General features: G+C 45.4%; 58 protein-coding genes (1 of these 58 only partly in view). 35 read left to right on the forward strand and 23 right to left on the reverse strand.

Features of this window, described 5'->3' with window-relative positions; genetic code table 11:
• From ACT6R0_RS16190 to ACT6R0_RS16220, 7 genes are all read left to right on the forward strand, one after another.
• A protein-coding gene (locus tag ACT6R0_RS16190) for an RNA 2'-phosphotransferase (protein WP_444654880.1) crosses the window boundary here: on the forward strand, positions 1–200 show its 3' end. It extends 340 nt beyond the left edge of the window; the window shows 200 of its 540 coding nt (coding positions 341–540); its start codon lies off the left edge, out of view; its stop codon occupies positions 198–200.
• A gap of 5 nt (positions 201–205) precedes the next feature.
• A complete protein-coding gene (locus tag ACT6R0_RS16195) occupies positions 206–913 on the forward strand; it encodes a DUF2071 domain-containing protein (protein WP_444654722.1) in 708 nt (235 codons plus the stop codon).
• A gap of 92 nt (positions 914–1,005) precedes the next feature.
• Complete coding sequence (locus tag ACT6R0_RS16200) at positions 1,006–1,464, forward strand: MarR family winged helix-turn-helix transcriptional regulator (protein ID WP_444654723.1); 459 nt, start codon at positions 1,006–1,008, stop codon at positions 1,462–1,464.
• Between the two features lie 37 nt (positions 1,465–1,501).
• Entirely contained in the window at positions 1,502–3,892 is a 2,391-nt protein-coding gene (locus tag ACT6R0_RS16205) for a 3-hydroxyacyl-CoA dehydrogenase/enoyl-CoA hydratase family protein (RefSeq protein WP_444654725.1), read from the forward strand.
• 44 nt (positions 3,893–3,936) lie between these two features.
• On the forward strand, positions 3,937–5,118 hold the full coding sequence (locus ACT6R0_RS16210) for an acetyl-CoA C-acyltransferase (RefSeq protein ID WP_444654726.1): 1,182 nt from the start codon (positions 3,937–3,939) through the stop codon (positions 5,116–5,118).
• 41 nt (positions 5,119–5,159) lie between these two features.
• Positions 5,160–5,525, forward strand: a complete 366-nt coding sequence (locus ACT6R0_RS16215) for a four helix bundle protein (protein ID WP_444654728.1) — start codon at positions 5,160–5,162, stop codon at positions 5,523–5,525.
• 37 nt (positions 5,526–5,562) lie between these two features.
• Positions 5,563–7,365 (forward strand): acyl-CoA dehydrogenase family protein, encoded by a 1,803-nt coding sequence (locus tag ACT6R0_RS16220; RefSeq protein ID WP_444654729.1) that lies wholly within the window; start codon positions 5,563–5,565, stop codon positions 7,363–7,365.
• A gap of 194 nt (positions 7,366–7,559) precedes the next feature.
• On the opposite strand, the gene ACT6R0_RS16225 is transcribed toward ACT6R0_RS16220, so the two are convergent.
• The 4 genes from ACT6R0_RS16225 to ACT6R0_RS16240 all read right to left on the reverse strand — a co-directional run bounded on the left by ACT6R0_RS16225 (position 7,560) and on the right by ACT6R0_RS16240 (position 9,533).
• Positions 7,560–7,877 carry a hypothetical protein gene (locus ACT6R0_RS16225; RefSeq protein ID WP_444654730.1) on the reverse strand — a complete coding sequence of 106 codons (318 nt, stop codon included), beginning with the start codon at positions 7,875–7,877 and terminating at the stop codon, positions 7,560–7,562.
• A gap of 4 nt (positions 7,878–7,881) precedes the next feature.
• Positions 7,882–8,295 carry a DUF6691 family protein gene (locus tag ACT6R0_RS16230; RefSeq protein WP_444654731.1) on the reverse strand — a complete coding sequence of 138 codons (414 nt, stop codon included), beginning with the start codon at positions 8,293–8,295 and terminating at the stop codon, positions 7,882–7,884.
• Positions 8,296–8,303: 8 nt separating this feature from the next.
• Positions 8,304–8,867 carry a YeeE/YedE family protein gene (locus ACT6R0_RS16235; RefSeq protein WP_444654733.1) on the reverse strand — a complete coding sequence of 188 codons (564 nt, stop codon included), beginning with the start codon at positions 8,865–8,867 and terminating at the stop codon, positions 8,304–8,306.
• A 171-nt stretch (positions 8,868–9,038) separates the two neighbouring features.
• Positions 9,039–9,533 carry a hypothetical protein gene (locus ACT6R0_RS16240; RefSeq protein ID WP_444654735.1) on the reverse strand — a complete coding sequence of 165 codons (495 nt, stop codon included), beginning with the start codon at positions 9,531–9,533 and terminating at the stop codon, positions 9,039–9,041.
• 116 nt (positions 9,534–9,649) lie between these two features.
• Here ACT6R0_RS16240 and ACT6R0_RS16245 point away from each other — a divergent pair, with 116 nt between their 5' ends.
• From ACT6R0_RS16245 to ACT6R0_RS16265, 5 genes are all read left to right on the forward strand, one after another.
• Positions 9,650–10,237, forward strand: a complete 588-nt coding sequence (locus ACT6R0_RS16245; RefSeq protein ID WP_444667418.1) for a DUF1543 domain-containing protein — start codon at positions 9,650–9,652, stop codon at positions 10,235–10,237.
• A 113-nt stretch (positions 10,238–10,350) separates the two neighbouring features.
• Positions 10,351–10,953, forward strand: a complete 603-nt coding sequence (locus ACT6R0_RS16250) for a DUF7822 domain-containing protein (protein WP_444654738.1) — start codon at positions 10,351–10,353, stop codon at positions 10,951–10,953.
• A 6-nt stretch (positions 10,954–10,959) separates the two neighbouring features.
• Positions 10,960–12,117 carry a DUF4274 domain-containing protein gene (locus ACT6R0_RS16255; protein ID WP_444654739.1) on the forward strand — a complete coding sequence of 386 codons (1,158 nt, stop codon included), beginning with the start codon at positions 10,960–10,962 and terminating at the stop codon, positions 12,115–12,117.
• Between the two features lie 10 nt (positions 12,118–12,127).
• Positions 12,128–12,847: a hypothetical protein gene (locus ACT6R0_RS16260; RefSeq protein WP_444654741.1), complete on the forward strand. Its 720-nt coding sequence runs from the start codon at positions 12,128–12,130 to the stop codon at positions 12,845–12,847.
• A gap of 25 nt (positions 12,848–12,872) precedes the next feature.
• A complete protein-coding gene (locus tag ACT6R0_RS16265) occupies positions 12,873–13,286 on the forward strand; it encodes a hypothetical protein (protein ID WP_444654742.1) in 414 nt (137 codons plus the stop codon).
• Here ACT6R0_RS16265 and ACT6R0_RS16270 read toward each other — a convergent pair.
• Entirely contained in the window at positions 13,283–14,521 is a 1,239-nt protein-coding gene (locus tag ACT6R0_RS16270; RefSeq protein ID WP_444654743.1) for a T9SS type A sorting domain-containing protein, read from the reverse strand. The genes ACT6R0_RS16265 and ACT6R0_RS16270 overlap by 4 nt on opposite strands.
• 243 nt (positions 14,522–14,764) lie before the next feature.
• Between ACT6R0_RS16270 and ACT6R0_RS16275 the strand changes: the two genes are divergently transcribed.
• Positions 14,765–14,890 (forward strand): hypothetical protein, encoded by a 126-nt coding sequence (locus tag ACT6R0_RS16275; protein ID WP_444654744.1) that lies wholly within the window; start codon positions 14,765–14,767, stop codon positions 14,888–14,890.
• A gap of 2 nt (positions 14,891–14,892) precedes the next feature.
• Here the strand turns inward: ACT6R0_RS16275 and ACT6R0_RS16280 are convergent, their stop codons facing one another.
• From ACT6R0_RS16280 to ACT6R0_RS16295, 4 genes are all read right to left on the reverse strand, one after another.
• Complete coding sequence (locus tag ACT6R0_RS16280) at positions 14,893–15,387, reverse strand: hypothetical protein (RefSeq protein WP_444654746.1); 495 nt, start codon at positions 15,385–15,387, stop codon at positions 14,893–14,895.
• A 98-nt stretch (positions 15,388–15,485) separates the two neighbouring features.
• Positions 15,486–16,043: a DUF3226 domain-containing protein gene (locus ACT6R0_RS16285; RefSeq protein ID WP_444654747.1), complete on the reverse strand. Its 558-nt coding sequence runs from the start codon at positions 16,041–16,043 to the stop codon at positions 15,486–15,488.
• A complete protein-coding gene (locus ACT6R0_RS16290; protein WP_444654748.1) occupies positions 16,043–17,128 on the reverse strand; it encodes an AAA family ATPase in 1,086 nt (361 codons plus the stop codon). The genes ACT6R0_RS16285 and ACT6R0_RS16290 overlap by 1 nt, the downstream gene beginning before the upstream one ends.
• A 151-nt stretch (positions 17,129–17,279) precedes the next feature.
• Complete coding sequence (locus ACT6R0_RS16295) at positions 17,280–20,708, reverse strand: methylmalonyl-CoA mutase family protein (RefSeq protein WP_444654749.1); 3,429 nt, start codon at positions 20,706–20,708, stop codon at positions 17,280–17,282.
• Positions 20,709–20,874: 166 nt separating this feature from the next.
• Between ACT6R0_RS16295 and purU the strand changes: the two genes are divergently transcribed.
• From purU to ACT6R0_RS16315, 4 genes are all read left to right on the forward strand, one after another.
• A complete protein-coding gene (gene purU, locus ACT6R0_RS16300; RefSeq protein WP_444654750.1) occupies positions 20,875–21,726 on the forward strand; it encodes a formyltetrahydrofolate deformylase in 852 nt (283 codons plus the stop codon).
• 69 nt (positions 21,727–21,795) lie between these two features.
• On the forward strand, positions 21,796–22,746 hold the full coding sequence (locus ACT6R0_RS16305) for an EamA family transporter (RefSeq protein WP_444654752.1): 951 nt from the start codon (positions 21,796–21,798) through the stop codon (positions 22,744–22,746).
• Between the two features lie 92 nt (positions 22,747–22,838).
• Entirely contained in the window at positions 22,839–23,564 is a 726-nt protein-coding gene (locus ACT6R0_RS16310) for a DUF4197 domain-containing protein (protein WP_444654753.1), read from the forward strand.
• Positions 23,565–23,576: 12 nt separating this feature from the next.
• Complete coding sequence (locus ACT6R0_RS16315) at positions 23,577–24,290, forward strand: DUF4197 domain-containing protein (protein ID WP_444654754.1); 714 nt, start codon at positions 23,577–23,579, stop codon at positions 24,288–24,290.
• A gap of 294 nt (positions 24,291–24,584) precedes the next feature.
• Here the strand turns inward: ACT6R0_RS16315 and ACT6R0_RS16320 are convergent, their stop codons facing one another.
• The 3 genes from ACT6R0_RS16320 to ACT6R0_RS16330 all read right to left on the reverse strand — a co-directional run bounded on the left by ACT6R0_RS16320 (position 24,585) and on the right by ACT6R0_RS16330 (position 28,503).
• Positions 24,585–25,961: a di-heme oxidoreductase family protein gene (locus ACT6R0_RS16320; protein ID WP_444654756.1), complete on the reverse strand. Its 1,377-nt coding sequence runs from the start codon at positions 25,959–25,961 to the stop codon at positions 24,585–24,587.
• Between the two features lie 70 nt (positions 25,962–26,031).
• Positions 26,032–27,105: an imelysin family protein gene (locus ACT6R0_RS16325; protein ID WP_444654758.1), complete on the reverse strand. Its 1,074-nt coding sequence runs from the start codon at positions 27,103–27,105 to the stop codon at positions 26,032–26,034.
• Positions 27,106–27,138: 33 nt separating this feature from the next.
• Complete coding sequence (locus ACT6R0_RS16330; RefSeq protein WP_444654759.1) at positions 27,139–28,503, reverse strand: autotransporter outer membrane beta-barrel domain-containing protein; 1,365 nt, start codon at positions 28,501–28,503, stop codon at positions 27,139–27,141.
• A gap of 121 nt (positions 28,504–28,624) precedes the next feature.
• Here ACT6R0_RS16330 and ACT6R0_RS16335 point away from each other — a divergent pair, with 121 nt between their 5' ends.
• The 8 genes from ACT6R0_RS16335 (at position 28,625) to ACT6R0_RS16370 (ending at position 34,745) form a co-directional block, all read left to right on the forward strand.
• Positions 28,625–29,032: a hypothetical protein gene (locus tag ACT6R0_RS16335; RefSeq protein ID WP_444654760.1), complete on the forward strand. Its 408-nt coding sequence runs from the start codon at positions 28,625–28,627 to the stop codon at positions 29,030–29,032.
• A 25-nt stretch (positions 29,033–29,057) separates the two neighbouring features.
• The gene (locus tag ACT6R0_RS16340; protein ID WP_444654761.1) at positions 29,058–30,359 is read left to right on the forward strand and encodes an HTTM domain-containing protein; all 1,302 of its coding nucleotides are present in this window, start codon (positions 29,058–29,060) and stop codon (positions 30,357–30,359) included.
• A gap of 92 nt (positions 30,360–30,451) precedes the next feature.
• A complete protein-coding gene (locus ACT6R0_RS16345; RefSeq protein WP_444654762.1) occupies positions 30,452–30,895 on the forward strand; it encodes a thioredoxin family protein in 444 nt (147 codons plus the stop codon).
• Positions 30,895–31,878 (forward strand): FAD:protein FMN transferase, encoded by a 984-nt coding sequence (locus ACT6R0_RS16350; protein ID WP_444654763.1) that lies wholly within the window; start codon positions 30,895–30,897, stop codon positions 31,876–31,878. Before ACT6R0_RS16345 ends, ACT6R0_RS16350 begins: the two co-directional genes overlap by 1 nt.
• 3 nt (positions 31,879–31,881) lie before the next feature.
• Positions 31,882–32,097, forward strand: a complete 216-nt coding sequence (locus tag ACT6R0_RS16355) for a DUF4266 domain-containing protein (protein ID WP_444654764.1) — start codon at positions 31,882–31,884, stop codon at positions 32,095–32,097.
• 3 nt (positions 32,098–32,100) lie between these two features.
• Positions 32,101–33,582 carry a DUF3570 domain-containing protein gene (locus ACT6R0_RS16360; RefSeq protein WP_444654766.1) on the forward strand — a complete coding sequence of 494 codons (1,482 nt, stop codon included), beginning with the start codon at positions 32,101–32,103 and terminating at the stop codon, positions 33,580–33,582.
• 11 nt (positions 33,583–33,593) lie between these two features.
• Positions 33,594–34,190: a lipocalin family protein gene (locus ACT6R0_RS16365; RefSeq protein WP_444654767.1), complete on the forward strand. Its 597-nt coding sequence runs from the start codon at positions 33,594–33,596 to the stop codon at positions 34,188–34,190.
• A 117-nt stretch (positions 34,191–34,307) separates the two neighbouring features.
• Positions 34,308–34,745: a thioredoxin family protein gene (locus ACT6R0_RS16370; RefSeq protein WP_444654768.1), complete on the forward strand. Its 438-nt coding sequence runs from the start codon at positions 34,308–34,310 to the stop codon at positions 34,743–34,745.
• 8 nt (positions 34,746–34,753) lie between these two features.
• On the opposite strand, the gene ACT6R0_RS16375 is transcribed toward ACT6R0_RS16370, so the two are convergent.
• From ACT6R0_RS16375 to ACT6R0_RS16400, 6 genes are all read right to left on the reverse strand, one after another.
• Complete coding sequence (locus ACT6R0_RS16375) at positions 34,754–35,563, reverse strand: ABC transporter substrate-binding protein (protein ID WP_444654769.1); 810 nt, start codon at positions 35,561–35,563, stop codon at positions 34,754–34,756.
• A 9-nt stretch (positions 35,564–35,572) separates the two neighbouring features.
• Complete coding sequence (gene pyrF, locus ACT6R0_RS16380) at positions 35,573–36,418, reverse strand: orotidine-5'-phosphate decarboxylase (RefSeq protein WP_444654770.1); 846 nt, start codon at positions 36,416–36,418, stop codon at positions 35,573–35,575.
• 193 nt (positions 36,419–36,611) lie between these two features.
• Positions 36,612–37,517, reverse strand: coding sequence for a hypothetical protein (locus ACT6R0_RS16385; RefSeq protein ID WP_444654772.1), 906 nt, complete (start codon positions 37,515–37,517; stop codon positions 36,612–36,614).
• Complete coding sequence (locus tag ACT6R0_RS16390; protein WP_444654773.1) at positions 37,514–39,679, reverse strand: NACHT domain-containing protein; 2,166 nt, start codon at positions 39,677–39,679, stop codon at positions 37,514–37,516. Before ACT6R0_RS16390 ends, ACT6R0_RS16385 begins: the two co-directional genes overlap by 4 nt.
• A 168-nt stretch (positions 39,680–39,847) precedes the next feature.
• Positions 39,848–40,921 carry a peptide chain release factor 1 gene (gene prfA, locus ACT6R0_RS16395; RefSeq protein ID WP_444654774.1) on the reverse strand — a complete coding sequence of 358 codons (1,074 nt, stop codon included), beginning with the start codon at positions 40,919–40,921 and terminating at the stop codon, positions 39,848–39,850.
• A 270-nt stretch (positions 40,922–41,191) separates the two neighbouring features.
• Positions 41,192–41,569, reverse strand: coding sequence for a Fur family transcriptional regulator (locus tag ACT6R0_RS16400; protein ID WP_444654775.1), 378 nt, complete (start codon positions 41,567–41,569; stop codon positions 41,192–41,194).
• 152 nt (positions 41,570–41,721) lie between these two features.
• On the opposite strand from ACT6R0_RS16400, the gene ACT6R0_RS16405 reads away from it, so the two are divergent.
• Complete coding sequence (locus ACT6R0_RS16405; RefSeq protein ID WP_444654776.1) at positions 41,722–42,621, forward strand: NAD(P)/FAD-dependent oxidoreductase; 900 nt, start codon at positions 41,722–41,724, stop codon at positions 42,619–42,621.
• A gap of 57 nt (positions 42,622–42,678) precedes the next feature.
• Here ACT6R0_RS16405 and ACT6R0_RS16410 read toward each other — a convergent pair whose 3' ends face one another.
• A complete protein-coding gene (locus ACT6R0_RS16410; protein WP_444658610.1) occupies positions 42,679–42,873 on the reverse strand; it encodes a hypothetical protein in 195 nt (64 codons plus the stop codon).
• A 189-nt stretch (positions 42,874–43,062) separates the two neighbouring features.
• On the opposite strand from ACT6R0_RS16410, the gene fumC reads away from it, so the two are divergent.
• Positions 43,063–44,460, forward strand: coding sequence for a class II fumarate hydratase (gene fumC / locus ACT6R0_RS16415; RefSeq protein WP_444654777.1), 1,398 nt, complete (start codon positions 43,063–43,065; stop codon positions 44,458–44,460).
• A 131-nt stretch (positions 44,461–44,591) separates the two neighbouring features.
• Positions 44,592–45,089, forward strand: a complete 498-nt coding sequence (locus tag ACT6R0_RS16420) for a GNAT family N-acetyltransferase (RefSeq protein ID WP_444654778.1) — start codon at positions 44,592–44,594, stop codon at positions 45,087–45,089.
• A 42-nt stretch (positions 45,090–45,131) separates the two neighbouring features.
• On the opposite strand, the gene corA is transcribed toward ACT6R0_RS16420, so the two are convergent.
• Positions 45,132–46,214, reverse strand: coding sequence for a magnesium/cobalt transporter CorA (gene corA / locus ACT6R0_RS16425; RefSeq protein WP_444654779.1), 1,083 nt, complete (start codon positions 46,212–46,214; stop codon positions 45,132–45,134).
• Positions 46,215–46,282: 68 nt separating this feature from the next.
• Here corA and hutI point away from each other — a divergent pair, with 68 nt between their 5' ends.
• Positions 46,283–47,518: an imidazolonepropionase gene (gene hutI, locus ACT6R0_RS16430; RefSeq protein ID WP_444654781.1), complete on the forward strand. Its 1,236-nt coding sequence runs from the start codon at positions 46,283–46,285 to the stop codon at positions 47,516–47,518.
• Positions 47,519–47,755: 237 nt separating this feature from the next.
• Here hutI and ACT6R0_RS16435 read toward each other — a convergent pair whose 3' ends face one another.
• Positions 47,756–48,640 (reverse strand): hypothetical protein, encoded by an 885-nt coding sequence (locus ACT6R0_RS16435; protein WP_444667420.1) that lies wholly within the window; start codon positions 48,638–48,640, stop codon positions 47,756–47,758.
• 101 nt (positions 48,641–48,741) lie between these two features.
• On the opposite strand from ACT6R0_RS16435, the gene ACT6R0_RS16440 reads away from it, so the two are divergent.
• The 6 genes from ACT6R0_RS16440 (at position 48,742) to ACT6R0_RS16465 (ending at position 55,441) form a co-directional block, all read left to right on the forward strand.
• The gene (locus tag ACT6R0_RS16440; protein WP_444654783.1) at positions 48,742–49,776 is read left to right on the forward strand and encodes a formimidoylglutamase; all 1,035 of its coding nucleotides are present in this window, start codon (positions 48,742–48,744) and stop codon (positions 49,774–49,776) included.
• 117 nt (positions 49,777–49,893) lie between these two features.
• Positions 49,894–51,159 carry a DEAD/DEAH box helicase gene (locus ACT6R0_RS16445; RefSeq protein ID WP_444654785.1) on the forward strand — a complete coding sequence of 422 codons (1,266 nt, stop codon included), beginning with the start codon at positions 49,894–49,896 and terminating at the stop codon, positions 51,157–51,159.
• Positions 51,160–51,256: 97 nt separating this feature from the next.
• Positions 51,257–53,014 (forward strand): WG repeat-containing protein, encoded by a 1,758-nt coding sequence (locus ACT6R0_RS16450; protein WP_444654787.1) that lies wholly within the window; start codon positions 51,257–51,259, stop codon positions 53,012–53,014.
• 113 nt (positions 53,015–53,127) lie between these two features.
• Positions 53,128–53,655 (forward strand): hypothetical protein, encoded by a 528-nt coding sequence (locus ACT6R0_RS16455; protein WP_444654789.1) that lies wholly within the window; start codon positions 53,128–53,130, stop codon positions 53,653–53,655.
• A 281-nt stretch (positions 53,656–53,936) separates the two neighbouring features.
• Positions 53,937–54,605, forward strand: coding sequence for an ATP-binding cassette domain-containing protein (locus ACT6R0_RS16460; protein WP_444654790.1), 669 nt, complete (start codon positions 53,937–53,939; stop codon positions 54,603–54,605).
• A 2-nt stretch (positions 54,606–54,607) separates the two neighbouring features.
• Entirely contained in the window at positions 54,608–55,441 is an 834-nt protein-coding gene (locus ACT6R0_RS16465; protein ID WP_444654791.1) for an endonuclease/exonuclease/phosphatase family protein, read from the forward strand.
• A 76-nt stretch (positions 55,442–55,517) separates the two neighbouring features.
• Here ACT6R0_RS16465 and ACT6R0_RS16470 read toward each other — a convergent pair whose 3' ends face one another.
• A complete protein-coding gene (locus ACT6R0_RS16470; RefSeq protein WP_444654793.1) occupies positions 55,518–55,946 on the reverse strand; it encodes a protease complex subunit PrcB family protein in 429 nt (142 codons plus the stop codon).
• 77 nt (positions 55,947–56,023) lie between these two features.
• On the reverse strand, positions 56,024–57,157 hold the full coding sequence (gene bshA, locus ACT6R0_RS16475; RefSeq protein ID WP_444654794.1) for an N-acetyl-alpha-D-glucosaminyl L-malate synthase BshA: 1,134 nt from the start codon (positions 57,155–57,157) through the stop codon (positions 56,024–56,026).
• Between the last annotated feature and the right edge of the window lie 247 nt (positions 57,158–57,404).

Consider the following 57,404-nt stretch of genomic DNA (forward strand, 5'->3'; position numbering starts at 1 on the left):
AAGGCATCCACAAAGGCAGTCGCCACCATGTACACCTGAGCCTCGACAAAGCCACTGCTGCCAACGTGGGTGGCAGGCACGGCAAGCCAGTGATAATGGAAGTGATGGCGTTACAGATGCATAACGACGGATATGAATTTTTCCTTTCGGAGAATGGTGTTTGGCTCACGGATGGTGTTCCCGCAGGGTATATAAAATAAACAATATGAGGATCCCAACAATACATGGCTACATCGACAGGCGGATACTCATCAATTATACGATCGATGCAGAAGTGGCACGCAAGATCATTCCACATCCCTTCCTCCCAAAACTCCACGAAGGAAAAGCTATCGGCGGCATATGCCTTATCCGCTTAAAGCATATAAAACCAAAAGGGCTGCCTGACATGATCGGAATTGGGTCTGAAAATGGGGCGCACAGGTTCGCGGTTGAATGGGAAGAAGGCGGCGAAACAAAAGAAGGTGTATTCATTCCAAGACGTGACACCTCCTCTTTTACAAACGCAATTGCAGGCGGACGGATCTTTCCGGGAAAGCACCATCTGGCAAAATTTGATGTAAAAGAGGGGAACGGAAGTTATCATGTAGCATTTAAAAGTGATGATGATACGCAAATTGCGATCACAGCACGGGAAATTGGAGCCTATCCTCAGGGATCGGTATTTAAATCTTTGGGTGAAGCATCGGGATTCTTCGAAAAAGGCTGTATTGGCTATTCCCCCAACAAAAATAATTTTGATGGTGTACGCCTCAATACCTATAAATGGGAAATGATTCCTTTGGAAGTAGCTTCGGTAAAGTCATCATATTTTGAAAATGAGGCATTGTTCCCGAAAGGATCGGTAGTATTTGACAATGCATTATTAATGAAAAACATAGAGCACGAGTGGCTCAACGTCGCCGGTAAGTAACCAAAAACACGAAAACAATTTCGCAAATGTAATTTTTTTCAATTTAATATGCATGCATAATAATTTTTTGTATATTTGAAATAATCAAACGGATGAAAGATAAAACGATAGACTACGCACTGAGGGCCACATGGCAGGCAGTATCGCGAATGTATAATGAAGAGGCCTCGAAATACGGTGCCAGTATGTCGGTAGGATTTGCGCTCCTTTCTATAGATAAGGACAACGGCATACCATCGACAGCACTAGGTCCGCAAATGGGAATGGAACCTACCAGCCTTACGCGCACGCTGAAGTCGATGGAGGAAAAAGGGCTGATAGTACGCAAGAAAAACCCGGTTGACGGCCGCGGTGTCCTGATACACCTTACCAAGCTCGGTAAGGAAAAGAGGGAACTATCCCGCGACAGGGTGCTAAAGTTTAATGATGTGGTACGCCAGCATGTATCGGAAGAAAAGCTCGCCCACTTCATGGAAGTGGCCGGGACCATCAACGAACTGATAGCTGACAAATTGATATTCAATCCGGACGAACCGGATACAAACAAATAACAATGCATTAGCATTACCAAAAAACTTACTATACATAATGAAACGCACTATTAAAAAGGCAGCCGTAATAGGCTCCGGCATAATGGGGTCTGCCATAGCGGCCCACTTTGCCAATATAGGCGTGGAGGTGCTCCTGCTGGACATCGTGCCCAGGGAACTCACCGAAGCGGAACAGAAAAAAGGTTTGACATTGCAGGACAAGGCCGTGCGCAACCGCATTGTGAATGAGCATTTGGCCAATTCGCTCAAATCCAAGCCCTCCCCTATCTACCACCAGAAATTTGCAAGCCGCATTAGCACTGGTAACACAGAGGACGACATGGCAAAGATCGCCGATATGGACTGGATCATTGAGGTGGTCGTAGAAAGGCTCGACATAAAGCAAAAAGTATTTGAACAGGTAGAAAAATACCGCAGGCCGGGCACGCTTATCACATCCAACACATCAGGTATTCCTATACATTTTATGAGCGAAGGCCGCAGCGATGACTTCCAGAAGCATTTTTGCGGAACCCACTTTTTCAACCCGCCGCGCTACTTAAAATTATTCGAGATCATACCGGGTCCGAAAACTTCTCCTGAAGTACTGGACTTCCTTAATAACTACGGTGAGCAGTTCCTTGGCAAGACTTCGGTCGTTGCCAAAGATACACCGGCCTTCATTGGCAACCGCATTGGTATTTACGGCATCATGAGCCTTTTCCACCAGGTAAAGGAAATGGGGCTTACCATTGAAGAAGTGGATAAGCTTACCGGACCAGTTATCGGCAGGCCAAAGTCGGCTACCTTCCGTACCGTAGATGTTGTGGGACTTGATACGCTGGTACACGTTGCGAACGGCATTTATGAAAACTGCCCGAACGATGAAGTACATGAGTTGTTTAAACTGCCGGGCTTCATCGATACCATGATGCAGAACAAATGGCTGGGTAGCAAAAGCGGCCAGGGGTTTTATAAAAAGGTAGACAAGGACATCCTTTCGCTGGACCTGGACACGATGGAATACCGCGCCGCTAAGAAAGCTTCATTCGCTACACTGGAACTGACCAAAACCATCGACAAGCCCATCAACAGGTTTAAGGTATTGGTTGGAGGAACAGACATGGCAGGCGAATTTTACCGCAAGAACTTTGGGGGAATGTTTGCTTATGTTGCCAACCGTATCCCTGAAATTACCGACGACCTGTATAAAATTGACGATGCCATGAAAGCCGGTTTTGGCTGGGAAAATGGCCCGTTCGAGATATGGGATGCCATCGGTGTCGAAAAAGGCATTGAGCTAATCAAAGCCAACGGCGCAGAGCCGGCCACATGGGTAAATGATATGCTCGCTAGCGGCAACAAAAGCTTTTATGCCATAAAAGACGGTCTGAAATACTTCTACGACATAGCTTCAAAATCCTTCAAGAAAATCCCGGGACAGGATGCATTTATCATTCTTGACAACATTCGCGAAAGCAAAAAAATATGGAGCAACAGCGATGCTATCATCCAAGACCTGGGCGACGGTATCATCAACCTGGAGTTCCAGAGCAAGATGAATACCATAGGTGGCGGCGTGCTTCAGGGCATCAATAAAGCCATTGACCTTGCCGAAAAAGAATATGACGGCCTCGTAATAGGCAACCAGGCCGCGAACTTCTCCGTAGGGGCGAACATCGGGATGATCTTCATGATGGCAGTGGAGCAGGAATATGACGAGCTGAACATGGCCATCAAGATGTTCCAGGATACCATGATGCGCGTTCGCTACTCCTCCATTCCGGTTGTGGTGGCACCGCATGGCATGACCCTTGGCGGCGGCTGCGAAATGAGTATGCATGCCGATAAAGTTGTTGCGGCGGCAGAAACGTATATCGGACTGGTTGAATTTGGCGTAGGCGTGATCCCGGGCGGCGGCGGATCGAAAGAAATGGCGCTACGGGCATCGGATACCTTCCGTAAAAATGATGTGGAACTAAACGTACTGCAGGAGTATTTCCTTGCCGTAGCTATGGCGAAAGTATCGACATCTGCCTATGAAGCTTTTGATACCGGAATACTACAAAAAGGAAAAGATGTTATCGTGGTGAATAAGGACAGGCAGATCGCCGAAGCTAAAAAACACGCAAAGCTAATGGCCGAAGCCGGTTATACCGCACCGATACGCCGGAAGGATGTAAAAGTACTGGGCAAGCAGGCATTGGGAATGTTCCTTGTAGGTACCGACAGCATGGAAGCAGGGCACTATATCTCGGAACATGACAAGAAGATAGCCAACAAGCTGGCCTACGTTATGGCGGGTGGTGATCTGAGCGAACCGACTTTGGTTAGTGAGCAATATCTATTGGATCTTGAGCGTGAAGCTTTCCTTTCATTGACAGGAGAGCGCAAGACATTGGAGAGGATACAATTTATGTTGACTAAGGGTAAGCCTCTCCGCAACTAATTCACATCAGAGTGGAATCTGAAATCTAAAATCTGAAATCTGAAATGAAAACAGCATATATAGTAAAAGCATATAGGACAGCCGTTGGCAAAGCCCCGAAAGGCGTATTCCGTTTTAAACGTCCTGATGAGCTCGCGGCCGAAACCATACAGTTCATGATGAATGAGCTGCCGGAATTTGACAAGACCCGTATTGACGATGTAATGGTGGGCAATGCCATGCCGGAAGCTGAGCAGGGACTCAACTTTGCGCGCCTAATTTCCCTCATGGGGCTTAAGGTAGACGATGTACCGGGCGTTACGGTGAACCGTTATTGCGCCTCCGGACTGGAAACCATTGCAATGGCAACTGCCAAGATACAAAGCGGCATGGCCAACTGTATTATTGCCGGTGGCGCCGAAAGTATGAGCTTTATCCCGATGGGCGGTTACAAACCGGTACCCGATTATCAGGCGGCAAAGGCAGGCCACGAAGACTACTACTGGGGCATGGGCCTTACCGCTGAAGCTGTTGCAAAACAGTTTAAGGTGTCACGAGAGGACCAGGATGAGTTTGCGTACCATTCCCACCAAAAAGCACTAAAGGCACAGGCGGAGGTTAAATTTGACCGACAGATAGTGCCTATTACTGTGGAACAGGTCTATGTAGACGAGAACGGAAAAAAAGCTATTAAAAGCTATACCGTGACTAAAGATGAAGGCCCGCGTGCAGATACATCAATAGAAGCATTGGGCAAGCTGAAGCCGGTTTTTGCCGCAGACGGCAGCGTTACGGCAGGCACGTCCTCACAAATGAGCGACGGCGCGGCCTTTGTACTGGTAATGAGTGAAGACCTTGTAAAAGAACTAAAGCTTGAGCCTATTGCCCGTCTTGTAAGCTATGCAGCTGCCGGTGTGGAGCCAAGGATAATGGGTATTGGCCCGGTAAAAGCCATTCCGAAAGCCGTGAAAATGGCAGGTCTTGAATTGGAAGATATCCAGTTGATAGAGCTTAATGAAGCCTTTGCATCGCAATCGCTGGCGGTAATACGCGAACTTGGCATCAATAAAGACATTGTAAACGTAAACGGTGGTGCCATTGCCATGGGACACCCACTGGGATGTACCGGTGCAAAACTATCGGTACAGCTGTTTGATGAAATGAAGCGTCGCGGCAACAAGTATGGCATGGTGACGATGTGTGTGGGTACAGGCCAGGGAGCAGCGGGAGTTTTTGAGATCGTTTAAGACGAAGAGATGATAGACGGATAGATAATAGACTGCTTAATATGGCTGAATTTAAAAGACATAATTTCAAGAAGTTGAAAATTTGGCAGTTGGGAATGGAAATAGCGAAGGATATATTAAACATGACTGACAGTTTCCCTACTCATGAAAAATTTGGGTTGAAGAGCCAAATGGATAGGAGTTCGACATCTATTCCCTTAAATATTGCCGAAGGTTCAAGCAGGACAAGCAAATCGTTCAGGCATTTTATCGACATATCGTTAGGTTCGTCTTTCGAATTACAAACGCAGCTCTTGTTGGCAAATTATAGAAAATATGTATCAGACGGGGCAACACAAGACCTCGAAAATAAAATAGAAGAATTTCAAAAGATGACGATGGGATTCCAAAATACTCTGTCGGAGTAAGGTCTATCATCTCTCATCTATTATCTTAAATCTAATTATGGAAACAGAAGAGAAACAACTTGCCCGTGGCGGCCAATTTTTGGTTAAGGAAACGAGATCGGAAGACATTTTTACCCCCGAGGATTTTACGGAGGAGCAGATCATGATGCGCGACAGCGTGAAGGAATTCATTGACCGTGAGATATGGCCGAATAAAGACCGTTTTGAGAAAAAAGATTATGCCTTTACTGAGGAAACGATGAGCAAAGCGGGTGAACTCGGTTTTCTTGGTGTTGCTGTACCGGAAGCGTACGGCGGGCTTGGAATGGGCTTTGTGGATACGATGCTTGTGTGTGATTATATTTCGGGTGCAACGGGTTCGTTTTCTACGGCATTCGGGGCGCATACAGGGATTGGCACCATGCCAATAACACTTTATGGAACCGAAGAGCAAAAACTAAAATACGTACCGAAACTCGCTTCAGGCGAATGGTTTGGCGCATATTGCCTTACTGAACCGGGTGCGGGTAGTGATGCCAACTCCGGAAAGACCAAAGCGGTTTTGAGTGAGGATGGCACGCATTATAAAATTACAGGGCAGAAAATGTGGATATCAAATGCAGGGTTCTGCAGCGTGTTCATTGTATTTGCCCGCATTGAGGACGATAAGAACATAACGGGGTTCATTGTAGAAAATGACCCTGCCAATGGCATTTCGCTGGGTGAGGAAGAACACAAGCTGGGTATAAGGGCTTCCTCTACCCGCCAGGTTTTCTTTAATGATACAAAAGTACCTGTTGAAAATATGCTGTCGGAGCGCGGCAATGGGTTCAAGATAGCCATGAATGCCCTTAACGTGGGCCGTATCAAACTGGCCGCTGCCTGCCTTGATGCCCAAAGAAGGGTAACAAGCGGTGCGGCGAAATATGCCAATGAAAGGATACAGTTCAATACGCCTATCGCGAATTTTGGCGCCATACGCGCCAAACTTGCCGAAATGGCGACCAATTGCTATGCCGGGGAAAGCGCGTGCTACAGGGCTGCTAAAAACATACAGGACCGTATTGAGGCACGTGTTGCCAATGGCGAATCGCACCAGGATGCAGAATTGAAAGGTGTTGAGGAATTTGCCATTGAATGTTCGATACTAAAAGTTGCTGTGTCGGAAGACATCCAAAATTGTTCGGATGAAGGCATCCAGATCTTTGGCGGCATGGGCTTCTCTGAAGATACCCCGATGGAAAGTGCGTGGCGTGATGCGCGTATTGCCCGTATCTATGAAGGCACGAACGAGATCAATCGTATGCTGTCGGTGGGAATGCTTATCAAAAAAGCGATGAAAGGCCACGTTGACCTTCTTGGCCCTGCAATGAAAGTGGCTGAGGAACTGATGGGCATTCCATCGTTTGACACACCTGACTATTCGGAACTGTTCGCTGAAGAGAAAGAAATGATCGTGAAGTTGAAAAAGGCATTCCTCATGGTAGCCGGATCAGCAGTACAGAAATATGGCCCTGAACTTGACCAGCACCAGCAATTGCTTATGGCTGCTGCCGATATCCTTATTGAGATCTACATGGCAGAATCTGTTGTGCTGCGCACAGAGAAGCTTTCGAAAAACAAAGGTGCTGAAAATGTAAAAGAGCAGATCGCGATGGCACAGCTGTACCTTTATAAAGCAGTGGACATTGTTACAACCAAAGGCCGCGAGGGTATTGCCTCGTTTGCCGAAGGCGATGAGCAGCGCATGATGATGATGGGCCTCCGCCGATTTACCAAGTACAATACCATGCCGAATGTGGTTGCGCTTCGTGAGACGATCGCAGCGAAGATCGTTGCTGAGAACGGCTACGTATATTAAGAATTTTTAGTTTTTAAGTTAAGATAAGCCGCTGTGAGGAAACTCCTGCGGCTTTTATTTATACCTGATATATGTCTATACTTTGAACCCGAACGTCCGCGTGAGGGATAGAGGCGATATCCTGCGGAGTGCAATGGAGCAGATAAAGCCGAAAGCCCGGCACCGTAGCTTGCGGAGGTGGCACGCCAAAACATCTAACGGAATGCGTAATACAGCGTAATAAAAACCAGAGAAAACAGTGATAGCCACAAAAACGCTTTGAGTACCAGGCGAAGGCGTGTTTTGAGGTTAACTGACCTGCTGAATGCGAGGTCCATCACAAAAAGGAACAGAAGGAAAATGAAAAGCACGGCCTCGTTGAACACAATGCGGGCAAAGATGAATGTCCAACGGTCAGCAAGCTGTGCCTGCATTTGCTCTTTCCCGCCGAGATAGAACAGCGAAGTGAACAGCAACAATATACCTACACAGATGAAGTAGGTGTAATTGATGATGTAGAAGGTGTTTTTCATCGCATTAATGCGGCAGTTTGTTCTTCAACAAACCGTAAATATAGGTTCCCAGCAATGCGCCTAACAGCACCACGCCTATTCCCCAAAAACCCGCGCCGATAAGGATGTAAATAGGTCCCGGACAGGTGCCAACAAGCCCCCAGCCAAGTCCGAAAAGTATCCCGCCCACGATATAGGCTGTAAAACCTTTCTCTTTGTCAGGGATCACAATGGGCTGCCCCGTGATGTCTTTTAAATTTTTACGCTTTATGACCTGGATACCTATAAGCCCTGTAAATACTGCTACTCCAATGATCCCGAACATGTGGAACGACTGGAAGTGGAACATTTCGTAAATGCGGTACCACGATACAGCCTCTGATTTTGTAAGAACGATGCCGAACACAATGCCGACCAAAAGGAATTTTATGAATTTCATGATACTGCTTAATTAAAGATAAGGGGTAACAGGAACCACGACATGACAAGTCCCCCGATGAAAAAACCGATAACGGCAATGAGCGAAGGCAATTGCAGGTTGCTCAGGCCTGTGATGGCGTGCCCCGAGGTACAGCCGCCGGCGTAGCGCGTGCCAAAACCCACGAGTAAGCCACCCAACAGCAATATCCCTATAATCTTTGGTGTTTGCAGCGCTTCAGCACTTGTAAAGGCATCCGGCAGCAATTCGCCCTTTGTAGGTGTATCGATGTGCATTTGCTGCAATTCGGTTACGGTTTTGGGGTTGAGCTGCACACCCGTACCATCGCTCAGGAAGGTTACGGCCAGCCATCCTCCTATCATCGCGCCAAGGACCACAACGAGGTTCCAGCGCTGGGCTTTCCAATCGAAGCGGAAGAACTCTGAGGTTTTCCCCGCGCCCATTATCGTACACAGCGTACGCAGGTTAGACGACATGCCAAAGGTTTTGCCGAAGTAAATGAGCGCCAGCATGACCGCCCCTATGATAAAACCCGAAATGTACCAGGGCCAGGTTCCGAAAAAGCTATACATGATCGTTATTTGTTTATTTGTGTATTAGTTGATCTGTTAATTCGTTCAGGCAAAAATAGGGATTTATATTCATTACCTGCATTGGCAGGAAGGCATAAAAAAACAGCTCCCTTACGGAAGCTGTTGTCTGTTCAATTTTATGTATTAATAGAATTCTTTGAATTCCTGATATTACAATTTAATGTGCTTAACATCTTTTTCTTTCAGGCCATAACGTGCAACCACCGAATCGTAGCTCATATTCATCCTTGCACTGTTATCATAGGCCGGCACGATCACTATCCTGAACGACTGGTTAAGTGAGAAATCCTGCCTTAGCATAGGATCAAATTCCGACTCAAGGTAAAGTACAACATCATCTACAGAAAAATCAAAGAAGAAGCTTAATTTGCCTTCGTCCAGATTATAGGTATTCGGAACCGGCTCCCAAATGTCGTGGTTAAGCGAATTCACACCTGCCCACCTGTATACCAAGATCACGTCGGAAGAATAAATAGCCGGGTTCAGCGGTACCAGTGCACGATATTGTCCCGATGCTACAAAATTCACATTGTCCACATGGAACATTTCGCTAATAGTATCATTATCCGGCCTGTCATCATCTACATTACAAGAAGTAAGGGCAAATGTGCTTACAATGCTAAGGAGTAAAAATATCTTTTTCATAAGACTCAAAATTTAATGTTATGTTTTACTTTTTAAAGGTAGCATTCCAAAAACTGAACCAAAAATATAAAATGGTAAAAAAATATTAAACTTTTTTTGAATATCTTTATGGCACGATGGAAAGAACGCCCAAACTATACATGGTTTTACTGGGTTGCACACCCAGAGGAAGGCTTACGGAGCAGCACGATATTTTTTTCGGGACCGGCAATTCGGTAGCCGGACTGAAGTCGGATATATATGCATTTTGGCCAGACGGAGGCCCGCTGCATGTAGACTCCTGGCGCGAGGTAACGCAGGTGGGGGCCTACTCCATCAGCATTGTGCCGAAAGCGGAAGCTGTGGAAACACCCGAAAAACTATTCTTCCTGAACCTGGGCGGCTATCGCAGGGGTGAGTTCGAAGAGTACCATTTTAAGATGCTCGTTGTAGCTGCGACCATGGGTAAGGCGATAAAGGCCTCTAAACAGACGGAATTCTATAAGGAATGGGGCTTTAAGGGTGCGGAATCGCACATTGACGAGAAATATGCACTGGGCGTTGACGATATGCACAAGGTTGAAGATCTGCTTTCGGACGAATTTAAGCAACACTACGCCATTAGGATCGAGCTTAATGATAGTATTGAAGATGAGATGCATATCGGGTATTTTAAGCTGGGGAAGCAAGCCTTACCAAAACGCCCACTGGACGAAATGGAGTAGCTTCGCTCATACTATGGAAAGCATTTGAGCATGGCAGGGTCTAAAAAAATCTAGTATGTTGCTACACCCTGAATTATTTTCACCCTATATTTAGCTTCTAAATTACATCATCAATGGCGAACAGAAGTTACATTTACGGCCTTAAAGAAGGCCGCTACACGAGTATTGGCGAATTTCCCTATGGCATACCCTACGCCTACCGCGTACTGGCAGGCTTTGGACCCGAACCTGTGGAGTCGGCATTATTTGACCCAAAGGTGGGCATAAGGGCGGATTTTGCAAAAGGGAAAGAGGCACTTTACTTTATCCTCGATCTTTTGGCAGCAACAAAGCAGATGGCCGACCAGCAGGAATTTGAAGCTTTTGTGGCTGCGACCAAAGCTTTTTTAGATTCTATAGACGCTCAATATACCCAACTTGAGAACGGCGAGATCTATTCACTTTATACCGATGATAACGACGAGTATCTTTCTGCCGAAGGGCTGGAGGAAGTGAACGTGCGTGAAGCTAAAAGCTGTTTTTTCAGGGGCGAGGAGATCGATGTCATCAGGGAATACGGTATTGGCCCGGAACATATCTTTAACCTCGAAAATGAACAGCTTAAAGATATTTTAGCCGCTGTGATCATCTTAAAGGACGAATGGAAAAACAGGCTGGCCGAAGGCTGCTGGAGCAATATTTTGTATTTCCAGTTCAACTATAAGGACAAAGAATAATTACTGATGGACATCGTAGAAAGATTGCAGAAATATTCGGGCGCCGATCTGAAAGCGTGCGAGGCCCAACTGGCAAAACGGAACGGCAACTTTTGGGAGGCACTGTTTGACCTTACCACATCCCTGAACGAAAAAGATATCTTAGTCCAAAAGCTATTCACTACAGATACTATAGAAGAATTAGTACCGATCCTGAAAAGGCTCAGGGAAATATATGGAGGCTGGGATCTTTCTGATGTAAAGATACGGGTGGCTGACGATGATGAGGCATTTTTCATGGCAAACCGACCCACCGGCGAAGAAGGACTTTACAGTATCATTCCTGGACCTGAAGAAATGGAACAATACTGTATGCTGCTTAAATCGACCGAAGATGCTATTGTTACTGAAACCCTGAAAGTGATCGGCATGATAGAGGTGAAGCATTTCAGCAATGGCATCATTGAAAATATTAAAAAACTTCTTACGGGAAAAAATGTCCATCTGGCTAACGAGGCGATGGGAAGCAATTGCGCCGACCAACCCGAAAAAGCAGCGCTGTTTTTCGACGGGCTAAAGTTCAATTTAAAAACCAACCGCAGCCAGAACCACTTTAAGGCGATCAGGGCGTTTTGGAGTAAGGACATACCGGTATATCCCGAGATCACAGACGATATCCAGCGGCTTACCCGATCGGGTAACAGCCAGGTTAGGGACATGGCCCGTGACCTGTTAGTGCGCTACGGACAGATAAGCCCCGAAGAAAAGGCAGCTGCTGAACTCAGGTTGCGTAAAGCAGAAGTCGCAGGCATTTATTATAAGGTTGAAAAAATAAGATCGGCGAAAGCCCTACAAACCTTTGCCGATAAATTCAACTGGGATGAGGATGTGGAGCATATGTTCGCCGTGATCCGTCATGAACTGTGCGAAGCCGCTATCGCAAAGCTGGTGTACTGGCGCAGTGAGCCGAATTACTACCAAAAATTCACAGCCATTGAACAAGTGGAAGAATACCACCGCGATATTTACCGCTTACAACGTGAAATTGAGGAGGGAATGACGGGTGGGAAATATCCTGTGGGTACGCTAATATACGACCCTAAGGACGATCATGGATCTGACAGGGCGGAAAGCAATGTTGCTGAAAATGAAATAAAAAGGCCGATACCTGAGTTTATGTATTAATTTTATCGCCATGAAAAACGCCCTCCTCCCCTTCCTGCTCCTCATTGCTTCCATAGGCAATGCGCAAAAGTATTACCCTAAGCTGGACAATATTTTCCTGAATGATGAAAGTTTTAATGAAAGCGTCTTTTATGAAGATATCAAATGGTTTAAGGAAGGCCTGCGCACCGCTACTAAAAAAGTCTGGATGAACGGATTGCAGACGTCTGTAAACGGTAATTCAGGATTTTACAGCTTCGACCTGGTACCGAAATGGGTGTATGACATCAACTTCCTGGATAGCGGAATGATACTGAAATTCAACCATGCAAAGGAGGATAAGGTTTCGTATATTCCCATTACCTGTACCGAAACTATCGAGCGCGGGGACGAGGATGGATACGGTGAAGGAAGGATCGAGTTTTTACAGAAAGGCGGCGTGGCAGTGGAGTTCCCGGTGGAAGTAATGGTTCCCTACAATGCTGAGTTCAAAACCACCATCCCCAATGCCAAATGCCTGTTCGAACCCGAAAGGGCCAGCTACGAATTTGACCCGGCAACAAAAAGCCTTTTCATAAGCCTGACGGGTGACTTTACCACTGCTGTAAAAGTTGGAAAAAATACGGTCAATAAAGATGATATAAAGGGGATCTCCATTAAAGCTTCAAAAGGCCTTCTGGCTATCGACCTGCGTTATACCGATAAGAAGAAAGGCGAACAGGTGATAAACCTCATCAGTAAAAAATTCTAACGGTATGGTATTTCGACCAAGAAATATGGCATTTAGCATTTTACTCCAGGCAATGCTGTGTGCGGTAGCCTTTGTAGCCTATTCAAAATTCAATGACAGGGAAAATTTCTTTTACCTGTATGATGAAGATGGCCCGTCATCAGCATTTGTACTTGCCATGGGGTATTTTACAAAATTGCTGGTGTATGGGCTGCCTGTATTTTTAAGCAATTATTACTTTGCCCAGCTTTGCTTCAAGTCACGACTTCCTTCTTTTACAATGATCGCAATAAATATCCTGTCGATGTTCGCGTGCAATGCCCTATATCTCTTTATCATCTTTAAAGTAATTGCGGGAGAGGCATTTGATACAAGTGCTATTATTTTGGCAATTACCGGGATAGCTACCGCATTTATTATGGAATGGGTACGTTATAAGATGTTCAGGAAATCCGCTTAATCCCGCTTAACCAACCTATACGAGTAATCAGGGAAGTCACTAACCCTGATAACATGTACACCCGACCGCAGCCTGCCTATGTCGAGCCTGTTCCGCTCGCTGTTTAATGTCCCGCTTTGGGCATTGCGCCCGTTCATGTCGATGAAGCTGTATTGAATGCCTACGAGCGATGGCTCGATTTCTATGTAAAGATGATCTCCTGCGGGGTTCGGGTAAACCCGTATCCTGTTCCTGATGTCATTATGGGAAGTCATTAATGGCAGGTTTTCCAGATATTCCTGCAAATAAGGCCTTAGGTCGAACTTGTGCAGTTTTTGGGAAACGTTGACCAATGGCACGCGTACAAAATGTTCATTCGACACAAAATAATCCAGCCCATTAGATGTAGCTATTCCCTCCACCTGGTGGAAACCCATAGATGACATGCTGATCTTCCGTTTATTCCCACTGAAGAAGCTGTGTCCGCTAAAATCATAGAGCAGGTAAAAGAAGGGCTGCAGCAGAGTACTGTAGCCCGTGAGCACGACGAGCTTTTTATCTTCCATATATGTCGCACCCGTAATGAGCCCGCTTACGTCATAAGTCGTTTTAAATTGCGCTATGTGGGTGCCCGGCGTTTTGGGCAGGGCATACACACTGGTCTTTTTACTGACCCACTGCTTAGTGAACAGGTAAATGCTGTCGTTGGACACGATGAATGCCTCGCAGTCAAAATCGGTATTGTTGCCGCCCGTTGCGGTAAAATTTATTTGGTTAGAATAGGAAAAATGGATGGAGTTGGCCTGGAGATCACCTGACAGCAATTCTTCTTTACTGACCCTGATGATCCTAAGATTGGTGCGGTTTCCATTGCCGTTATTGCCAAAGTCGCCAATGTAAATGTGTTGCCCGTCCTGCGCTATTTCTTCCCAATCGGTATTGGATGTTCCGGCAACGGTAAATGTTTGCAGCACGGCTCCTGAAATGCTGTCCAGGGAGTACAGCTTCAGGTCGGTATTATCATTATGGGTGAGCAGTCGTTCTTCCCATTTGACAAGGCCGGAGGTCTCGTTAACCGCATCGGGCAAGTTCACCGAACTTACTGGAGCCACAGAAGACGGACCATAACTGCATGTACCGTTGTTTACAGTTGCCTGCGGGTTATAGTTGTTGGAAAGCGGGTCGGTACAGCCCGACACTTGTGCGTGTAGAGTAAATTGCAGGAACAATACGAAGGTGATCAGTAGCGCTTTCATGGCTGTAAGGTATGTATTTCAATATAAAGTTAGGGCTAACCATAATGCAATAAAAATAGGGATACTGTAATTTATGAGAATTTTAAAAATTTAACCAATTGATATTAGGCTATTTAAATTTTAAACTCTTACCTGAAATTTGTGATATATGATCTTGATCTTAGAATTTCCTTTACCAAAAGTTAAATGGCTTCCTTTTGAAAAACAGGCTCGCTAATTTTAGGTAAACAAAAACCATACACCATGAACAAATTGATAAGGGCCCTCATAGCGGGCTGGGGAGCAAAAAAATTAGGAGGAGGATGCATCGGTACCATCATCGCTTTTGTAGTTATCTATTACCTGCTGGGGTATTGCGACAGGATCTAAGATCACGTCGCTGCCCCCGCTGCCGCGTTCTGCTTCTGCATAGCGCGGTAGCAATGTGTGGCAATCAACACCAGTAGCAGGCCGTCTTCGCCTGAAGTTCTATCATCGAAAGTAATTGTATAACCGGAATAGAAACTCTTCCAGCTGTATACCGACTTTATTTCCATTACTTCTTCCCCTTTGTAGGTTTCGAGGACATAACCTGTCTTGAACCACGCCTTCATCCTTAACTTATAAAAGTGGTGTTCTTCCTTTGCCCTACTGATGATCGTGCCGCGCCAGTTACTCTTAATATTATAAAGAGGCTTTTCGTCCAGCAATACTTCAGAACTCGTTTTCCAAAAGCCTATTCCTTTTATTTGATAGGTAACCCCACCCAGTTCTATCTCCGCATCCTGCGAATACCATTTAGGATAATGCACTGTCGCAAAATGCTTTCCGTCTGCGGAAGCGGTATAGCGGTGGTCTTTGTCAGAAGCAATGGTTATCGTTTGCATAGCGATGTGATTTGTAGTGCTAAGTTACCACATACTTTTCCTGAAGCCAAAAATGTTGTTGCAGATGATGGCGGGGTTGTTACAGATTTAGTCTGTAGTTAAGTGAGATAATTCTTTAAAAATTCCTTTAGCGGATTCCCATATTCAGCGTCAAGGTTCCAACAGCCAAGAGTATAGTCTCTTACTGGTTCTTTAGCTTCTAATTTTTGAAATGACAAATAGGAATAAATCTGGATTTTAAGGTCAGGAACTTCATAGTCATCATTCTTCGATGTCAGGCATTTGTCCAAAACGTCAAAACATTCAAATATACCTTGATGTTCTTCAACAGTCATACTTTTTAGCAATTCTTCTAAAGCACCAGTATCAAAATTATTAGGAAAAAGAAAAATTTCAAATTCGACACCAGCCTTTTGTTTCTGCTCGTTAATGTTATCCATCGCAGCCTGAAAATCAGAGTCAGCATCAAAGATTAATAGGTTCACCCCATTTTGATCTGAATTCTGTTTAAAAAAATTTTCCGCTAATTGTATACTATCTTTTCCTTTGACATCAATATATTTTATATCCTCAATTCCAAAATGGTACTTAATATAATCTTTCAGAAATTTTTCATCGGCTTTACCTTCACCGAATAATACTACAGGTCTCTCCATCACCTTAATTCATTTTCCTGCTCAATGGCAAATTCAAATTCTTCAAAATCATAGCGATATGCCTTGACGTTTCCATTAGGAAGTTTTTTTAGTGTAAATGATTTGGTTTCATTTCGGAAGCTGAGAAATTCCTCTTCTTCCAAGACTTCTTTAAATGACTTTAAGAATTCATTATTATGAGTTGAAATAAATAACTGAACATTATTGGCTGCCGCAGTTTTTAAAACGATTCTGGAAAAATCTTTGTACTTGCTATAATGGATTCCAGTATCTATTTCATCAATGCATAAGTATTTATTCTTCGAGACAACTATTTCTAATATCATTCGAAACAAACGAATAGTACCATCACCAAACATGGGAAGAGGAATCAAGCTATCAGTATTATCTAACCAAATTCCTATTATTGGGATATCACCTATGAAATTTATCCCTAACTCAATGTCTATTATATTTGGAATAATAATTTTCAACTGTTCAGTTAGACTTCTCTTTTTTTCCTTACTATCTGTAAAATAATCTGAATAATAAGAAACAAGGTCTCTTGCATAAAATATTGATGGAGACATTATAGGCATCATAATATCATAATTTTCTACATTTTTATGAATATCAAAATTTCTATATTGAACATCATCATCATTCAATACCACTTTTAAAATTTCTTTATCTTTTTGAGAAAAATTTGAATAATTATTAGTTAGCTCCTTCCTTACATCTTCTTCAATATCTGCTAATTGTTGAGTTTGGTAAGTAGCATTAAACTTCTTTCCATTTTCATAAGATATTGTAACTTTAATACGATTATCTTTTTGAAGTTTATTGATGAAAAAACTTAAAGGGTTAATCGTGTCAAAATCAATCTCGTTATCGTAAGTTATTCTTCTTGACTGCAAAACCCCTTGTAAATTGGATATCGTTTGAATTATGTTTTCATCAAACAATAAGCCCTCTAGAAAACTGGTTTTACCAACATTATTGTTACCCAAAATAATATTAAATCTACCAAATCCCTCAACCGAAAAATAGTCAAAGCATTTGAAGTTTTCTATTGAAATATTTTTAATATGTTTTATTTGCTCCATGTAACAAAACTACGTAAAAAGTATATTAATCAATATAACTTTACATAAATCAATATTATTTTCTTTACCAATTACTAAAATCAAAAAGCCTCCCATCCGGAAGGCTTCTATCTAAAAATCTAATGATCTAAAATCTAACAATCCAAAAGGATTACATATTCCTCCTGTACTGCCCGCCCACTTCAAACAATGCCGAAGTGATCTCGCCAAGCGAGCATACCTTGGCGGCATCCATCAGCTGTTCGAAAATGTTCTTGTTTTGTACCGCGGCATCCTGGACCAGGGCAAGCTGCTTCTTAACTTCTGATTCGTTGGCCTTGTGCAGGTTTTCGAGGGTTGCGATCTGGAAAAGTTTTTCTTCTTCCGTTGCACGGATAACCTCAGCCGGAACCACCGTTGGCGACCCTTTCGAGCTTAGGAACGTATTCACGCCTATGATCGGGAACTCACCTGTATGCTTGAGTGTTTCATAATAAAGGCTTTCCTCCTGTATCTTGCTGCGCTGGTACATAGTCTCCATGGCGCCAAGTACTCCGCCACGCTCGGTAATGCGATCGAATTCGGCCAGTACGGCTTCCTCGACAAGGTCGGTCAGCTCCTCAATGATGAACGATCCCTGTATTGGGTTCTCGTTCTTCGCAAGGCCCAGCTCTTTGTTGATGATCAGCTGTATCGCCATCGCACGGCGCACGCTTTCCTCGGTCGGGGTCGTGATAGCCTCATCATACGCATTGGTATGCAGCGAGTTACAGTTATCATATATCGCGTACAAGGCCTGTAGCGTAGTGCGTATGTCGTTAAAGTCGATCTCCTGCGCGTGCAGCGAACGTCCCGATGTCTGGATGTGGTACTTCAGCATCTGCGCACGCTCGTTAGCGCCGTACTTGTTCTTCAGGGCTTTCGCCCAGATCTTACGCGCCACACGGCCGATCACCGCATATTCAGGGTCAATGCCGTTACTGAAGAAGAACGACAGGTTAGGCCCAAAATCGTTGATGTTCATGCCACGGCTCAGGTAGTATTCTACATAAGTGAATCCGTTCGACAATGTAAAGGCCAGCTGCGTGATCGGGTTGGCGCCCGCCTCGGCAATATGGTAACCCGAAATGGACACCGAATAGAAGTTCCTCACGTTATTCGTAATGAAGTACTCCTGCACGTCGCCCATCAGCCTCAGGGCAAATTCGGTAGAGAAGATGCAGGTATTCTGTGCCTGGTCTTCTTTCAAAATGTCGGCCTGTACCGTACCACGTACCTGTGTAAGGGTACGCACCTTTATTTCATTATATACATCGGCAGGCAGTACCTGGTCGCCAGTCACGCCAAGGAGCATCAGTCCCAGGCCGTCGTTACCCGCAGGCAGGTCGCCGTTGTAACGCGGGCGGGCAAGCCCTTTCGCTTTATATATTTCGTTTATCTTATTGTCAACGTCTTTTTCAAGGCCGTTCTCTTTTATGTAAAGCTCACACTGCTGGTCGATGGCGGCATTCATGAAGAAGCCCAGCAGCATCGGCGCAGGCCCGTTGATGGTCATACTTACCGAAGTAAGCGGGTGCGCGAGGTTGAAGCCCGAATACAGCTTCTTCGCATCGTCCAGGCAGCAGATGGATACCCCTGCATTACCGATCTTTCCGTAGATATCAGGACGAATGTGCGGGTCATTGCCATAAAGCGTAACGCTGTCAAATGCTGTCGAAAGGCGTTTTGCAGGCAGCCCGGCACTCACGTAATGGAAACGCTTGTTGGTGCGCTCAGGGCCACCCTCTCCGGCAAACATCCTGGAAGGGTCCTCCCCTTCACGCTTGAAGGGGTACAGCCCCGATGTGAACGGGAACTCACCGGGCACGTTCTCTTGCAGGCACCAGCGTAATATATCGCCCCATGCACTATATTTCGGCAGGGCAACCTTTGGTATCTGCGAATGCGAAAGTGATTCCGTATGCGTTTGTATATTGATCTCTTTGTCCCGTACTTTGAAAGTGTAGACAGGGTTCTTGTATTTGTTCACTTTCTCATCCCAGGTGAGGATAACCTCCCAGTTGTGCGGGTCAAGGTCCATTTTCACACGATCGAACTCGGCAACCAATAGCTTTACCAGGTCGGCGTTCGTGCCCGACTTAGGCGTTACCGGTTCTATGCCGAATTTTGCCAGTTCCGGCTTCACGCCGCCAACGGTCTCAATGGTTTTAAATATGCCGTACAGCTTTTGCGCTACTTCCTGCTGGCTGGCAGCAGTTTCATCATACTTACGGTTGTTCTCTGCGATCTCGCTCAGGTAGCGGGTACGGTGCGGTGGGATCACATAGATCTTCTCGCTCATTTCGCGGGTGATCTGGAAGGTCGAGTTCAGGTCAGCGCCGGTATGCTCCACGATCCTGTCCATTATCTTTTTGTACAGCGTGTTCATGCCCGGGTCGTTGAACTGCGATGCGATCGTACCAAAAACCGGCATATCGTCCGGGTTCTTATCCCAAAGGTTATGGTTGCGTTGGTATTGCTTTTTCACGTCGCGGATGGCATCCAGTGCGCCGCGCTTGTCAAATTTGTTCAGGGCTACCAGGTCGGCAAAGTCGAGCATGTCGATCTTTTCCAGCTGTGTCGCGGCCCCGAATTCGGGTGTCATTACATAGAGTGAAACATCTGAATGGTCGAGTATCTCCGTATCGCTCTGCCCAATACCTGAAGTCTCGAGGATAATAAGGTCATATTTCGCGGCCTTTAGCACCTGTATGGCTTCGGCAACATATTTAGAAAGGGCAAGGTTGGACTGCCTTGTGGCCAATGAACGCATATATACCCTCGGGTTGTTAATGGCGTTCATGCGGATGCGGTCACCTAATAAAGCCCCGCCCGTCTTACGTTTAGATGGGTCTACCGAGATAAGTCCAATAGTCTTTTCGGGGAAGTCGATCAGGAAGCGGCGCACCAGCTCATCGACCAATGACGACTTGCCAGCGCCACCGGTACCGGTAATACCCAATACCGGAGGCCCCCCAACCCCCGAAGGGGGAGTTTGACGCCCATCGTGGAAAAGCTGGTCGAAGTTCTCAGGGTTATTTTCCGCAAGGGTAATTAGCCTTGCCATTGTATTGACATTCCTGTCGTTGAGCCCCTCCGCAACTCCCCCTTCGGGGGCTGGGGGGCTGTAATCCGACTGTTTTACAAGGTCGTTGATCATGCCTTGTAGACCAAGTTCACGACCATCATCCGGCGAGTAGATCCTGGTAATGCCGTATTCGTGCAGTTCCTTTATCTCGTCAGGAAGGATAACGCCGCCGCCGCCGCCGAATATCTTTATATGACCTGCACCTTTTTCTTTCAAAAGATCGTGCATGTACTTAAAATATTCATTGTGCCCACCCTGGTAGGAGGTCATCGCGATCGCGTTGGCATCTTCCTGTATGGCGGTGTTCACCACTTCTTCAACACTGCGGTCGTGCCCAAGGTGGATCACCTCAACACCTGTTGCCTGAATGATGCGGCGCATGATGTTGATGGCGGCATCGTGCCCGTCAAATAGTGACGCGGCTGTAACGATTCTTACTTTATTCTTAGGAATATAAGGTAGGGCTTGTTCCATTTATAGATTATCTTCAATTTGAGCCGCTAAAGATACGAATATTCCAAAAAAACAATCCCTAAATACAATAAAACATAAAAAACACAATTGCATCTCATTTTGTTAAAATTATTGGTAGTTTTGAATACCATACATCATCTTTCTAACTTATCAAACCACCTCAAAAATGAAAAATATTACCATGCTCATACATTGCCGCGATCAAAAAGGCATCATTGCACAGGTAACGGCTTTTTTCCTTTCTGCAGAGGGTAATATCGTTTACATAGACCAGTATGTGGACCGCGAGAACAATGAATTTTTCATGAGGCTGGAATGTGAATTGCCGGAAACTGTGCTTATAGATACCGTACGCAGCGATTTTGAATACAAGGTTGCCAAAAAATTCAATATGCTATGGAAGCTCTACACACGATCAAGGAGTTTGAAGATGGCTCTTTTCGTTTCTAAATATGAGCACTGCCTGTACGACCTGCTGTCGCGTTGCAGCGTGGGTGAGCTCAAGGTGGATATCCCGCTTATTATCAGCAACCATGATGACCTTCGTATAGCCGCCGAACGGTTTGGGATACCATTTTACCACATACCCGTTACTGCTGCCACCAAGCCCGACGCTGAGGTACAGCATTTGCGCTTACTGGAAGAACACAGTGTTGACTTTATTGTACTGGCACGGTACATGCAGATCGTTCCTCCCGCGCTTATCGAACGTTATCCTAACAAGATCATCAACATCCATCATTCTTTCCTGCCGGCATTCCCCGGGGCCAAGCCTTACCATTCGGCATTCAGCCGCGGCGTTAAGATCATTGGCGCTACCAGCCACTATGTGACCGAAGAGCTGGACGAAGGGCCGATCATAGAGCAGGACACCGTACGGGTATCGCACGTACACTCTATAGACGACTTTATAATGAAAGGAAAAGACCTGGAGCGCATTGTATTGTCAAGGGCCATTAAGCTTCATGCTGAGCGCAAGACCATGGTGTATGGGAATAAGACCATCATTTTTTCGTAGATCAGGTGCCCGATAAGATAAATTTGATCAATATTTCTTCACTTTGGCCTGAATTAAAGATCAGGTTAGATGGTTCCATCTAAAGTACGTGAACAATTCCCTACATTTGCGGCAAATTATACTATCGCCATGCGGTTCTCAAAATACTATGCTGCCGGCATTACCGCCTTCCTCATCTGGGGGTTCTTCAGCTTCGGCCTCAGGCCCATAAACCACTACCCGTCACTCGACATACTTTTTTACCGATTGTTCTTTTGTGTCCCTATAATGCTCATCATAACGCTGGCCTTCCGGAGAAAAACCATCTCTGAAACGCGCGAAACAGTTAAGGCGATGGCAAAGCCCGAAAAGACAAAACTGCTGTGGCTTACCCTTGGCAGTGCGTTGCTGCTGGTATCCAACTGGTTCATTTTCATTTATGTCATGAACCACATCAGTGTCAACGCGGCCTCGTTTGCTTACCTGGTCTGCCCGATACTTACCACGGTGCTGGCATACCTAATCCTTCGCGAAAAGCTTACACCCTTGCAATGGTTCGCTGTTGGCCTAAGCGCAGTGGCTTGCGGGCTTTTATCGTATAACAATTTCATGTCGATACTGTATAGCCTCATAGTTGCTGCTACCTACGCCCTGTACCTCATCATCCAAAAAAAGATCGTTGGTGTTGACAAGTTCCTTCTACTAAATGTACAGTTGGTTATCATTGCCATCATCCTCGCGCCATTTTATCCCTATTATAGCGGTCCGGTGCCTCAGGAGATCTCGTTTTACGGATACATCGGCATCATTGCAGTACTTTTCACCATTATTCCGTTGTTCCTCAACCTGTACGCGCTCAAGGGCATCAGTTCCTCATCGGTAGGTATATTGCTGTATATCAACCCTATCATTGGGTTTGTGCTTGCGGCCGTGTATTATAATGAACCCATCACGCTGTTCCAGGTCATGGCCTACTCGCTTATTCTGATCTCGATAGTGGTTTTTAATTCAAAGGGGTTCATAAAGAAAAAGACGGTTTAAAAGAGGCGTTCACCGCTCGTAACCGCCTTTTCACCGAATGCAGATAATATTTCGGAACGGTTTTTGTTTTGCCTAAGAAAAATCTCAGATCAATGAAAAAAATACTCTTCGCCCTGTTTATCATCACGGCAGTATCTACCGGCGCCAATGCACAACTGAAAGACCTTGTAGGTAAAGGTAAAGAAATGCTTTCGGGCGGATCATTAAGCAATGCCGACATTGGCAAGGCACTGAAGGAAGCCCTGAATAATGGCGTGACCAGGGAAGTGACAAAACTGACTGCCGAGGATGGGTTTTATAAGAATGAAGCCGTTAAAATACTACTGCCACCCGAATTGCAGAAAGTAGACAAAAAACTAAGGCAGATGGGAATGTCGAGCCTGGCTGATGAAGGTATTAAAGTGCTCAACCGTGCCGCCGAAGATGCGGTAAAGGAAGCTACCCCGATCTTTGTGGATGCCATTACCAAAATGACCATTACCGATGCGAAAAAGATACTGATGGGCGCGGATAATTCGGCAACGTCCTATCTACAGAAAACTACTACTACCCCACTCTATGGCAAATTCAGCCCGGTGGTAAAAACGTCGCTGGACAAGGTAGGCGCCGATGCGGTTTGGGAAAAGATCATCTCAAAATACAATTCACTGCCACTCGTAACAAAAGTAAATCCTGACCTGACCGATTATGTGACCAATAAAGCACTAGATGGCGTATTCAAAATGATCACCGTTGAAGAGAAAAATATTAGGACAAATTTATCATCGCGCACTTCCGATTTATTGAAAAAAGCATTTGCTTTACAGGATAAAAAGTAAAGACATTTTCCTATGAAAAAGCTTATCCTTCCCCTTATCGCCTCATGCTTCCTTTTTTCAGGCTGTGCAGAGCTCCAGCAGGTTGCCTCACAAATACCGCAACTTGGCACGCTCAATAACGCGGACATCGCCATGGGACTTCGTGAAGCGCTTGATAAGGGTATCGAAAGGCAGGTAAGCAAGCTTACGCAGACCGACGGGTTTTACAAGAACCAACTGGTAAAGATATTCCTGCCCGCCGAACTGCAAAAGGTAGATAAAACCCTGCGCGACATCGGCCTGGGCAAACTCGCCGACGAAGGACTAATGATGATGAACCGCGCCGCCGAGAATGCGGTAAAGGAAGCCACACCCATATTCGTTTCGGCTGTAAAGAACATTACCTTTAATGATGCTAAGAACATATTGATGGGCAATGATGAGGCGGCTACGACCTACTTAAAAGGGCAGACTACCTCGCAGCTTTATACCAAGTTCAATCCCGTAATAAAGTCATCGTTCAGCAAAGTGGGTGCCGATAAGGTTTGGACCAACATTATTACCCAATACAACAAGGTACCGCTGGTAACCAAGGTAAACCCGGACCTTACCGACTATGTGACCAACAAAGCCCTTGAAGGCGTGTACAAAATGATCGCGGTCGAGGAGAAAGAAATACGTAACAACGTTAGTGCACGCACCTCAGAACTGCTGAAAAGGGTGTTTGCGCAACAGGACAACAAGTAGCTAATTTCCAATAGTATAGAAATAACATAGCCTTAACACTGGAACCAAATATTTTTGAGTAATTTGCATCTATAAATGGTTTTCTCACATTTGGTTAGGGTTAGTTAGAAGAATGCCGGTATGATGAATACCGGCATTTTTATTTTTCGAAAGGGAACGCAGATCTTCTGCAGAACCGTCATTCCGAGGAGGAACGACGAAGCAATATTTCCAGGCCTAATGATTAACATTTCGAAGGAAAGATCGCTACGCTCCATTCTTCCGCTCGCGATGACAGTGATCACCAATAAGATCTTAAAGTGAATTCAGGAAAGCCAGCAGTGCCTCCCTGTCCTTTTTAGAAAGCGCCTTGAACTTATCTTTTGCCTTCTGCCCCTCTCCTCCATGCCACAAAATAGCTTCGGTAAGGTTGCGTGCACGCCCGTCATGCAGGAAGTTAGTATGCCCGTTAACAAGCTCGGTAAGGCCTATGCCCCATAACGGGCGGGTTTTCCATTCACGTCCATCCGCAAGGAAATCGGGGCGGTTATCGGCCAGGCCTTCGCCCATGTCATGCAGCAGCATATCGGTATACGGGTAAAATGTCTGGTTGCTTATCGCGCTTATCGTGCTGTGCCCTGATCGCTGCTTTGGCGTATGGCAATCAATACACCCTATGCGCTCAAAGACCGCGGCGCCATCCCTTACCTGCCTGCTTTCTATGCCACGCGGAGCAGGTACGGCGAGTGTTCGGCAGTACAGCACCGTTTGGTCGAGTATATTGTCAGGCAGTTCCGGGTCGTCCGGGAAGCCGTCGTGCCCGTTGCTTTGCCCATGGCCGGTCTCCAAATGGAAGATGTTGTTGGTTATCCCCATATCCTCCACATAGGCAGCGGCGCATTGTGTCCTTATAGTCCCTGTATTGGCTTTCCACCCAAAGCGGCCCAAAACCGTTTGCCCCAAAAGAGGGTCCCAAACATAGTTGGCCTTGCCGGATATGCCATTCCCATCACTATCAGAAATATCCTGTCGCGCGATAATGTCAGCCTCAGGGATCGCTTCAAGGAGCCCTAAACCAAATACCGGCGGCCCAATACGGGGTGATGTCATCATGCCTGAGGGAAATGCCACATAGCCTTCGCTCAGTGCTATGTTCGGCCTGCGAAGGGTTATTACAGTACCATCGGCAAGCGTTTCGGTGGTTTCGGTAAACGTTACGCCATAACGCGCTTCGGGTACGTAGCCAAAAAGTGACTGGTTTTGCACCTGCAATCCAAATCCCGGAGCGGCAAGCGGGCCACCGTGCTCATCCTGCCCGGGAATGCTGGCGCGTATCAATAATCCGCTGCGGGCTATCATGTCGGAAGGAAAACCGGCACGGCCATCGCGCGGATGGCATGATATGCACGACGAGTTATTGAATATAGGCCCCAGCCCCTGGTTAATGGACGATGGTGCGGTAACGAAAACGGACTCAAAGTCCACATCGCCCATAAGGTGAATGGCAAGGTCTTCTGCCGTAAGGTTGGGCGCGGGAGTGCGGTAGGCGTTACTGGTTACGGTAAAAAGCGTGGTCGCCCCACCGGCATACAGCCTTTCGGAAAGGTCAATGGGTTCATAGCCGGCGGAGTCGTCCGACTGGCAGGATAAAAACGGCAACGCTAACAGCGTAAAAAAGGTCTTTTTAAACATTGGTCGTTATAAATGGGAAAGGAAGGGCACCCCGGGAGGTCCCCTTCCAACTAACTATTAAACGCTATAATTACAATATGTTAACGTACTGTTTCATGCCTTCAAGCAACAGCTGGAGCTCGGCAACCTTAGCCTGGGCGTTGCTTACAGCAGGCCTGTTGTTATAAATGGCATCACTAAACGTGCCCGGTATCGCCTCTATAGCATTAATGGCAGCCGTGATCTTTGCCTTTACTTCGGTGTCAAGGGTTTGATTATGGTGTGCAATGATATCGGTTATGCCGGCCCCATCGTTTCCGCCAAAGTCACCAAGGTAAATGTTCTGGATGCTGCGCATGTTGTTGGCGAAGTCAAGCTTTGAGTTATTACTGAAACGCGACTCTTCGAACTGTGCGTTGGGAGTACCGCCTTCTGAATTCAGCGGGTCTTCTATCTTACCGTTGCCTACTTCATCAGCTATCGTGATAAGGCCTTCGATGATCTCTTCCAAAGCTGCTTTTTTAGACGGGTAAATGTTGCTTGTAGTACCGGCATTGATAAAGTTCGAGCCATAGTTACCACCTGATACTTTCCATCCGTCATACAGCGTCTGGGTATTGTTCTGCAGGTCGGTAGCAGCAGCCTGAAGGTACTGTAATTGCCTTGGCGTAAGCTGATCTGCGGTCTTGTTGCCGTTCTCGCCCCATACCAGGAACTCGATAAGATGGAAGCCGCGCGCCTCATTGTTCGCAGCGATAAGCGAAGCCGTAATGGCCTGGCTGCTGTTCAATATGGCGTTCATGGCGCTCACATCTACCGGCCATGTGTCCATTGCAGGGTCGATACCGCCTGTATCTACCGGGCCGTAAAGAAAGCCTTCGGATTCTTCCCACGGTGCCCTGGTAGCGCTCCATGCTGTTCTTACCGCCTGGAGGTTGGCCTCATTCGGCGTTGCCGCCAGCGTATTGATAGCTCCCTTAAGTGCGGTAGCTTTCGTATTCAGATCTTCGTACGTTACCGTGATCACATCATTGGTAATATCCGTAAGGGATGCTGCAAATAGTGCGTCGTTTGGGTCAGCAGAATTTGAATCATCGTTATTGCTGCAGCTTGCTACTGCCATTGCCATTGTCAAAAGGCCAATGCTTAATACTCTTTTTTTCATAGTCTTATATATTGATCAGTTTAAAGTTGTTTCTTAAAATGAAAAGCCGATACCTGCCACAAAGGTGTTCTCCTGCTGTCTTTTTCCTGTATCAAGAGATGTAACGGGATCGATATGCGTTGAGCCCAGCATGCGGTTCTGGTAATGCGCCTTCAGCACGATCTGCGGATGAGGAAAGTAGTTAACGCCACCCATCATGGCACTGCGTTCCCAACGAGGCTTGCGTATCACGTTGCCCTCTACTTCGTGCATGGTATCGTAATAGTCATAGCGCAGGAAAGGGTAAAGTTTCTGTTTCGTACCGTCTTTAAAGAAATGCAGCACTTCATACCCTCCTTCAAAAGAGAAGCCCAGCATGTTCTTTCCTACCGGTGTCCTCTTTACCCCAAGATTATTGGACAGTGTTGCATTTTTGCGCGACACCACATCGGAGTTCTCAAGGTTGCCCCACATTACTACCGAGTTGAAGCGCAGGTAGTCCTCATCATAAGTAATGTGCCCTTCCAGAAGCGTTACATAAGCCGAGTCATCCATGTCTTTCTTAGGGCGGTTGGCGGCAGCATCGTTAAGGTAGGCCGACATCCCCACATAGGTATATTTATTCTTGCCGAACTTATAATCCAGTCGCGCCGTAAAGGCGAACGAGTCGCCATTCTTCATCTCGAAACGCGTCTGGTAGCCGTCCTTGATCCAGCCGCGGGAACTGAAGCCTGATGCATCGAGCCCGTTGGTTATGGAAACTTCATACTTAAGCCTTTTCAGGAATGTTCCATGAAACTGCACCCCGGCCTCATACCATCCCAGCGGGATGATCTCGTTCTCCATTTCCTGCCTGTGCGCGGTAAAGTAGTTTATCGGCCTGTCAAGGTCCTGCGCGAGTCCAAAGTGGATCTTCATCCTTCCCGCCCTTACGTTAAAGTAAGGCCTTATGGCAAAGTTGATGTGTATCTGCTCGATCTTTACTTCTCCTCCGGCTTCTACTTCCTGTTCGTACTCACCAAACTCTTCCTGTGTATCCAGTTCTACTGTTGAACCTGTTCCGCCATGCTCAAATTCGATCTCGGACTTGAATGTGATCCAGTCGTTAAAAATGTAACCCAGGTACATGTTAAGCCTTTCGGCATCGAACTTATCACGTATATTTGGGTCGGTATCGTACTTGGTATACTTATAATAATTAACAACGCCATAGCCGCTCAGGGTGATCTTGCTCCAGTCGAACAGTGTCTTGTTCTCCTTTGCCAGTTCAGCTTTTACTTCGGCCTTCATTTCCTCCTTAAGCTCTTTTTTGATCTCGTCCTTCAGCTGTTTTATGGCTATCGAATCCGCCGTTTGCGAATACGAAGGGACAGCTGTTAATAATATTGCCCCTAAGGCCCAGTGTAGTTTTAGCGCCATCGCTTTCTAATGCTATTTTAATTTGGCGCAAAACTATAAAAACTTTTTATTTTTACTCAGTCTAAATAACTTTTATTTTTAACTATTTATTAATAGCTTTGCCCTCACAAAAAAACCGATCATGAGGTCTATCACATCCATTGTTATTACTTTACTGAGCGCGGCGCTCGGCATCTTTTTTGTTTATAAGGGTCTGGACAAGCATTTCCTTTCGGAATGCAAGGTATACGGGCCGGACAGTACCCTGCCACAGGATTACCAAAACCTGATGACGGCATTATGCAGTTCTGGATTTACAAAAGTCGTAGGCTTTATCGAAGTGCTTTCGGGGTTGCTTCTTATATTCCCCCGTACAAGGCTGATAGGGGTCATATTCTTCCTTCCTGTGATTATCACTATATTCCTTTTCCACCTCCTGATAGACAACAGGCCGCACGAGCTGGTGGAAACGGGGATACCATTGGCGATAGCCTTACTTATATTCGGGTACCACTACAAAGACTGGAAAGTGATCTTCTTTAAAAAGTAGCCTTTAGAAAACTTACTTTTGGGGTATGGATATCCGCCTTAACCAACAGATAGACAATTCCCCACTGATCGCTTTCCGAATCATGTTCGGCTTTATTATACTATGGCAGGCAACAAAGCATATGATCTACGGATGGGTAGAACGGTTGTTGGTACGGCCAAAATTCACATTCTCGTTTATTTGGATCGAATGGCTGCAGCCGCTGCCGGGCAAAGGAATGTACGGGTACTATGGTGTAATGTGCGTGCTGGCGCTAATGGTGATAGCCGGTTTCAGGTACAGGCTGGCCATAGGCGGATTCACGATCTTATGGACAGGTGCCTACCTGATGCAGAAAACGGTTTACAACAATCACCACTACCTCCTCATACTGATATGCTTCCTCATGTTCCTGATGCCTGCGAACGCGTATGCTTCAGCAGACAGCCGGTTAAACCCATCTATTAAAAGCCTTACCATGCCCTCCTGGTGCCGCTATGCCATGCTGCTGCAAATAGGCATCGTTTATTTTTACGCGGCCATTGCCAAGCTTTACCCCGACTGGATGGACGGGACATTTACAGGCATCCTGCTCAACCCTAAGGCTACAGCCTACACATTATTTTTCAGGGAAAAGTGGTTTCATATCGTGTTCGCATGGGCGGGCTTCCTGTTCGACCTGCTGATAGTGCCACTGCTCCTCTATCGTAAAACCCGCACCATAGCGCTTATTGGGGCTGTCATTTTCCATACGTTCAACTGGTTCAGTTTTGAGATCGGGGTATTCCCTTTGTTCTCGCTGACCATGCTTGTATTCTTTTACCCACCCGATGTTATAAGGAAGCTATTTTTCAGGAGGAAACCAAGGATTGCGGGACATGAAGAGACCCCATCAGTTCAGGGCAAGCGAATCATCAGGTATGTACTTATCCCCTACTTTATTATCCAGATGCTCCTGCCGCTACGGCATCATTTCATACAAGGCGACGTGCTCTATACTGAAGAAGGCCACCGCCTGAGCTGGCGCATGATGCTGAAGACAAAGAAAGGCGGGACCGACTTTTATGTGACCGACCTGGCTAAGGGCAAAAAAATCGTTTTTGATAAGAGTTCGCTACTATTAAAAGGACAGGTCTCGGCCATGAACGGCAAGCCTGACATGATCTGGCAGATGGCGCAACGCATCAAAAAAGAATATGAAAAGAAGGGTATCGGGGTGACGGTGCATGCTGAAGCCTGGATATCGGTAAATAATGGACCAATGCACCTGCTCATTGACCCTAATATTGATCTGGCAAAGGCGGAATGGAAACATTTTACGCACAACGAATGGGTTCTTTCACCATAACATATCCTGTTAAATAAAAGTTAACAAAAATCTTTGCAGGAAGTAAAGCTTTGCGTACTATTGCATTAGAATTTAATTAGAAAATAATTAAAATGAGATCAAAGACTTTTATAAGCCTGCTCTTTCTGGCGATGTCTTTAAGCCTCGCTGCACAGGAGTGGAATACCAGCCTCGATAGCGCAAAGAAACTGGCTACAGAACAGGATAAAAACATCATACTTGTGTTCTCCGGGTCGGACTGGTGCGCGCCGTGCATCAAGCTGGACAAAGACATCTGGCAGTCGGAAGCTTTTAAAGCTGAAGCGGCCAAAGAATGGGTGATGGTCAAAGCCGATTTCCCAAAGAAGAAAGGCAACCGGCAAAGTGAGGAACTGAGATCGGCTAATGCGGTGCTTTCGGAAAAATACAACAAAGAAGGCGCTTTCCCGCTGGTGGTGGTGCTGGATAAGAATGGAAAAGTACTCGGCAAGACAGGTTTTAAAAATGTTTCGCCCGAAGAATACATTAAACTTTTGCATTCGTTCGAAAAGAAATAATGAAGAAACTCGCATTCATAGCGCTATTGATAAGTTCGTTCTGCCAGGGACAGGTATTGCGGAACCGGACCGTAAAGCTAATGGGCAGCCGCTTCGACATTACCATGGTGGCTAAAGATGCCGCTGCCGCAGAAGCAGAGATCGACACTGCCATAGCAGAGATAAGCCGTATCGAGCACCTAATTTCCGACTGGATGCCCGGCACACAGATATCCGAAGTGAACCGAAATGCAGGGATAAAGCCCGTAAAGGTAGATAAGGAAGTTTTCGACCTCACCGAAAGGGCATTGCAATTCTCTAGGATCACCGATGGGGCATTCGACATCAGCTTTGCAGCCATGGACAGGATATGGAAGTTCGATGGGTCAATGACCGAAATGCCATCACCGGAGGCTGTGAAAAGGTCGGTAGAGAAAGTAGGGTATAAAAATGTGATCCTCAATAGGGAGGACCAAACCATTTTCCTGAAAAAGGAAGGCATGAAGATAGGTTTTGGTGCGCTGGGCGAAGGCTATGCCGCTGATAAGGTTAAGCAGATGATGATAGATAAAGGGGTGCAGGCCGGAATTGTGAATGGCTCGGGCGATATGAATACCTGGGGCAAACAGCCCAACGGCGAGGCCTGGACGGTGGGCATTACCAACCCCATCAACAAAAATAAAGTATTTGCGGTGGTGCCGCTGCACGAAAGCGCGGTAACGACATCAGGCAGCTATGAAAAATTCGTTGTCTTCAACGGAAAGCGCTATGCCCATATCATCAATCCGGTCACAGGCTACCCGGCTTCGGGATTATGTAGCGTTACCGTATTTGGGGCAAGTGCCGAAATGTGCAACGGATTTTCGACATCCATAATGGTACTGGGCAAAGATGTAGGGCTTAACCTCATCAACCAGATACCCGGCCTTAGCTGCATTGTGGTAACGGACGAAGGCGAAGTATTCGCATCTAAAAATATCGACTTAAAAAAATATACGAAATAATTCATGGAACGGATCACCTGCATACTACTCATTACAATTGCGCTTGGGCTGGGCTCGTGCTCATCTGTAAAGGAATACGAGAAGCAATACATCAACGACCCGGAAATGGCGCTGAATGCCAAAAGTTCCGAGCGTTACGAAACCAATTTCCAGGTATACCGCGAAGGGGCTTCGGGCGCTAACGGTGGAAAGACAGGCGGAGGCTGTGGCTGCAATTAGGTCATGGGCAAACATCTCTTACTATTCACTTTATTATTTACGATAACTGCTTTCGCTCAGGGAACAGACACTATCCCGGCTACAGATTCCACCGAAGTGGTATTTAAAAAGCGCGTGCTTGAAACCATCGAGGTAGATATCCTTTCCAGCTATTACAAGCAGCAGGGCATACACTCCGCCGTGGGTGGCGGCACCGGTACCGAAGAACTTACCGATGCCACTGCCGACATCATCATTGCCATACCTCTTAATGACGATAATGTGCTTACCGTAGACGCGGGATTTTCAGCATATACATCGGCTTCATCAGGTAACATTAACCCCTTCTTTGGAGGGAACACAGGCGCATCACGCAGGTATGGAAACTTTCGTGATGATGATGACGATGATGATGATGATGATGATGATGACTACGGGACACCTTACGGCAGCCCGTGGGTAGCATCGACAGGAGCTTCCCAAAAAGATGTGCTGACATCCATATCCGGTACGTTCAGCCACAGCTCAGACGACAGGAACACCGTGTGGACGGCTAATGCATCCGGATCGATAGAATATGATTACCACTCTGTTGGCTTCGGCGCCGGCCTGGCAAAGCTTTTCAATAACAAGAATACGGAGGTAAGCATAAAAGCCAATGCCTACCTGGATAAATGGAAGCCGATATACCCTACAGAGCTTCATGAATATGGGCTTTACGGCTCCAGCTTCCTGAATAACGGCTACTTTAACGGTGTGCCGGTACTGGACCAGTACGGGGAGGGGTCATCCAGCTACCTGCCAACTGCATTCAGGCCATTCACCAACAGCAACCGGAATTCTTACTCCCTTTCTTTTGGGTTCTCGCAAGTGCTTACGCAAAAATTGCAGGCAAGCATTTTCCTTGATGTACTGTTGCAGGAAGGGCTGCTGTCAACCCCTTATCAAAGGGTTTATTTTGCCGACAAAGCGAATTACTATATTGGCAAGCCACAGTACATACCAATATATACATCGGCTGAAAACAAGGGTGTATACAAGCTGGCCGATGACGTGGAGCGCCTTCCCGGAAACCGCTTTAAGGTCCCTATTGGACTGCGCCTGAACTATTATGCCAACGACCTTCTCGTAGTACGCACCTACTACCGTTATTATACGGACGACTGGGGACTGCGATCGCACACGGCAAGCGTAGAGCTTCCCGTAAAATTGGGCCAGCGCTTCACCGTTTACCCCATGTACCGTTTTTATACCCAAAAGGCTTCGGATCATTTTGCACCGCATGACAAGCATTATTCATTCGAGAAATACTACACGTCAGATCACGACCTGTCATCCTTCGACAGCCACCAATATGGCGGAGGCTTCAGTTATACCGATATTTTCCAGTCGTTCCGCATCCTTTATTTCGGGCTCAAGAGTGCCGATATCCGCTTTAGCCATTATGAGAGGAGCGACAGCCTTTCATCGAACATCATCACCATTGCATTAAAATTTGTTCAATAAACCGATCGATCATGAAAAAAACATTATCAATATTTATAATCGCACTTATCGCATCATTGGCTTTTATTGCCTGTAATGACGAGAGCGATGAAACGCTCAATAGCGACCCGATCACCGGTACGTGGAAGCTTATCGCCATGCACACCAACGGACAGGAAACACCTGTTAGCGAATGCGGCCTTATGGAAACGTATATTTTTGGAGAAGAGCAATTCTCGCACGAGCTGTTTAATGGCAGTGACAACGATGAAAGTGAAGATGAAAGTGAAGATGAAGGTGAAGATGAAAGTGATGACGAGAACGATGCGTCCGAAAATGATGAAACGGAAGTTGATGACACACCCGAAATGGATGATACTCCAGAAAGCGATGAAAATGATGATGAGAGCGACGATGACCCGGAGAATGGCAGCAACTGTACATCTGCAGGCGCCACGGTAGGCTTCTGGTCTACGCAGGACAGCCAGGCATACACACTTACTTCGGCCGGTGGTAATACAGTGCTCGTTGTTTATTTTGAGAATGGCGGGAGTCGTTTTTACTATGACCACACGGTTATCGAGAACGGCCAGGAAATAACCCGGAGGTATTATTTCCAAAAGCAATAATATACGCTTACAATAGTTTTTAGCCACGAAGGGCGAGAATTCCACCATGTTAAAATTGGTGTAATTTGGTGCCATTCGTGGCTAACTTTTTGATACTTTTGCAAAAAATCAGAATACGTGAAAAAGATCTTTGTGCTGTTGTGCCTGATGGTAAATGTTGTTGGATCTGCGCAGGAATGGAATACCGAACTTGAAGCCGCAAAACGCAAAGCGGTAGCGTTCAACAAGAACATACTGCTGGTGTTTTCTGGTTCCGATTGGTGCATACCTTGCATGGAACTGGAGAAGAAGGTTTGGCAGACGCCCGAATTCAAGGCCGCGGCCCAAAGTGACTGGGTGCTGCTGCGTGCTGATTTCCTTGAAAAGAAGGGCGACCCGGAGCCGGTGAACGTCAACGATCCCAAGATGATCCTCACCGAGAAGTACAACCGCGACGGCTTTTTCCCATTTATTGTAACGCTGGACAAATACGGAAAAGTGATCGGCAAGATCGGTTATGAGGATTTTGATACAGCGGATGAGTATATTTTCCTTTTCAGGAAAATGAGGAAGTAAATATCTTTCTATGCCGGCTCCTCTATCCTGTCCTGCAACTGCTTAAAATACGCGAACGCCTTAACCATGCGGCTGCCGTACCACGAGAACATCTCCCCATCTACAAAAACGGTTTTGGCGTGATGGGTATGCCTGCCGAGCTCAAAGGCATCCTCGTCCTTAAAAGGATAGGGTTCAGAGGATAACAGCAGTAACTCAGGGTCGCCCTGTATGCGCATTTTTTGCACGATCACTTCGGGGTAGCGGCCCTCCCTGTTTTCGTAGATGTTAGTAAAATGATTGAGCTGCATCATCTCGTTGATGAACGTTTCCTTACCCGCCACCATGTACGGCTCCTTCCAGATAAAATATACCATTCTGAGCCACCCCTTCCCTGCCATGAACTTTTTGAAGTCCGTGATGGCAAAATTGATCCTGTCCGTCAATTGCGCGGCTGCCGTGCGTACCGCGAATATCTTCCCGAACTCCGATATCATATCTAAGCTGTCCTGGATCGTGATAATATCGCTCGTCCACACCGGGGCGATCTCCCTGAGGTTATTGACGATCTCCTCGGTATTCTCCTCCTTGTTGGCAATGATGATGTCGGGCTGCAGCAGGCGTATCTTTTCATAATGCACCTTCTTGGTCCCTCCCACGATCTTTTTGACCGACTTCAAATGGTATGGGTGTACGCAAAACTTGGTAATCCCCACAAGACTATCCTCCAGCCCCAGGTCGTACAGCAGTTCGGTTTGCGAAGGGACAAGGGAAACAATGCGTTTAGGCGTTTCAGGAAGCGTTATGGTATGGCCGGTCTGGTCGGTGTAGGTTTTCAAGTCGTAGCTTTAAATGATGTTCAGTGCCTTTGCGAGTTGGGCATCCAATAATATCGTCTCCATTTCCTGCTGCATTTTTTGCGCCTCTTCCCTTGCTTTTTCCGCGAAGTCTTCGCCTTTAGAGGCATAAATAATGCCGCGAGACGAATTCACCAGCAGGCCTACGAAGTCGTTCATGCCATAGCGGCAAACTTCCTTGAGGCTGCCACCCTGCGCGCCAACACCGGGTACGAGCAGGAAGCTGTTGGGCACGATCTTCCGCACCTCGGTAAAATACTCTGCCTTGGTCGCACCGATCACATACATCAGGTTGTCGCTGTTCTCCCAGTTGCGGGAAGTTTTGAGCACAGCTTTATAGAGTTCACCGTCGTCGGTCTTTTGGGTCTGAAAATCGAATGCGCCACCGTTGGAGGTCAGTGCCAGCAGTATCGTGAATTTGTCCTTAACCGCAAGGAAAGGCTCTACACTGTCCTTACCCATATACGGTGCCACGGTAACGGAGTCAAACGCCAGGTCCTCCAGGAACGCCTTGGCATACATGGCCGAGGTATTGCCTATGTCGCCGCGCTTGGCATCGGCGATAGTGAAGATCTCAGGGTGCTTTTCGTTCAGGTAATTGATGGTTTTCTCCAATGAATGCCAGCCTTTCAGTCCATACGCTTCGTAAAACGCGGTATTGGGTTTATAGGCCACGGCCAGGTCATGCGTGGCATCGATGATCGCCTTGTTGAACTCAAATATGGGGTCCTCAGTGGCAAGGAGGTACGGTGGGATCTTGTCGAGGTCGACATCGAGGCCAATGCACAGGAATGACTTTTTGCTCTGTATTTCAGCAACCAGTTGTTGTGTTGTCATGGTAGTTGTGTTTGTACAAAAATAGGGAAATTTTACGTGGATTTACTTTCGAGCCGTCATTGCGAGGCACGAAGCAATCTTTTCTTTAGCTCAATGAGCCAAATAAGTAATAACATATAATCGCAAAGTTGAGCAGTAGCTAGCTTTAGTGCAATTGATGAGTTTGATACATTCCTATTTATTCATTAAGCGCCTACTCGCTTTTCTGTAGTGCATATTCGTTCAAAAAATTTTGTGGAGTAATAGCTAATATTTCATTATTTCTATAAAAAAATGTATTTATAAAAAACACAATATTATTTACAGTAATTGGAAATGTAAAGTCAGCTAAACTCAAAGTCGATAATATCATTGAGCGATTTATTTTAGTCATGTATTTAGCAAAATTTCCATCATTATCTATTGCAGATATAATTTCAGGAATTAATGCTCCCATATGAAAACGCAATCTGAATTTATTTCTAATTAACGCTTCCCAATTTTTACTTACATAGTGCTTGTATGCCAATTCTTCAAATAGATTTTTTAAAACAGAATCATTTATTTCAAGATTAGCATAAATACCATTTAGCATTCGTTCATCTTGGGGATAATTGAGCCAATCAGATTTACATTTATATCGTAAACCGTGATCAATCTCATGCCATCCTTCTGATAAAATTGTTCTTAATTGCAATTCAAATGTATAATCAATAATTTCATAGTAATTCTTATTCGAAGATTTAGCAACCTCTTTAAAATTGTTTTTTTGAGTGTTTGAAAATTCACATATTATATTTGTCCGCTTTGGCTTGAATACTGTAAGTTCATGCTCATCTATCTCTTCATCAATAAAAACTATTTTACCATCCAAAACCTCCTTAACCAATTCTATATCGTCTTTAAAATAAGTAACAATCCTAACGCCCAATATATCTTGAATCAGTTTTCCATTCTTGCAATATGGATTTCCCTCTTTTTCCTTTCTTTGAATTTTCTCTAAAATAGATCTTTCATCTTTAACCCTGCTAAATAAACGATATAAAATTCCGATTTTATCAAGTTCATCGGATAACTTTTCACAGACATCTCTTTCTATTATACGTAAACCTGGATTCATAAAACTTCAGTTTTTAATTGATTATAGTAAATTATGCCTTGTCGCGAAATAAATCCAACATCATCTTTAAAATAAAGCAAATCTTGACTTTTAAGAGACGATAAAATTTTATTTATTTCTTTACTCGAATAATCTGAAAGTTTTTCTCTGACATACGAAATCTTTCTGGCTCTAGGAGTTTTACCATCAATATTAAAGAAATTTTTCAGCACAATCACTTCACTGAGTTCATCTTCAAACTGTACATCTTCGACATGTTCGACTTCATCTGCCAAATTCTCAATAAAATTATTATTTGAATTACAAGCAAATAAAGCAAAGTCATTAAATGTTTTATTATGAAGTGAGATTTCATAATTACAATCATAAAATTCACAATTTTGAAATGTACAATTGATAAAATTATCTATTTGAAAAAAACAGCCTTTAAATGTAACATTTGAAAATACAGAATCTCTAAAAATTCCTTTACCATTAAAATTAATATCCCTAAATTCATAATCGCTTAGAAATAGATTACAGTATTCCCTTGTGAATAGTTTCAAAAATGAGTAGTCTAAATCGAAATAAAATCTTACATCATAATTAAAACGGTTAGAAAAAGTATCAAAAATATCCCACAAAGCTTTTCTTCTCTCAAAGGTTTGAATTTTAAATGATTGAACTGCTTTAACCGCAAAGTCTTGAGGTAAGTTATCATAAAAATTTGGATAATATTGTTGATACTTTTTTAGAATAAGATTCTCACCAACCAAGAAGCCAAAAATAAAATCATTTATGATACCTACATAACCATTAGGCTTTCTGTCTAAAAAAACATGATTAGACAATGTTTCAACTAAGTCTTCAATTGACGGCCTTTCCTCAACAAGGTACAATTGTAAACTTTCCTTAATTATCTTGCGATTATATTCTTTAATGAAGTCCTTTAATGTATTCTTTGTTTCTGCAGTAAAATTATATTCAGTCATAAACCTTACTAGCTTTCTAAAAACTCTCATTTGATTTTCAGGCGTCAATTTAAGATTTTGCCTAATTTGTTCCCGTGTAAGAAGATACTTCATATATGTATCTACTAATGATATTTGAGAATCAACTTCTAAGTAACTCTTTAATTTCTCAAACGAAATATTTCTTACGTAGGCGAGCAATACCGGATTTGCAAGCTCATCAATAGGGAAGTCCTTTCGTCTGAAGTAGTCCAATTTGTCAATATCTAACCAATTCTCAACAGTTGGCTCTTTAATTTGAAATCTAGCAACAGAGAAGTGATTTTTTGAAGCTATAATCGAATTATGAAACTCGTCACTATTAAATATCGCTGTTTTTCTTGAAGTTATTATTATTTTCGCTTGTCCTTTTAACAAATCAAGGATAGTAGTAAACATACTCTCTACCTCTTCTTTATTACTTTCTTTAGTAATTAACTCGTCAAATCCATCAATAATTAGTGGAATTCGTCCTTTAGCAATCTGTTCAATAACAATATTTTGTTTAATACCTGTTGGAAATTGCTCATCAATTTCATTTAATAAAATATGCTTAAAGACCCTTGCTTCCCTATTTCTAGATAATTCAGTGAAAAAAGGCAATTTTTTACTATTAGATGAAGATAGGGAATTAAGAACTTCATTAGCCGTGCAAGTTTTACCAAAACCTGCTGCAGCCTCAATAACAATGAATAATGAGCCATGTGTGTCATGCAATAAATCATTAATTTTAGTGACAATAGAACCATCGACTATCGAATCATGATTTTCAACCACAACCCCCTCTTCATTTTGTAACATAAAGTCGTAAGCTCCCTCTATATATTTATACGTACTTGATGGTGGTAAGTTTTGAAGTTGCTTTTGGACAAAGTGTGAATATCTATTTTTTAATTCATTTCCTAAAGGAGTTTTTATAAAAAAGCCTTCAAAAAGATATTCCTCAATGTTAGAAATCGAATCTGCTTTTCTTACTTCGGTTGCATAACCCGATTCTGAATATTCAGATTTTACCTTTGAAGAATCGAATTCATCATTCAAAATTATAAGCTCAGCTGCATGATACATGCCATATCTTAAAGTATAAATTCTAACATTATGATCTGAATGATTAGCAACTTGATAATTATAGGACTGAAAGAGCCTATCTAAATTTTCTATAGATATCACCATTAAATTTTAATTATATCGTAAATATAACAAAAATTTAACTTCATGAATGTAAAAATTGTTCATACTTGAATAATGGTAATTCTAGTATCCGGTGTGCTCTACTCTAAATGACACAACCGTACGAACACATTAGAGCAAAAAAATCCCGATTTACATCGGGATCCTTTATTAATATACTTCGCTTTCTTTGAGCTTTTCGGTGTTGTTGACCAGTTGGAGCTCTTCGATCATTTTCTGGATGTTGCCGTTCATGAAGCCGTCCAGGTCGAAGATGCTGAGGCCGATCCTGTGATCGGTGATGCGACCCTGTGAATAGTTGTAGGTGCGTATCTTAGCCGAACGGTCGCCGCTGCTTACCTGCGACGAACGCTTTTTGGCGTCTTCCTCCTGTTTTTTTGCAAGCTCCATTTCATACAGGCGCGAACGCAGTACCTGCAACGCCCTGTCTTTGTTCTTATGCTGTGATTTTTCGTCCTGGCACTGTGCCACAAGGCCTGTTGGCACGTGCGTCATACGTACGGCCGATTTGGTCGTGTTCACCGACTGCCCGCCCGGCCCTGAGGAACAGAAGTAGTCGATACGCACATCGTTCATATCGATCTGCACGTCGAATTCTTCCGCTTCCGGAAGTACCATCACAGTAGCCGCCGAAGTGTGTACGCGGCCCTGTGTCTCGGTTTGCGGCACGCGCTGTACACGGTGTACGCCGGCCTCGAACTTAAGGGTGCCATATACGTCTTCACCCGTCACTTCAAAGATAACCTCCTTGAAGCCGCCCGAAGTTCCTTCATTCATATCGACCACGTTGGTACGCCATCCCCTGCCCTCGCAATACTTGGTATACATCCTGAAAAGGTCGCCCGCAAAGATACTGGCCTCGTCGCCACCGGCACCGGCACGGACTTCGACCATTACGTTCTTCGCGTCCTCTACATCCTTAGGTATCAGCAGGAACCTGATCTCGTCCTCCAGTTGCGGAAGCCTTTCCTTAGCTTCGTCCAGCTGCATCTTGGCCATTTCGACCATTTCCGCGTCGCTGCCGTCGGCGATTATTTCCTGTGCCTCTTTCAGGTTGCCCGTTACGGTAAGGTATTCCTCACGTTTGTCTACGAGTGCCTTAAGGTCTTTATATTCTTTATTGAGTTGTACATAGCGCTTCTGGTCGGCAATGATGTCCGGTTGGATAACGAGGTCGGATACCTCGTCAAAACGCTGCTTTATGTATTGTAGCCTGTCTAACATTTTCTTTCTCCTTATTTCGAGGTGCAAAATTACAAAAATTGTTCCAATTCATCTTCTTTTGTCTTGAAACAAAAAAAGCAAAAATTCAAGGCTCCAAATTTTTCACTTAAAATCTACGCAAAGCTTCGTCTCTAGCAACCCGAGCCGCTCGAACAAGTTCTTCGCTCGCGGGTCGCCCTCCTTCTCCCAACGCTGAACCTTTCCTTGATTTTTACGCGAAAATTTTAAGGCCGAGCTTCACTCAAATCCGCTCACTTTATACTAATTGTACTACAAACACATAGCACAATACCCCGTTACCCAACTGCTGATGCTTTCTTTCCTGTAGCCTTGCGGCAACTGCACCGTGACCTGTTCTTCAAGGCATTCTACCTTTTGGCACCCTACGCAACGGAAATGGAAGTGATCATGCGTGTGGTGCGCATGGTCGCCGCAGTCCAGGCAGAGGGCGAAGTAGTATTTGCCTTCGTCACTCAGGATGCGGTGGGTCACGCCGTCCTCGCAAAAGCTGTTCAGCACGCGGTAGATGGTCACGCGGTCCATTTCGCCCTTCACTTCGGCTTCTATCATTTCCTGGCTCAGTGCATTGCCCGCGTTTTTCAGCAGGTTGAGTATGGTGTTCTTGGCGGGGGTGTTGCGGCGTTTCATAATTAATGCAATTATGTTGCAATAATACGGATTTAATTTATATTTGCAAAATAAAGTTTGTCCTCTCCCCGGCCCTCTCCAAAGGAGAGGGAGACGGGACGTGCTGACTCTAATGTGCCAGGTTTACTTTATATACTTAATCTCAAATCATCATGAAAAAATACGACATTATCATCATCGGCGGGAGCTACAGCGGGCTGTCGGCGGCCATGGCATTAGGACGGACACTGCGCAACGTGCTCATTATCGACAGCGGGAAGCCATGCAACCGTTTTACACCGCACTCGCACAATTTCATTACGCACGATGGCGCCGTTCCGGGCGATATTTCGGCCAAGGCTCAAGAACAGGTATTGGCTTACCCTACAGTGGAATTCATCACCGATACCGCAAAGGAAGCCATAAAGAAAGATGGCGGATTTGAAGTAATAACGGCATCGGGAATAGCCTATAATTCAAAAAAACTGCTGGTGGCGACAGGTGTGATCGACATCATGCCGGACATTAAAGGCTTTACGGAATGCTGGGCGAAGTCGGTCGTGCATTGCCCCTACTGCCACGGCTATGAGGTTCGCGGCAAAAAGACAGGAATACTGGCGAATGGCGATGCGGCATACCACTATGCTCTGCTGGTGTCGCAATTGACGGACGACCTCAGCATTTATACCAATGGTAAGGCAGAATTCACAACGGAACAATTAGAGAAGTTCGCTAAAAATAACATCAGCATTAATAACGTGAAGATCGCCGAACTGGATCATACCGATGGCTATGTGAACAGCATTGTTTTTGAAGACGGCAGCCGCCAAAGCATGGATGCGATCTATTCGAAACCTGTGAATGTGCAGCATACTGACATTCCCGAAAAGCTGGGGTGTACAATTAATGAATTTGGCCTGATACAGGTGGACGATATGCAGCGTACGAACGTTGCAGGAGTATTTGCGTCGGGTGATTGCACTAATGGCCAAAGGGCGGTGGCGATAGCCGTGGGATCGGGGATGAAAGCAGGCGCCATGATCAATGCAGAGCTGGCGATGGAGGTGTTTTAACTATCATAAACAAAAAATCCCGCACAAGGCGGGATCTGGTGTATATTGATAAAGCAATTAGGCGCGTTCTTTAAGCTTTTTCTCAGCTTGTTTCTCTTTGATCAATTCAACTGCCGCACCGGTAACCCAGTAGCCAACAAAACCTACGAGGAACATCATCAGCCAAAAACCTATGGTGGCGATAGTAAGGAAAGCAAGAAAACCTAAATATTGTGAAAATTCCATAATGGTGCTTATTAAATTCAGGTTCAAAGATAGTGGGAATATTTTTTTTGACCAACACCCAGGCACAAAAAAACAGCAAATTTATTTACGAAATCATTTTTTATACATTTGGGGAATGCTTAATTTTGGCAGGCTTTCATGATCGCCGCACACTTTGTCAGGCAATTAGGAAACTATAATATACAAACAAATACAACAATAAAACATTCTGAAAAAATGGAATACAGGATCGAAAAAGACACTATGGGTGAAGTGCAGGTGCCTGCCGACAAGTACTGGGGCGCGCAAACCGAACGTTCAAGGAATAACTTTAAGATAGGCCCATCGGGTTCAATGCCAAAGGAGATAGTGAACGGTTTTGCCTACCTGAAAAAAGCGGCTGCCTATGCTAACCACGACCTTGGTGTACTTTCTGCCGAAAAGCGTGATGCCATAGGCCAGGTATGCGACGAAATACTGGAAGGCAAGCTTGATGACCAGTTCCCTTTGGTGATCTGGCAGACAGGCTCGGGCACGCAGAGCAACATGAACGTGAATGAAGTGGTGGCCAACCGCGCACAGGTCTTAGCCGGAGGCAAGATCGGCGAGGGCGAACCTGTACTGAAAGCCAATGACGATGTGAATAAGTCGCAATCCTCTAACGATACTTACCCTACAGGAATGCACATCGCGGCCTACAAAGCCGTTGTTGAAATAACTATACCGGGCGTTGAAAAACTTCGCGATACGCTGAAAAAGAAGTCGGAGGAATATATGAACGTGGTTAAGATCGGCCGCACGCACCTTATGGATGCTACTCCCCTAACACTTGGGCAGGAACTTTCGGGCTATGTGGCACAGCTGAACTACGGCCTTAAAGCCGTGAAAAATACGCTGGCACACCTTGGCGAAGTTGCCCTTGGCGGAACTGCCGTAGGTACAGGCCTTAATACCCCTGACGGTTATGATGTTAAGGTAGCAGAATACATTGCTAAATTTACAGGCCACCCGTTCGTGACCGCAGAAAATAAATTTGAAGCGCTTGCCGCACACGATGCCATTGTAGAATCGCATGGCGCGCTGAAGCAGCTTGCGGTATCGCTTAACAAGATCGCCAATGACATCCGTATGATGGCTTCGGGGCCGCGTTCGGGCATTGGCGAGATATATATACCTGAGAACGAGCCGGGATCGTCTATCATGCCGGGCAAGGTAAACCCTACGCAGTGCGAAGCATTGACCATGGTATGCGCGCAGGTAATGGGTAACGATGTTGCCATTACCATAGGTGGTACACAGGGGCACTATGAGCTTAACGTATTCAAGCCGCTCATGGCTGCCAACTTCCTCCAGTCGGCAAGGCTGTTGGGTGATGCATGCGTTTCGTTCGATGAGCATTGCGCACAGGGCATCGAGCCGAATTACACACGCATTAAAGAGTTAGTAGACAACTCACTAATGCTGGTCACAGCCCTTAACACAAAGATCGGCTACTATAAAGCCGCTGAGATCGCGCAAACCGCCCACAAAAACGGCACTACGCTAAAAGACGAAGCCGTGCGCCTTGGCTATGTGACCCCGGAGGATTTTGATGCCTGGGTGAAGCCTGAGGATATGGTGGGTTCATTGAAGTAATCCATTTCAAATGATATAAGAAAGGCCGTCTTGCGACGGTCTTTTTTTATATGAAGATCATTCAGAGCTTAACAATTATTGTATTTCGCAAATTGGTTACTACCAAAAAACCGAATTGAGTATATTTGATCATGGAAATTAAAATTCTCTCCGCTACCTTCGCCGACCTCAACGGCATACTCGAGATCGTCAACCACAATATCCTGCACAGCACGGCACTATATGATTATGACCCCAAGCCCTATGAGTACATCGAAACGTGGTTTGCCGAAAAACAGGATGGCCGCTGGCCGGTCATCGTGGCTTTGGAGGGTGACCGAGTTGTAGGGTATGGTACGTACGGCCCGTTCCGGTTTAAGCAGGGCTATCGGTTTACAATAGAGCACTCTGTGTACGTCGCGCCGGGGCACGAAGGCAAAGGCATCGGCAAATTATTACTGACTGAGCTGATACGGCTGGCCAAAGAAAGCGGTTACCATTGCATGATAGGCGGCATTGATGCGAATAATACAGGAAGCATTGAGTTCCATAAAAAATTCGGTTTTGTTGAGACAGGGGTTATCAGGGAATCCGGGTATAAATTCGGGAAATGGCTTGATCTGATGTTTATGCAGTTGCTTTTCGAATAGGTTATTAAACGATCCCGATAGCCATAGGGATCGTGAAATGACTTAAAACCACTTCTTCCGCCTGAAATAGATCACCATAATAATCGTTATCGCTACCATTGTACCCCACACCCAGTAGTAGCCATGCTCGCTTTTCAGTTCGGGGATGTTCTCGAAGTTCATACCATAGACGCCTACAATGAATGTAAGCGGCATGAAGATGACCGAAAATATAGTGAGCGTCTTCATGATCTGGTTCATGCGCTGGCTCTGCAATGAAAAATGGAAATTGGACGCGCTATCCAGCGATGTCATGTCGTATTCCACCTGATCGAGCAGCTCAAGGCATTTTTGGTGCAGGCGTGCAAAGTAAGTATGCGTGTGCCTGCCAATGGTCTCTATCTCATCTTCATCCTTGGCGCTTTTCAGTTTATAGAGGGCATCTCGCAACGGCGTGATAGAGCGCTTAATGAAATTGAGGTTGTCGCGCATTTTCTCAATACCTGAAATGAAATCTGCCTTATAGCTTACCTTGCCGTCGACACTCAGCGCCTCTACCCTGTCTTCATAATTTTCGATGGTAATGAAGAAATTCTCCATTATGGCATCGAGCATCAGGTACAATAGATAGTCGTTTTTCTTTTTACGGACAATGCCCGTCCCTGTACGGATGCGCTCGCGGATGTGTGCAAAATAATCGCTCTTTTTCTCCTGGAACGATACGATGACCATATCCTTAAGCAGGAAGCTAACCTGCTCGGTTTTTACACTTCCTTCTTCTTCTTCCGGCAATACCGATTTTATGCTGAAGAAAAGCACATCGCCCAGTTCCTCTGTACGCGTCCGCCGTGAGGTATTCAGAATGTCGCCCACTATCAGGCTGTCCACATGAAAAAGGTCCCCTATCTGCCTGATGAGCTTTGTATCGTGTAGGCCATGTACATTTAGCCACTTAATATCATTGATCTGGCGTTCGTCCTTACACTCCTGTATCACCCTTTCCAGCGATACGTCGCGGTATTCTTCATAGCCTTCCTCATTAAAAACGAACAGCTGCATTTCTACAGGGTCGGCCTTGTATTCGCCGGTATATTCAAAGTAATCGGGCTGCACTTTGCGTACGTGCCGGTATTTTATTCGCTCCACGTTGTATTTCTTTATATAAATATAGGAGTTTTTTAAAATCCATTCTATTTTTACAAAAAGTTTAATTCATGGCTATCTTAATTACGAATATCAAGGACCTTCTTCAGGTACGCGAAAGCGGTATTACAAAAGTTTCAGGGAGCGAAATGGCAAATTTGCCTTTACTTCAAAATGCCTGGCTTTTGATCGAGGAGGATCTTATTAAAAATTTCGGCACAATGGACAGCTGCCCACAGATCGAAGGCGTGCAAATTATCGATGCCACCGGAAAGACCGTCCTGCCAGCGTGGTGTGATAGCCATACGCACATCGTTTATGCCGGTAACCGGGAACAGGAATTCGTAGACCGTATCAATGGGCTGAGCTACGAGGAGATCGCCAACCGCGGCGGGGGAATATTGAACTCTGCCAAAAAACTGAATGAAACCACTGAGGAAGAAATATACGACCGATCGCGCCAAAGGCTGGAAGAAGTAATGCTTCAGGGCACGGGAGCGATCGAGATCAAGTCGGGCTATGGACTTACTGTTGACGGCGAGCTCAAGATGCTGCGTGTGATAAAGCGCCTGAAGCAGGAATATCCTATTGCCATCAAAGCTACATTCCTGGGCGCACATGCCTTTCCGAAGGAATACAAAGAAAACCACAGCGGCTATATCGACCTTATCATTAATGAGATGCTGCCAAAGATCGCCGAAGAAAAACTGGCCGACTATATTGACGCTTTCCTTGAAACAGGCTATTTTTCTGTGGAAGAAACAGAACGCATCATGGAAGCGGGAAAACACTACGGGCTTCCGCCCAAGATACACGTAAACCAGTTCACCGCGATCAATGGCATTGCGGCCTGTGTAAAACACAACGCCCTGAGCGTTGACCACCTCGAGATCGTGACCGATGAGGATATTGAAGCGCTGAAAGGCAGTGATACCATGCCCGTAGCACTTCCTACATGCTCGTTCTTCATCAGCATACCTTACACGCCTGCGCGGAAAATGCTCGAAGCAGGGCTGCCATTAGCGCTGGCTACCGACTTCAACCCCGGCACAACGCCATCGGGCAATATGAATCTGGTAGTTGCCACTGCCTGCATTAAAATGAAGATGACACCTGAAGAAGCCATTAATGCCGCAACCATCAACGGGGCGTATGCAATGGGATTAAGCGACAGCCATGGAAGCATTACCAAAGGCAAGCGCGCCAACCTTATAATCACCAAGCGGCTAACGTCCTACTATCAGCTGCCGTATGCATTTGGCAGCAATTTGATCGATAGCGTGGTTATTGATGGAAAATTGGTTTAATAGTCTAAATTAATTTAACCACATAGATGCATAGGATAAACAGCTAAGGCAGTACGGCCAAAGGATACATATTCCCACATAGCTAAAAAGCGAAGCTTAAAACTTTGTATCTCTATGACCAACAAGCTATCGATCCACTAAAAGCTATGTATCTAATATGGTTAAAATAGTTACTATTTGCATGTATAAAAAAAGGGAACCTTTCGGCTCCCTTTTCCCCCTTTATGAAATTGCGTCTTATTTCAGTGTGAATGTAGTATTGGCTACCAACTGGCCTTTGTCAAAAATGTTTACATGGTAAAGCCCTTTTGCAAAGTCCTTGCCTGATATAAGCTCGTTCACAGTGATCGTCTTATTTTCAAAGGCGGCATTGGTTATAAAACTGTAGGTAAGGTTGTAGTCACCAAATGTTTCATTGGCCTTATCACCTATCACGTTGTTTTTAGGATCAATGATCTGAACATAGTATGCCCTTGTTCCCGCCGGCGCTACTTCGTTCGCTGCAATGGTAAAGGTAATGCGTACTTTGTCAACCCTGCTGGCTTTGTCGGTCTGGATCAGTTTACCTGAACTCCTCTCTTTGTAAGGCTGTGTATGCACGTTGATGATCTGTAGCTTTTGCGCTTTTTCAACCGTTTTGCTCAGGTTATCATTCTGGTTAACCAATGTATCGTTATACCTCTTCGAATCGTCAAGTGCGGTCCTTGTACTGTCACGCTGTGTAGTAAGATTTGCGTTCTCTTCTTTCAGTTTATTATTCTGAGCCATCAACTCATCATAATCCCTTTTTAACCTTCTGTAGTCATTCTTGAATTTATTCAAAGATGCAGCATCACCTTTTGATTTTTCAACCTGTGCCAAAAGGTCAACGATCTTCGCCCTCTCTGCCTCCAATTCACCTTTAAGCCCTGTATTCTCTGCTATTGCAGCATCATAGCTCGCGATCTTGTCTTTTAGTTCTGCTTCAAGCTCACCCTTGGTGGTGATAGTCTTATCCAGTTCTGATTGCACTTCAACTTTATCAGTGCTCATTTTGTACATAAATGCCAGACTACCAACCAATAATATAGATAAAACTACTATGATAGCCTTTAAACTCGAATTGCTTTTCTGATTTTCCATCTTATAATATTTTTCCCAAATTTATATATATTTTAATTTAACCTTCCCTTTTTAACTCAAAATTAAGTGAAAATACTATTTTTGGAGGCAAGAAAACACCTATGGAAAACATCGTCCTCTTCACGGTCAATGACCTGACAAAGTATACCTCACAGCGTAGTGGCGAGGTAAAATTCGGTGAGAGAATTCATACAGCTCCCACAGAAACAGATATTTGGGAGCATATCAAGGCCGACGAAGCGGAGTTTGTCATGTTCGGCATACCCGAAGACATTGGGGTGCGTGCCAATTACGGCAGGCCGGGCGCGGCATCAGCGTGGGAGTCGGCACTAAGAAGCATTGTCAACCTGCAGCACAACAAGTTCCTTAAGGGCAACAAGCTGCTGATATTGGGCCATGTGGATGTTGCCGAAGCCATGCAGGAAGCCACAATGCTGGATGCTGCCACCAAAGAAGGACGCAAAAAACTGTCGGAACTCGTTGTGCGCATCGACAAGATCGTATCGCACATTGTATGCAAAATATTGCTTGCCGGAAAGACCCCCATTATCATTGGCGGAGGCCACAATAACGCCTATGGCAATATTAAGGGTACCGCGCTTGCCAAAGGAAAACCGGTAAATGCCATCAATTTTGACGCGCATACCGACTTCAGGATGCTCGAGGGCCGCCATAGCGGCAATGGCTTTACATATGCTTATGAGGAAGGGTTCCTGAAGAATTACTTCATCTTCGGGCTGCACGAGAACTATACGTCCAAAGCCGTGATGGAAACCATTAAGGAGAACCACACGCGCATCAAGTTCAATACCTACGAGCAGATCGCCATACGCGAGGAGAAAAGCTTTACTGCCGAGATCATCCACGCGCTCAACTTTATTGGCGATGCGCCTTTTGGTGTCGAGATCGACCTGGATTCGCTGCCAAATGTAGCCAGCAGCGCCATGACGCCGGCGGGCTTTAGTGTAGAAAAGGCCCGCAAGTTCATACATTTCATGGGCGAGCAGGAAAATGCCGCCTACCTGCACCTGTGCGAAGGCGCGCCAGATCTGGGCAGCGACAAGAACAGCCACCTTACAGGGAAGCTCATGGCCTACCTGGTGACCGATTTTATGAAGGCGAAGAGTAAAATGTAGAGAGCGTTACTACAGTTGGGCAATGTCCTGATCTCCTGTTAATAGCACACACTCAAATATAAATCGTATCTTTGCCGATCGTTAGCACATTAATTACAAGTGCTTATTTAATTTACAATGAAATTCGAAGACCTTAATTTACTTAAAAATATACAACAAGCCCTGGCCGATGAAGGTTATGAGGCTCCAACCCCGATACAGCAGCAGGCCATTCCCATCATTCTTGAAGGGACCGACCTTGTAGGCTGTGCACAGACCGGTACCGGGAAAACCGCAGCGTTTGCCATCCCAATCCTTAACTCGCTGCACCGCATTGTTGGTTCGGCTAAAAAGGTAAAGTACATCCGCACGCTGGTAGTAACACCTACGCGCGAACTGGCACTACAGATAGGCGAAAGCTTTGAAACCTACGGGAAATATACCAATATCCGCCAGCTGACCATATTTGGTGGCGTGAACCAGGTCTCTCAAACCGACCAGCTCAAGAAAGGCGTTGACGTGCTCATCGCTACGCCGGGAAGGCTTCTCGACCTGCACAAACAGGGGTTCATAAACCTGGACCACCTGCATACGCTGGTGCTGGATGAAGCCGACCAGATGCTTGACATGGGCTTTATCAACGATGTTAAAAAGATCATCAAGCTTACGCCCGATAACAGGCAGACATTACTGTTCTCGGCTACCATGCCGATAGCGATACGCGAACTGGCCGACAGCTTCCTTACCGACCCTAAATACGTTTCGGTAACACCCGTATCATCTACTGCCGAAAGGGTAAAGCAACAGATCTATTTTGTGGACAAAGGCGATAAGCGCAAGCTGCTTTACCACCTGATACGGAACGAGAACCTGTCGAACGTACTGGTGTTCACCCGTACCAAGCATGGCGCCGATAACGTGGTAAAAGCCCTGAAGAAGAACGGCGTGCATGCCGAGGCCATCCACGGTGACAAATCGCAGAATGCCCGGGTACGCGTACTGGATGGCTTTAAGAATAAGGAAGTGTCTGTACTTGTAGCCACCGACATCGCGGCACGCGGCATCGACATCGAGAGCCTGCCTTATGTGATCAATTTTGACCTGCCGAACATTCCGGAAACTTACGTACACCGTATAGGCCGTACCGGGCGTGCAGGGAATGAAGGATTGGCCATATCATTCTGTGCCAAAGATGAGCAGCCATACTTAAAGGACATTGAGAAGCTTATCCGCCTGAAGATAAAGGTTATAGACGGGCATCCTTACCCGTACGGAATGGGGGAAGAAGCTTCAGAAAAACCGGATGCGGAAAAGAAACCCGACCTTCGCAACAAGAAAAAGACGGGCCAGGGCAATTCCAGAAAATCGGAAGCCTCCAAACAAAATAAAAAACGCTGGTACTAACCGGCGTTTTTGCTTTTCTGGTTAAATAGATCACCGATCAATGGCACAGAGTTTGAAGTTATGTGTGCTTAACCATTATACCAAACCCTATGTGCCAATGTGGTTGAAATTTACCAAGATCGTTTGCCTTAAGATCATACTGCTGTTCCTACCGCTGTTTTCCATCGCGCAGGAAGGTTTTCCCTTACAGCAAACGGAAACAAAACCAGCCATCATTTACTACAATTTTTATAACGGCACACAGATCATAAAGGTCGACATGCTTAACCATTCCCGTATGCGGGTCGCCCAAATGCCTCCCCGCGCCCTTACGCCCGACATGATATTGCAAACGATGCCTACGGCCAACATTTATTTCATCAGGGATACATCGGGAAAAATACTGCAACGCTTTTGCCCATACCCTTTTGACGAATCGCAGCTGCTACCACCGGGAAAGGTCAAAACTATACCGCATTCATTGAACTTTGGCTCCGGGATAATGCGGACACCACACGGCATGCTGGAGCCGGAAGAACAACTCCCGAACTTTGTCATAAAAATATACGAAAGTGGGAAAAAAGGCCTGATGGATACGCTGGGTAACATATTACTTGAGCCAAAATTCGATCGGCTGCAATATGCAGGTTCAATGTATTTCGTGACGCTAAACAACCTGCACGGGGTATATGGGGAAGATCTCAAGGCGCTGTTGCCGACAGAATACAAAATACTTGAGTACAAAGGCAATGGTTTATTTTTTGGCTATAAGGACGGACAATATGTGTTCATAGAGAGCAATGGGACCATCCGTCGGAAAATGGACTATGATGCTATTGAACGTGTCTATTATCCCATTGCAGACCACCATTACATTTACAGGAAAGGCGACAAGTTCGGGCTGCTCGATACGTTGTATAAAGAAGTAACGCCGCTGCTGTATGATGCGATAGAACATCAGGACGATGGCTTTTCAGGTATGAACAGCGACCGGCTTTGGGCACTGATGGATAAGAACGGTAAGCAGATCACCGATTTTAAATATTATGAAGTTCACAATTCCATTAAAGGCGATATACGCCTTGCCGCAAAAGAAATTAATGGAAGAAGGGCGTTTGGCCTGGTGGGTGCGGACGGCCGTGAAATATCAGAATTTATTTATGACAGGATCGAAACGTTCAGCAGTACGCATTTCCTGGTAGCCATTGACAATATGCATGGGCTTATGGACAGTAATGGGAAGGTTACCGTGGCAATGGCTTACGATAAGATAAAGCAGTTGGACGATCACATCATTGCAGAATTGCCCGATGGCAAGTATGGTCTCATTGATGCGAATGGTATAGAGCTTTTATCTTTTAAACATCAGAAGATAACCAGGGTGTACAACGGTTATGCACAGGTCATGGCGGATAATAAAGATGCACTCGTCGATCTCAAAACAAGAAAAGAATACTTCTTCCCTACCGAAAGTATCATGTGGTTTGAAGGCAGCCTTGTAGGTGTGTACCGCGAACGCAAAATGGGAGTATTGACGCTGGATGGCAAGGTAGTGATACCGATAGAGTACCAACAGGCAGGCCATTTTAGTAATGGGTTGGTACAGCTGGTACAAAATAACAAGTACGGCTATGCCGATGCGTCCGGTAAGCTCATTGTCCCTGTTATATACGACCAGGCGCACAACTGGCCGGAAAGGCCAACAATAATCGCAAGCCTTAATGGCAAATGGGGAAGCCTCGATCGTAAGGGTAAGGTGCTGGTGCCGTTTGAGTATGACAATGTCCACTTCACCGAAAAAGGGAACATGAAGTTCAGCAAAGGTGAGGATACATTTCTCGTTAACACCAAAGGTAAGTTTATTGCGCTTGAGTAGTTCTCTTCAAATTTTTTACCACAAATAATAACCTCCGTGGTTGATCAAGTTCACATTTTGCATTCACAAAATAAATCCTAATTTTACCGTTTTATAGTAAAAGCCAAAAAGCAATGAAAAAACTCACCCTACTGTTTTGCCTTTTAATTTTCTGCGGCAGCCACGCCCAGCAGAACCCGGCTCCCGTGAAAGCTACTACCCAGGCTGAGTGGGATGCACTGGACAAGAACTTCATCGCGGTTGTGGATGCACTTCAAAAAGGCGATAAGGCAGCTTTCCTCGCACTTAGTTGTAAAGAACTGGATTGTGTGGATTGTGTGGGATCGAACGAATCGGCTAAAGGCGCGGTATTCGTTCCCGCTGAATTTTTCTTTGTAGTGATCTCGCAAAAATTTACCGAATCACCAGTGTATAAGGCGATGTCTAAAAAAGGCTATTCCTTCAGTTCGGTTATCGTGGAAGACTTCAAACCAAAAGTTGTTCCGAAAGACTACCCAAAAGACCTAAAAATATATGAGGTTTGGGTCGAGACCTACAAGAAGGGAGAGCTCTCTAAAAACCATCTTGGCACCAGCCACAGCTTCCGCTTCATCAAGATCAATGGAAAGTTCAGGTTTTACGGAATGACATCGATACCATAGCCTATGCGTGCTTTTCGGCATTATTACCTAACGCTGTTATTGTTTAACCTGTGCTTTACCGCTGTATCGACAGTGTTTAGTAATTTCATGCTTTTGCCCGCCATCTTCTGCACAGCGGGCTTTGTGTTTAGCCTTTATGCCTACAATACTTTTTTCAGTAAGCAATATTACTTTTATAACAATATCGGCTTCACACGCCAAAAACTGGCCGTCATGACATTTACAGTTAACCTGATCCCTGCTAGCCTGATCTTTAGCAGTGCCCTTATAGTTTCGTGAACATGAACACTCTTTTTGTAAATGGCCTTACCAGATCTTTCGGCAAACGAACGCTTCTTGACGATTTGAGTTTTAGCTGCCAGACCGGAGAGATCCTTGGCATTTTCGGGCGCAACGGATGTGGCAAGTCTACATTGTTAAAGGTTATCTTTGGTACGCAAAAGGCAAAGACAGCTGCCATATCCATTAACGGAACGGCTATTCCGCAAAATAAGGTTATCCCTGATGGCCAGATCGGCTACCTGCCACAAGACCCTTTCCTGCCGAAGAACCTAAAGGTGCGCGACATCATCCCGCTTTACTACAACGGCGACGAACAGGACAAGGTCTTCCATTCGCCCGGGATCGAAAAGATGGCCAATACCCGTGCCGGTAACCTCTCTATGGGCGAACTCCGATACTTTGAGCTGCTGCTTGTGGGCCACCTCCCGCACTTGTTCCTGATGCTGGACGAGCCTTTTTCTATGGTTGAACCATTATACAAAGACCTGATCAAAGATCTCTTATTTGAACTGAAGGCAAAAAAAGGTATAATTATTACCGATCATTATTATAATGACGTATTTTCGGTAACCAACAGGAGGCTGCTGCTGAAGGACGGCAAAATGTTCAATATCAACGACAGGAGCGACCTTGCCGCCCACGGCTACCTGCCTTCTGAAACCGAATAACCATGAAAAACTACTTTCTTATCCTTATGCTTGCAACACTCGCAGCCACCGCACAGACCTCTTACAGAATGATGACCTACAACATACGCCTGGATATTGCCAGCGACGGAGACAACCGTTGGGACAACCGTAAGGAATTATTGGCTACTCAGGTGAAGTTCCACGATCCGGACTTCCTTGGCGTACAGGAAGCGCTGCCGCAGCAAATGACGCACCTGGACAGTACACTTACCGATCTCAGGCACATCGGCGTGGGCCGCGATGATGGTAAGGACAAAGGAGAGTACTCGGCCATTTTTTACAAGGATAAAAAATTTAAGATGTTGCAGCAGTCTACTTTCTGGCTGTCGCCAACGCCCGGCGTGCCGTCAAAAGGCTGGGATGCGGCCTACAACAGGGTGTGTACCTATGGGCTTTTCGAAAATAAGGATACCAAACAGAAAGTTTGGGTGTTCAACACGCACTTCGACCATGTGGGCAATGTGGCGCGGGTGGAAAGTGTAAAGCTGATACTGAGCAAAATAAAGGAGCTCAATAAGGAGAACCTGCCGTTCGTGGTGATGGGCGACTTTAACCTCGAACCGGAAACCGATGCAGTGACCGAGATTAAAAAGGAACTAGTCGACACACATGATGCCGCCAAGCTTAACTTTGGCCCAACCGGAACGTTCAATGCCTTTGAGTTCCACAAGCCGGTAACGAAACGAATTGATTACATTTTCATCCCGAAGACAGGCCTGGAAACTAAAAAATATGCCATCCTGAGCGACTCAAAAGACTGCCGCTACCCAAGCGACCATTTGCCTGTATTTGTGGAACTTGTTTTAAAGAAATAAATGGAAAAAATAAACCCCTGATAAAACAGGGGTTCTCTATTTCTACGCAGACTGTTATCAAGCCCAATGTCTAAAACTATTCCACGATCACCTTCTCCGTTTTAGGGATCAAAGCAATGCAGTAGGGATTTGTAAGCGCCATCGTGGCCATTCCGGATGGTGAGGTTTCAAGCACTTTTATATTTGCAACGTTATTCTCTATAGTAATGCTCTTTACGCCGATGCTATAGCCACCGGAATTCTTCTGCCCCATGAACAGCGCTACAATGTTATTCTTTTCAAAATCTACCGTAGGCACATCGCTCCATCTAAGCTCGTTGTAAAGGCCATTAAGCTGGCTCTTTGATGTGATGACCATAGTCGATTCCTTATCGCGCCCACCATAGGCTTCCTGTTTCAGGATCTCGAAGGTAATGGCATTGTCTACGGCAATGTGGTTCACCACATTGATCTTACAGGCGGCAAGCACTAGGGCCACTACCGCAAGGGTAAAAAATTTCTTCATAAATGTCGTTTTTAATGATCGTTGCGAGGAACAATACAAATGCAATGCCAAAAATTTCTGGTTAATGCAACTTATGCTTAACTATGCATCTTCAACGCCTTTTGGTACAATTTCTCATACATCGGCATAATATTCTGGATATCGAATTCCTGCGCAACTTTAAGGGCATTTTCCTTAAATTCCAAAAGTACCTTATCGTCTTTTAATATAGATATTGCTTTTTCAGCCATATACTGTACATCACCTACATTACCCAGGTAGCCCGAAAAACCTTCACGATTCACTTCAGGAAGGCCGCCGCTGTTAGTCGAAATAACCGGTACGCCGCTTGCCATGGCCTCCAGCGCCGCAAGCCCGAAACTTTCGGTTTCCGAAGGCAGCAGGAACAGGTCGCTGAAACACAATATCTCACTGATCTCATTGCTGTTGCCAAAAAAGATCACCTTATCAGTTATGCCCAGTTCCTGACACAGCTGTTCGGCGCGCGGCCTTTCGGGTCCGTCGCCCACCATCATCAGCTTGGATGGGATCTCCTTCTGTATCTCGTTAAATATCTTTATGATGTCCGGTATGCGTTTTACCTTGCGGAAGTTGCTGATGTGCGTTACGATCTTCTGCTTCTCGGTCGCCATCATTGAACGGTGGCAGTCGGAATTCTTGTCGATCTTGTTGTTGTCGATCTCAATAAAGTTGGGTATCACGTAGATCTCGCGCTTGATGTCGAACAGCCTGTAGGTCTCATCCTTCAGGTCCTGCGAAACGGAGGTCACGATATCCGAGTGATTGATGCTGAAACTTACCGCAGGCTTATAGAACGGGTGGTTCCCTACGAGGGTAATGTCGGTGCCGTGAAGGGTGGTTACCATTGGTATCCTGATGCCCTGCTCCTTTAGCATTTTCTTGGCCATATACCCCGCATACGCATGCGGAATGGCATAATGCACGTGCAGCAGTTCGATACCGTGCAGCTTCACCATGTCTACCAGCTTGCTCGAAAGCGCCAGCTCATACGGTTGGTAGTGGAATAATGGATATTCAGGTACGTGTACTTCGTGGTAGAATATATTGGGGTTCAGCAATGCCAGGCGCACAGGCTGGCTATAGGTTATAAAGTGTACCTCATGCCCTCGGCGTGCGAGTTCCAGCCCCAGTTCGGTGGCTACTACTCCGCTCCCGCCAAAGGTTGGGTAGCATACTATTGCGATTTTCATATAATTCCAAAAATAAAGTAACGAAATTACAGAAAAAAAGCAGGCGAAATAGTGCCTTAATACGAATTAACGTAATAATTATCCTTACATTTAAAGTTATTGATAAACAGCCGGCTAAGCACATCCCTGCCATCTTTAGTCCCGCTATCCGTTCTATCTCCTTCGCCGAAAAGGCTAAGGAGGATGCCACTACTATCGGGGTTAAAGGGAAATAACGTTTTGTATTTTAATGTTTTAGCTTTGAGTG

Origin of the sequence: Flavobacterium sp., assembly GCF_052437795.1 — a bacterium.
Classification (GTDB): Bacteria; Bacteroidota; Bacteroidia; order Flavobacteriales; family Flavobacteriaceae; genus Flavobacterium.

Bases quoted from the DNA above. Each gene is read 5' to 3' on its own strand.
- ACT6R0_RS16195 (WP_444654722.1), top strand. From the start codon at position 206: ATGAGGATCCCAACAATACATGGCTACATCGACAGGCGGATACTCATC.
- ACT6R0_RS16200 (WP_444654723.1), top strand. From the start codon at position 1,006: ATGAAAGATAAAACGATAGACTACGCACTGAGGGCCACATGGCAGGCA.
- ACT6R0_RS16205 (WP_444654725.1), top strand. From the start codon at position 1,502: ATGAAACGCACTATTAAAAAGGCAGCCGTAATAGGCTCCGGCATAATG.
- ACT6R0_RS16210 (WP_444654726.1), top strand. From the start codon at position 3,937: ATGAAAACAGCATATATAGTAAAAGCATATAGGACAGCCGTTGGCAAA.
- ACT6R0_RS16215 (WP_444654728.1), top strand. From the start codon at position 5,160: ATGGCTGAATTTAAAAGACATAATTTCAAGAAGTTGAAAATTTGGCAG.
- ACT6R0_RS16220 (WP_444654729.1), top strand. From the start codon at position 5,563: ATGGAAACAGAAGAGAAACAACTTGCCCGTGGCGGCCAATTTTTGGTT.
- ACT6R0_RS16225 (WP_444654730.1), bottom strand. From the start codon at position 7,877: ATGAAAAACACCTTCTACATCATCAATTACACCTACTTCATCTGTGTA.
- ACT6R0_RS16230 (WP_444654731.1), bottom strand. From the start codon at position 8,295: ATGAAATTCATAAAATTCCTTTTGGTCGGCATTGTGTTCGGCATCGTT.
- ACT6R0_RS16235 (WP_444654733.1), bottom strand. From the start codon at position 8,867: ATGTATAGCTTTTTCGGAACCTGGCCCTGGTACATTTCGGGTTTTATC.
- ACT6R0_RS16240 (WP_444654735.1), bottom strand. From the start codon at position 9,533: ATGAAAAAGATATTTTTACTCCTTAGCATTGTAAGCACATTTGCCCTT.
- ACT6R0_RS16245 (WP_444667418.1), top strand. From the start codon at position 9,650: ATGGAAAGAACGCCCAAACTATACATGGTTTTACTGGGTTGCACACCC.
- ACT6R0_RS16250 (WP_444654738.1), top strand. From the start codon at position 10,351: ATGGCGAACAGAAGTTACATTTACGGCCTTAAAGAAGGCCGCTACACG.
- ACT6R0_RS16255 (WP_444654739.1), top strand. From the start codon at position 10,960: ATGGACATCGTAGAAAGATTGCAGAAATATTCGGGCGCCGATCTGAAA.
- ACT6R0_RS16260 (WP_444654741.1), top strand. From the start codon at position 12,128: ATGAAAAACGCCCTCCTCCCCTTCCTGCTCCTCATTGCTTCCATAGGC.
- ACT6R0_RS16265 (WP_444654742.1), top strand. From the start codon at position 12,873: ATGGCATTTAGCATTTTACTCCAGGCAATGCTGTGTGCGGTAGCCTTT.
- ACT6R0_RS16270 (WP_444654743.1), bottom strand. From the start codon at position 14,521: ATGAAAGCGCTACTGATCACCTTCGTATTGTTCCTGCAATTTACTCTA.
- ACT6R0_RS16275 (WP_444654744.1), top strand. From the start codon at position 14,765: ATGAACAAATTGATAAGGGCCCTCATAGCGGGCTGGGGAGCAAAAAAA.
- ACT6R0_RS16280 (WP_444654746.1), bottom strand. From the start codon at position 15,387: ATGCAAACGATAACCATTGCTTCTGACAAAGACCACCGCTATACCGCT.
- ACT6R0_RS16285 (WP_444654747.1), bottom strand. From the start codon at position 16,043: ATGGAGAGACCTGTAGTATTATTCGGTGAAGGTAAAGCCGATGAAAAA.
- ACT6R0_RS16290 (WP_444654748.1), bottom strand. From the start codon at position 17,128: ATGGAGCAAATAAAACATATTAAAAATATTTCAATAGAAAACTTCAAA.
- ACT6R0_RS16295 (WP_444654749.1), bottom strand. From the start codon at position 20,708: ATGGAACAAGCCCTACCTTATATTCCTAAGAATAAAGTAAGAATCGTT.
- purU (WP_444654750.1), top strand. From the start codon at position 20,875: ATGAAAAATATTACCATGCTCATACATTGCCGCGATCAAAAAGGCATC.
- ACT6R0_RS16305 (WP_444654752.1), top strand. From the start codon at position 21,796: ATGGTTCCATCTAAAGTACGTGAACAATTCCCTACATTTGCGGCAAAT.
- ACT6R0_RS16310 (WP_444654753.1), top strand. From the start codon at position 22,839: ATGAAAAAAATACTCTTCGCCCTGTTTATCATCACGGCAGTATCTACC.
- ACT6R0_RS16315 (WP_444654754.1), top strand. From the start codon at position 23,577: ATGAAAAAGCTTATCCTTCCCCTTATCGCCTCATGCTTCCTTTTTTCA.
- ACT6R0_RS16320 (WP_444654756.1), bottom strand. From the start codon at position 25,961: ATGTTTAAAAAGACCTTTTTTACGCTGTTAGCGTTGCCGTTTTTATCC.
- ACT6R0_RS16325 (WP_444654758.1), bottom strand. From the start codon at position 27,105: ATGAAAAAAAGAGTATTAAGCATTGGCCTTTTGACAATGGCAATGGCA.
- ACT6R0_RS16330 (WP_444654759.1), bottom strand. From the start codon at position 28,503: ATGGCGCTAAAACTACACTGGGCCTTAGGGGCAATATTATTAACAGCT.
- ACT6R0_RS16335 (WP_444654760.1), top strand. From the start codon at position 28,625: ATGAGGTCTATCACATCCATTGTTATTACTTTACTGAGCGCGGCGCTC.
- ACT6R0_RS16340 (WP_444654761.1), top strand. From the start codon at position 29,058: ATGGATATCCGCCTTAACCAACAGATAGACAATTCCCCACTGATCGCT.
- ACT6R0_RS16345 (WP_444654762.1), top strand. From the start codon at position 30,452: ATGAGATCAAAGACTTTTATAAGCCTGCTCTTTCTGGCGATGTCTTTA.
- ACT6R0_RS16350 (WP_444654763.1), top strand. From the start codon at position 30,895: ATGAAGAAACTCGCATTCATAGCGCTATTGATAAGTTCGTTCTGCCAG.
- ACT6R0_RS16355 (WP_444654764.1), top strand. From the start codon at position 31,882: ATGGAACGGATCACCTGCATACTACTCATTACAATTGCGCTTGGGCTG.
- ACT6R0_RS16360 (WP_444654766.1), top strand. From the start codon at position 32,101: ATGGGCAAACATCTCTTACTATTCACTTTATTATTTACGATAACTGCT.
- ACT6R0_RS16365 (WP_444654767.1), top strand. From the start codon at position 33,594: ATGAAAAAAACATTATCAATATTTATAATCGCACTTATCGCATCATTG.
- pyrF (WP_444654770.1), bottom strand. From the start codon at position 36,418: ATGACAACACAACAACTGGTTGCTGAAATACAGAGCAAAAAGTCATTC.
- ACT6R0_RS16385 (WP_444654772.1), bottom strand. From the start codon at position 37,517: ATGAATCCAGGTTTACGTATAATAGAAAGAGATGTCTGTGAAAAGTTA.
- ACT6R0_RS16390 (WP_444654773.1), bottom strand. From the start codon at position 39,679: ATGGTGATATCTATAGAAAATTTAGATAGGCTCTTTCAGTCCTATAAT.
- prfA (WP_444654774.1), bottom strand. From the start codon at position 40,921: ATGTTAGACAGGCTACAATACATAAAGCAGCGTTTTGACGAGGTATCC.
- ACT6R0_RS16400 (WP_444654775.1), bottom strand. From the start codon at position 41,569: ATGAAACGCCGCAACACCCCCGCCAAGAACACCATACTCAACCTGCTG.
- ACT6R0_RS16405 (WP_444654776.1), top strand. From the start codon at position 41,722: ATGAAAAAATACGACATTATCATCATCGGCGGGAGCTACAGCGGGCTG.
- fumC (WP_444654777.1), top strand. From the start codon at position 43,063: ATGGAATACAGGATCGAAAAAGACACTATGGGTGAAGTGCAGGTGCCT.
- ACT6R0_RS16420 (WP_444654778.1), top strand. From the start codon at position 44,592: ATGGAAATTAAAATTCTCTCCGCTACCTTCGCCGACCTCAACGGCATA.
- hutI (WP_444654781.1), top strand. From the start codon at position 46,283: ATGGCTATCTTAATTACGAATATCAAGGACCTTCTTCAGGTACGCGAA.
- ACT6R0_RS16435 (WP_444667420.1), bottom strand. From the start codon at position 48,640: ATGGAAAATCAGAAAAGCAATTCGAGTTTAAAGGCTATCATAGTAGTT.
- ACT6R0_RS16440 (WP_444654783.1), top strand. From the start codon at position 48,742: ATGGAAAACATCGTCCTCTTCACGGTCAATGACCTGACAAAGTATACC.
- ACT6R0_RS16445 (WP_444654785.1), top strand. From the start codon at position 49,894: ATGAAATTCGAAGACCTTAATTTACTTAAAAATATACAACAAGCCCTG.
- ACT6R0_RS16450 (WP_444654787.1), top strand. From the start codon at position 51,257: ATGTGGTTGAAATTTACCAAGATCGTTTGCCTTAAGATCATACTGCTG.
- ACT6R0_RS16455 (WP_444654789.1), top strand. From the start codon at position 53,128: ATGAAAAAACTCACCCTACTGTTTTGCCTTTTAATTTTCTGCGGCAGC.
- ACT6R0_RS16460 (WP_444654790.1), top strand. From the start codon at position 53,937: ATGAACACTCTTTTTGTAAATGGCCTTACCAGATCTTTCGGCAAACGA.
- ACT6R0_RS16465 (WP_444654791.1), top strand. From the start codon at position 54,608: ATGAAAAACTACTTTCTTATCCTTATGCTTGCAACACTCGCAGCCACC.
- ACT6R0_RS16470 (WP_444654793.1), bottom strand. From the start codon at position 55,946: ATGAAGAAATTTTTTACCCTTGCGGTAGTGGCCCTAGTGCTTGCCGCC.
- bshA (WP_444654794.1), bottom strand. From the start codon at position 57,157: ATGAAAATCGCAATAGTATGCTACCCAACCTTTGGCGGGAGCGGAGTA.